The organism is Mycobacterium sp. 23, assembly GCF_048287075.1.
In the GTDB taxonomy this organism is placed as follows: domain Bacteria; phylum Actinomycetota; class Actinomycetes; order Mycobacteriales; family Mycobacteriaceae; genus Mycobacterium; species Mycobacterium gordonae_B.
In genome coordinates this window covers 392,341-450,011 of the sequence record NZ_JBLVUX010000005.1, presented here as the reverse complement: position 1 = coordinate 450,011, position 57,671 = coordinate 392,341, and the positions used below count along the sequence as shown (strand labels likewise).

Genomic DNA, 57,671 nt, shown 5'->3' with positions numbered 1-57,671 from the left:
ATGCCGATCTTCCCGCTGGCATTGTGGTTGATGAATGTCTATGCAGCGATTCGATACCGGTAGCAGCCGCTCGCGGCGCGGTCGCGCGATCAGCGCGACCGTCGCCGCGATGCTGCTGACCTCCGGCGCGCTCGCCGGAATGCCACCTGCATATGCCATCGCGCCTCCGACGATTGATCCGGGGGCGCTTCCTCCTGACGGCCCCCCCGGGCCGGTCGCACCGATGAAGCAGAACTCCTACTGCACGGAGGTCGGGGTCATGCCCGGCACCGACTTCAAGGTGCCGCCGAAGTACATGGAGATGCTGAACCTCAACGAGGCCTGGCACTTCGGCCGCGGCGAGGGGATCAAAGTCGCCGTCATCGACACGGGGGTCACTCCGCACCCGAGGTTGCCGCGCCTTATTCCGGGCGGCGATTACGTGATGGCCGGCGGCGACGGGTTGTCCGACTGTGACGCCCACGGCACCCTGGTGGCTTCGATGATCGGGGGAGCGCCCGCTAACGGGGCCACACCCCCGCCGGCCTCGCCTCGCCGCCCGGTGACCATCCCGACGACCGAAAAGCCGCCGCCGCCTCAGACGGTGACCCTGTCACCGGTGCCCGGCCCGACCATCACGGTCATTCCGGCGCCACCGCCGTCGGACGGCGCTGGGCCTGGCCCGGCTCCCGGTCCGGGGCAGGCTCCCTCGGGCAACCGCGGAGGCGCGACAGTGACGATCCCGGGCTACGCGGGCGGCGCGAAGGTGCATCCCATCGACAATCCGCGCCACCCGCATCCGCTGGCTCCGTCCACGACGACCACCAGCCCGAGTCCGTCCAGCTCGTCGACCCCGCCCCCGCCACCGCCGCCGCCGAGTCCCAATGCGGCACCACCGGACGCCTTCAGTGGGATCGCACCGGACGTCGAATTGATCTCGATCCGGCAGTCCAGCCAGGCCTTCGGGCTCAAGGACGCCTACACCGGGGACGAAGACCCGCAGACGGTGGCCAAGATCGACAGCGTCGAGACGATGGCGCGCGCGATCGTGCACGCCGCCAACATGGGCGCGTCGGTGATCAACATCTCCGACGTGACCTGCATGAGCGCCCGCAACGTGGTGGACCAGCGGACGCTGGGTGCCGCGGTGCATTACGCCGCGGTCGACAAGAACGCGTTGATCGTGGCGGCGGCCGGTGACAGCAGCAAGAAGGACTGTAAGCAGAACACCATCTTCGACCCGCTGTCGCCGAATGACCCCCGCGCCTGGAACGCCGTCACCACGGTGGTGACGCCGTCGTGGTTCAGCGACTACGTGCTCACCGTCGGCGCCGTCGACACCAGCGGACAGCCGCTGTCGCAGATGAGTATCGCCGGGCCGTGGGTTTCGATCTCGGCACCGGGGACCGACGTCATGGGGCTCTCGCCCCGCGACGACGGCCTGATCAACGCGATCGACGGCCCGGACAACACCCTGCTGGTTCCCGCGGGCACCAGCTTCGCCACCGCGATCGTGTCGGGGGTGGCCGCACTGGTGCGTGCCAAGTACCCCGAACTGTCGTCGTACCAGGTGATGCAGCGTTTGATCCACACGGCCAGGCCGCCCGCACGTGGCGTCGACAATCAGGTCGGTTACGGTGTGGTCGACCCGGTCGCGGCATTGACATGGGATGTCCCGCAAGGGCCGACCCAGGCACCCAAACAACTCTCGGCGCCGCTGTCGCTGCCGAAACCGCCCGCTCCGCGCAACATGGCGCCGGTGTGGGTGGCCACCGGGGGCCTGGCTGCGGCATTACTGATAGGCGGAGCAGTGTTCGGTACAGCTTCATTGATGCGACGATCGCGGAAACAACGATGAAGGCGCAGCGTAAGTTCGGGTTGTCGTTGTCCTGGCCGCGCCTGACCGCGGTGTTCCTGGTTGACGTGCTGATCCTGGTGCTCGCCAGCCACGCCCCGGATTCGTGGCAGGGCGAGAACCGCGTGGCGTGGTGGGTCGGCGTCGGCCTGGCGGTATTGATCACGCTGCTGTCGATCGTCACTTACCACGGCATCACGGTCGCCTCCGGCGTGGCCGCGTGGCTGTGGGACTGGTCCGCCGATCCCGGCACCGCCCTCGGCGCTGGGTGCACACCGGCCACCGACTTCAAGCGTCGTTTCGGCCGCGACACGGTCGGGGTGCGCGAGTACCGCGGCCAACTGGTAGCCGTGGTCGAGGTGGACGGCGGCGACGGGGACTCCTCGGCCCGCCACCGTCACCGGGCCGTGGCCGGGGGAGCGCCCCCCTTCCTGCCGGTCGCCGCGGTCGCAGATGGGTTGCGCCAGTTCGATATTCATCTGGACGGAATTGACATCGTGTCCGTTCAGGTGCGCGGTGGCGCGGCCGCCGCGCGGGCTTCGGCTTCGCTCGAGGAGTGGCAGCCCGAAGGCTGGGAGGCGAACGAAGGTGCCGGGGATCGGCCGGCTGCCGACCGGCGCCGCACCTGGTTGGTGCTGCGGATGAACCCGCAACGCAACGTGGCCGCGGTGGTGTGCCGCGACTCGCTGGCCTCGACCCTGGTCGCCGCCACCGAGCGGCTGGTTCAGGACCTGGACGGGCAGACGTGTTCGGCCCGCCCCCTGACCGCCGACGAGCTGGCTGAAGTCGACTCCGCCGTGCTGGCCGACCTGGAGCCGACTTGGAGCCGGCCGGGCTGGCGGCACCTCAAACACTTCAACGGGTTGGTCACCAGTTTCTGGGTGACGCCCGCCGATATCGACTCCGAAACGCTGGAAAGCCTGTGGCTGTCCGACGCACCGGAAGTGGGCGCTACTGTTCTCACCATGCGACTGACAACCCGGGCCAGGCGGCCGAAGCTGTCGGCGTTCGTGCGCTACCACAGTGAGTCCCGGCTGCCCAGGGAACTCACGGCGGGGCTCAACCGCCTCACCGGACGCCAGTTGGCGGCGGTGCGGGCCAGCCTGCCCGCGCCGTCTTCCCGTCCTCCGCTGGTCATACCGAGCCGCGACCTGCGCGACCACGACGAGCTGGAATTGCCGTTGAGTCATGAGCCGGAGCACGCAACCAGCTCATCAGCACAATGACGCGCGCGCAGTCAGCCGCCGAAGATGCCAGAAACGCCATGGTCGCCGGACTACTGGCTTCAGGTATCTCGGTCAACGGACTGCAGCCGAGCCATAACCCGCAAGTCGCGGCACAGATGTTCACCACCGCCACCAAGCTCGACCCGGGCATGTGCGACGCCTGGCTGGCGCGGATCCTGGCGGGTGACCAGAGCCTCGAGGTCCTCGCCGGCGCCTGGGCGGCGGTAAGGACCTTCGGGTGGGAGACCCGCCGCCTCGGGGTCACGGACCTGCAGTTCCGTCCTGAGGTGTCCGACGGTCTGTTCCTGCGTCTGGCCGTCACCAGCGTGGATTCGCTGGCCTGCGCTTACGCCGCGGTCCTGGCCGAGAACAAACGCTACAAAGAAGCGGCCGAATTGCTCGACTCGGCCGATCCACGGCACCCGTTCGACGCCGAGCTGGTCACCTATGTGCGGGGCGTGCTCTACTTCCGCACCAAGCGCTGGCCGGACGTGCTGACGCAGTTCCCGGAGGCCACGCCCTGGCGGCACCCCGAGCTGAAGGCTGCGGGGGCGGCGATGGCCACCACCGCGCTGGCTTCGCTCGGAGTCTTCGAGGAAGCATTCCGGCGCGGTCAGGACGCCATCGAGGGGGATCGGGTCCCGGGTGCGGCCAACATCGCCCTGTACACCCAGGGCATGTGCCTGCGACACGTGGGCCGCGAAGACGAGGCCGTCGAACTGCTGCGCCGCGTGTATTCGCGCGACGCGAAATTCACCCCGGCCCGCGAAGCGCTGGACAACCCGAACTTCCGGCTGGTCCTGACCGACCCGGAAACGATCGAGGCACGCACAGACCCGTGGGACCCCGAAAGCGCTCCCACGCGCGCCCAGACCGAGGCCGCCCGCCACGCCGAGGAAGCCGCGAAATACCTGGCCGAAGGCGATGCCGAGCTCAACGCGATGCTGGGCATGGAGCAGGCCAAACGCGAGATCAAGCTGATCAAGTCGACGACCAAGGTGAACCTGGCGCGCGCGAAGATGGGTCTTCCCGTCCCTCTGACATCGCGTCACACGTTGTTGCTGGGGCCGCCCGGGACCGGCAAGACGTCTGTCGCACGGGCATTCGCCAAGCAGTTGTGTGGGCTCACGGTGCTGCGCAAGCCCCTGGTGGTCGAGACCAGCCGCACCAAGCTGCTGGGCCGCTACATGGCTGACGCCGAGAAGAACGCCGAAGAGATGCTCGAAGGCGCGCTGGGTGGCGCTGTGTTCTTCGACGAGATGCACACCCTGCACGAGAAGGGCTACCAGCAGGGCGACCCCTACGGCAATGCGATCATCAACACCCTGCTGCTCTACATGGAGAACCATCGCGACGAACTGGTGGTGTTCGGCGCGGGGTACGCCAAGGCGATGGAAAAGATGCTCGAGGTGAATCAGGGCCTGCGGCGGCGCTTTTCAACCGTCATCGAGTTCTTCAGCTACACGCCCGAGGAACTCGTCGCGCTCACCGTGCTGATGGGCCGGGAGAACGAGGACGTCATCACCGAGGAAGAGGCATCGGTGTTGCTGCCGTCCTATACGAAGTTCTACAACGACGAGACGTACTCCGAGGATGGCGACCTGATTCGGGGCATCGACATGCTCGGCAACGCCGGCTTTGTGCGGAACGTCGTCGAGAAGGCGCGTGACCACCGTAGTTTCCGGCTGGACGACGAGGACCTGGACGCGGTGCTCAACAGTGACCTCACCGAGTTCAGCGAAGCCCAGCTGCGCCGCTTCCGTGAGCTCACCCGCGACGACCTCGCCGAGGGACTCAGCGCCGCGGTCGCCGAGGAGCGCAAGAACAAGTAACGCCTCAGGCCGGCCCGCACGCTCACCTGCCGCGGCACGCCGAATGGGTTGTGGCTATTGCCCTGCCGCTGCGGCTTCGGCCGGATACGCTGTGTGCAACTCGAGCTAGGCGAGAGGGGCGTACCTGGCCACGGCGGCGCTCCCGTGTGCCCGACGGTGACGGGAGGTGGGGCCGCACTGATCCAACCGAACACATCTCTGCAATTTCGATGACCATTCTTCCCGATCCGGTCACGGCGCTTTCCCGTCGTCGGAATCGGCTGGCGCGACAAACCGGACACGCGGCGCCCACGGCGCTTGCGTCATCGGCAGCACCCCGACACCACCTCAGCGGCCAAGTTCTGTAGCCGGGTCGGACCATCCCACAGGAGGAGTCCGATGACGATTCTTATAATCGCTTGTGCTGCAACATGTTCCGCTGATGACCCGGTCGCTGCGATCGGTTGAGGAGGCGGTGACAATGGATTTTGGCGCATTTCCACCGGAAGTCAACTCGCTGCGCATGTACTCCGGGCCCGGGTCGGCACCGATGCTGGCCGCGGTATCGGCCTGGGAGCGGTTGGCCACCGAACTGCAGTCGACGGCCGCCGCCTACGACACGGTCGTCTCGATTCTGACCGACGATGGCTGGCGCGGGCCCGCGTCGGAGGCCATGCTGGGGGCAATCACGCCCTATCTGACCTGGATGACACTGACCGGGGTGAAGGCCGAGGAAGCCGCCACCCAGGCGGCAGCCGCGGCCGCCGCGTACGAGACGGCCTACGCCATGACGGTGCCCCCCGCGGTCGTCGCCGCCAACCGGGCCGAGTTGCAACTACTGGTGGCAACGAATCTGATCGGCCAGAACACGTCCGCGATTGCGGCGAACGAGGCCGCCTATGGGGAGATGTGGGCCCAGGATGCCGCGGCGATGTACGGCTATGCCACCGGCTCGGCGGCCGCGTCGACGCTGACGCCGTTCAGCGCGCCACCCCAGGTCACCGATCCGGCCGGGCAGGCCGGTCAGGCGACCGCGGTCACGCAGGCGGCCGGTACAGCGGTGGGCACCGTGCAATCGCAGCTCCCGCAGTTGATGTCCTCGGTTCCTTCGACCCTGCAAGGCCTTTCGGCGCCGGCGGCCGCACTTGACGCCTTCCCGGGGGCCGGGCTGCTCGCCGACCTGCTGAATTTCCTGGATGGGAATGACGGGAATCCATACGGAATCTTCCTGAATTCCAGCCTGGTGAACGGATTCGTGTCGGCCGGGTATACCAGCCCTGCCATCGTGGCCCCGGCTGCGTTCGCTGGACTGGCCGACATCAACGCCGTCGCCCTTGGTGCACAGCAGCAAGCGGTGCCACCGATGGGCTCCGGTGAGGGCAACGCGTCCTGGATACCGGCGGCGTCTCCGGCCAACCCGACCAACCTTCCCCCTTTGATGGATGTGGCCGAGGCCTCGTTCACCACGGGCGGCGGGGTGACGGCCGGGATCAATCAATCGGCTGTCGTGGGGCGGTTGTCCGTTCCGCAGACCTGGACGGCGGCCACCGCGGTGGCCAACCACGCAGGTGCGGCCGCACCCGGTGGTGGGTGGACCAGTACCGCGGTTGCGCCGCAGGCCGCGGCGGGTATGCCGGGCTTCCCCGGCATGCCGGTCGGCGGCATGTACGGCAACAACTTCGGCAATCCTCCGCGCTACGGGTTCCGGCCGACGATCATGGGGCGCCCACCGGCCGCTGGATGACAGGAGGGAGGCCACCGCGACATCGCTCACGATGGGCGAAAGGAGGTGCTGGCATTGGATTTTGGAGCACTCCCACCTGAAATCAACTCGCTGCGAATGTACACCGGGCCCGGTGCAGCGCCGCTGCTCGCCGCGGTGACGGCGTGGAACGGGATTGCCGATGAATTACGTTTGACCGCAACGGTATACGAGTCGGTGATATCGACGTTGGTCAGCGAAGGCTGGCTGGGGCCGGCGTCGGCCGCAATGACGGCTGCCGTCGCTCCGTATGTGACGTGGATGAGCGCGACCGGGCTACAGGCGGAGCAGACCGCCAGTCAGGCGGCCGCCGCCGCGGCCGCATATGAAGCGGCATTCGCGATGACCGTGCCTCCGGCGGCCGTCGCTGCCAACCGGGCACGACTGCTGATGCTGGTGGCCACCAACTTCCTGGGCATCAATACCCCCGCGATCGCGGCCACCGAAGCCGAATACGCCGAAATGTGGGCGCAGGACGCGACGGCGATGTACCTCTACGCCGCCAGCGCCGCTGAGGCCACGACACTGACACCGTTTGCCGAACCCGAACAGACCACCAATCCGTCCGGCCCGGCGGGGCAGGCCGCAGCGGTTGCTCAAGCCACCGGTTCCGGGGTCACGCAGACTGAACTACCGCAACTGATATCCGCCGTGCCGGCAAGCCTGCAGCAGCTCACGTCGCCGGCGGCCGCCTCACCGTTTGACTCCCTCCCACAGACGGGCGTGCTCGTCGACATCTTGAACTTCCTGGACGGCAACGACGGCAACCCCTACGGAATCTTCCTGAACTCGAATCTGGTGAACGCGTTGGTGTCGGGCCAGTACGTGTCGCCGGCGGTGATCACGCCCGCCACGACCGACGCGCTCGCCGACGTTGAGGCGGTGGCCGACGGAGCAGCCGACAGCGCCCCCGCTGCCGCCGATGCCTCGTCCGCGACCGCGGGCCTGACCGCCTCGCGGTCGGGCGGTGTGGGCGCCGGAGTCAATCAGGCTTCCTTCGTCGGCCGGCTGTCCGTGCCGCCGAGTTGGACCACGGCCGTCGAGGTCGCGAACCGCGCGGTCGCCACCTCCGGCGGGGCCGTCACCGCGGCGCCAGAAGCCGCGGTAAACATGTCGGGAATGCCCGGGATGCCCGCTCCCGCGGCCTACTCCCGCAACTGGGGCAACGGGCCTCGATACGGGTTCAAGCTGACGATAATGCCCCGTCCGGTGGCGGCGGGCTGACGCCGGACCGCGTCGACGTAATAATTGCCACCGTGTCCAATAAGAAATTTCGTCGACCCGAATTCTTGCGAATTGGCGGAAAATGCGGGCGTTGAGTTGACTCTTATCGTGTCGAGTGCCACGATGACTTTGCATGCACCTCGCTAGGTGAGGCGTCTGCACGGACACAGGCCACTGACCTCGAACGTCGAAAGACGCCCAGGGTCAGGACAGCTCTTCCCGGCTTAAGGGTTGAGCCCAAGTGGCTTCCGGCACCGGCCGGATACGCCGTGTGGTGCCAAAGCTCTGTCGAGAGAGGTGCTGGCCCAGCGGTTTTCCCGCTGGTCTCATCTCTGTGGCGTGCACCCGGCACCCCTGCGTGCCCCGGCCCCGAGGAGGTGAGAGCGGAGTGAGTCCCGACGACAGTCCCTATCCGAGATCGACGATCATTTCGTTTCGATCCGACCCGGGCACCATGTTCGCACTTTAAGTCGGCATTTTCCGACAGTTTCTCGCGCGCGCTGATTTCCCAGTAGCGCGCCATTTAACCTGCGCGGAATAGCGCTGCGCGAATTGCGATCAATGTCGCCCGGAATTCTGTCCTGCCGGAAAACAGTCAGCCAAGGAGGCGACCGATGCCTGCCGTACTGGATTTTGCAGCGTTGCCGCCCGAGATCAATTCCGCGCGAATCTACACCGGGCCGGGCTCCGGTCCGATGCTTGCCGCGGCCGCCGCGTGGAACGGGTTGGCCGCCGAGTTGCGCACCACCGCGTTGTCCTACGACGCCGTGCTGTCGACGTTGACCGGTGATGAGTGGCTCGGTCCCGCTTCGGCATCCATGGCAGCGGCGGCCATGCCGCAGGTCGCCTGGATGAGTGCGACCGCGGCGCAGGCCGAGCAGACCGCCGCGCAAGCCGAAGCCGCCGCGGCCGCCTACGAGGCGGCCTTCGCGGCCACGGTGCCACCTCCGCTGATTGCGGCCAACCGCACGCAGTTGGCCGCGCTGGTCGCAACCAACATCCTCGGCCAGAACGCCCCGGCGATTGCCGCCACGGAGGCGCAGTACTTCCAGATGTGGGCACAGGATGCGGCCGCGATGTACAACTACGCCGGATCATCAGCTGCCGCCACACAATTGAGCCCGTTCACCGAACCGCAGGAAGGCGCCAATCCCGGTGGACCGAGCGCACAGGCGGCCGCGGTAACCCAGGCGGCAGCATCTTCTGGTCAGCAGAGCGTGCTGTCTCAACTGATTTCGGCGGTCCCGAGTGTCCTGCAGGGACTCTCGGGAGGCAACGGGCCCGCAGGACAGAGCTTTTGGGCCGACTGGGGACCCAACGCCAATGTGTGGAACACCATCGCCTCCTCCGGACTGTTGGTGCCCGGCAGCACGTTTGGCCCCTTCCTCGACATGCTTACCGGCGGTGCCGCAACCGGTGCGACGGAAAGCGCCGCGACGGCGGCTGGTAGTGCGGTCTCTAGTTCGGTGGAGTCCACGAGCGGCATTGCCGGCATCGTGTCCGCCGGTGCGGGCAATGCGGCTGCCGTTGGCAAACTTTCGGTGCCACCGGCCTGGACGGCGGCCACTCCGCTGACCGGCCCGCTGCACTCCGCGCTGGGCGGCACCCCCATGGTAGCGCCACCGCCGGCGGGAGCGCCCGGAATGCCCGGCGTTCCAATGGGTAACGTCGCCGGGCAACCTTACGGCCGGGCCGTCCCGCAGTACGGCTTCCGCCCCACCGTGGTCGCGCGACCACCCGCCGCCGGGTGACGAAGGACGTATTGATCTGCGAGAAATGCCCTTTCAGGAAACCGTCAGGAAAGGCGCAGTCACGATACAGGTGTTCTCGGCTACCGTTCCCTAACGTCTTACGTAGGTTGATTCCTAATGCTAGGAGAACATCTCATGACGGCCGGGCGGGCACCAGGCAACATCGTCCCTCACGCGAAGGTCCGGGGTGACCGGGTGCGCTCGGCCAATTCGGGTCGGCCCGGGCCGCAACCGGCCCACGACCCTGTCCGCAGACGAAAACGGTTCGGATGACCACCTCGACTTGAGCGCGAAGACATTCGCGCTGTTCTCACAACACTCGGTCGCGATTCTGACGATCAACTCGCTGCATTTTTCGGGCAGTTCCTGAATCATTCAGTCAGATTATCCGTGGCACATTTAAGGCCGCAATTGCATTTTGCTGTTTGATTTTTTCAGTTTGTTGAGCTGCGGAAACTACGCCAGCGCATATAGCTGTAATTCAATATCACACACCAGCTCCGAGCAGTGAGAGTTCTTGTTTACCTTGCGATTACATTACGGGAACGCGCCGACAATAAGTTCCATTGACGATGGTGTTCGAATCAGACGGGGGGCCGGTATCAGCCAAGCGTTCCGCGCTTACCAAGCCTTTTAAATCAGGGAGTGAATGGCCGCCGCCGTGGCTCTGCCCGGGCAGTCATCGAGGGGATGAAGAGGTAACACCTATGGATTACGGGGCACTGCCACCCGAAATCAACTCCGGCCGCATGTACACCGGACCCGGCCCGGGACCCATGCTGGCCGCGGCTGCGGCCTGGGATGAGCTCGGAGCCGAATTGCATTCCACCGCAGCATCATACGCAGCGACGATCGAAACCCTGACCGCCGGCACCTGGCAGGGGCCGACAGCGATCGCCATGGCCGCCGCAGTCGGGCCCTACGTGTCATGGATATCTACCACCGCCGCCCAGGCAGACGAAGCGGCGGCGCAAGCCAAAATCGCGGTCGGAGCGTACGAAACCGCCTTTGCCGCAACGGTTCCGCCACCGGTCATCGCGGCGAACCGCGCACTGCTGCTGTCGCTGATCGCCACCAACATCCTCGGGCAGAACACACCCGCCATCGCCGCCACTGAGGCGCAGTATCTGGAGATGTGGGCTCAGGATGCCGCCGCCATGTATGGGTATGCCGGATCATCCTCGGCGGCAACGCAATTGACACCCTTCACTGAACCGCCGCAAACCACCAGCACCTCGGGGCCGACCCTGCAGGCGGCCGCTGTCACCCAGGCCACCGGCGCATCGACCGGCTCCGATGTGGCGGCGAAGCTGTCCCAGTTGGTCACTTCCGTGCCGACGGCGCTGCAGAACCTCGCGACGACGATCGGCGCCGCGCCGACGACGGGCTCGACGTCGTTGCTGCAGGGGCTGGCCGTGCCGCAGATCGCCACCGCGTCGCTGCCGCCCTGGCTCTCGACGAACCTGGCGAACTGGAACACCATCATGGGAACCCTCACCGGGCCGTTCTCGCTGCAGGGTCTGAGTTCCATCCCCGGCGGTCCGTTCCTGTCGTTCGGACAGGTCTACGCCTATGGTCAGAACGGGCAGGGCCTGGCATCCTTCTTCGCGCCGTCGCAGCCCATCACCGGCGCACTCGCGCCCATCGCCCAGTCGATTCCGCCGCACCTCACCGGTGCCGGCACGGCCGGAGCCTCCGGTGCAATGGGACGCGCGGCACTGGTAGGGAGCTTGTCGGTGCCGCAGGGGTGGACCACCGCCGCGCCGGCCATCAGAACGGTCGCCGCGACGCTGTCGGCCAATCTATCGGCCGCGCCGGCGGCCACCCTGACGGGGGAGTCCGGCGTCTTCAGTCAGATGGCCCTGTCCAGCCTGGCGGGACGCGCTCTCGCTGCCACCACGGCAAGCTCCGGAAGCGGTGGCGCGACGGCCGCATCACTGGGCGGCGTGGTCGCCGAAGCCGACCCCGCCGCGGCGATGATCTTCGTCCTCCCGGCGCTGGAGGAATGAGACCGTGACAGCAACGACGAATCACATTCCGGCACAAATGATTCAGATGTGTCCTCGGGGCAGGGGGTAGACCGACATGTTTTATGCAGCCTTTCCGCCGGAGATCAATTCCGGCCGGATGTACAGCGGTCCGGGCGCGGGACCGATGTTGGCGGCGGCAGCGGCCTGGGACGGCATCGCCGGTGAATTGCAATCCACCGCAGCGTCTTTGACGGGGGTGGTGGCCAGCCTGGCCAGCGGACCGTGGGTAGGGCCGTCGTCGGCGGCGATGGCTGCGGCGGCGACACCGTACGTGACGTGGGTGAGCGCCACCGCAGCACAGGCCGCGCAAACGGCGAACCAGGCGACGGCGGCGGCAGCCGCCTACGAGACGGCTTTCGCGGCGCATGTGCCGCCGGAGGAGATCGCGGCCAACCGTGCCCAGTTGGCGGCCCTGATGGCCACCAACCTGTTCGGACAGAACACCGCGGCCATCGCTGCCACTGAGGCTCAGTATGGCGAGTTCTGGGCGCAGGACGCGCTCGCGATGGACACCTACGCCGGTTCTTCGGCCGCCGCTAGCCGCGTGACCCCGTTCACCGAGCCGCCGCAGGTCGTCAACGCGGGCGGTCTGGTCAACCAGGCCGCCGCGGCCGCCCAGTCGGCAGGTATATCGGGCGGCACTGTCGCGCAAACGATCCTGGCAACCGGAGACCCGGTGTCGGGCTTACTGCAGACGCTGGCGAACCTGAGCACCGACTACACCGCCACCATCAACGGTCTGCTGAACGGCATGTTCGGGTCGGCCGGGGCGTCGACCTACACGACGCTGTATTCCGCCCTCAAGGTGCCGCTGGGCTTCACCACCCAGTTCAACGACATCGGCCTGCTGATCAACTTTCCCGTATCGCAGTTCCTGAAATTCGGTCCGCACTCGGCGGCAGGTCTGGCCGAACTTCCGAAGGACGCGCTGGGCGGCGGGCTGGCAGCACCGCACTGGGGGCGCGGGTGGCTGACCGGCGCCACCTCTGCACCAGCCGCCAATTTCGGACGGGGCACCCTGGTCGGAGCTCTGACGGTGCCACCGAGCTGGGCTGCGAATACTCCGGCCATCCGCACAGTGGCTGCCGCGCTCTCGGCGGCCGGGCCCGAGGCCGTCCCGGCCGCCGAACTCGGTCAGGGTGGGTTGCTCAGCTCGATGTCGCTGGCGGGCATGACCGGAGCCGCTCTGGGCGCCGGGGTGCCCGCACCGTCGGGACGGACAGGAACGCGCAGCCGAGTCACGCCGGTCAAGGATCTCAAAGACCTCAAGTCTCCGGAAATGCTCAAGCGCATGGTGGCCCAGATATCGGAACGGCCGGACAGCGTGCAGCACCACACGGTCGATCAGGAAGGTCTCGACAGCCTGCTGGAACAACTGGCCAAGAAACCAGGCATCCACGCGGTGCACCTGTCGAAAGGCGATAAGACCGTGGTGCCTTCCGATGCGCAATTGGGATAGCACGACCCCCGGAGCAAAGAAAGGTTATGACATGAAACTGCTTCTCGCGCTGATCGGCGTGAGTGCCACGATCGGCTTGGCCGTCCCGGCGTACGCCGACCCCTCAGACGATGGCGGTGGGGACGACGCGGGGTTCCTCGCGGCCCTACACACGGCGGACATCGGCTACAACTCGCCGGCCCAGGCCGTGCGGTCCGCCAAGGCGGTGTGCACCTGCCTGAACAACGGCGAGTCGGGTCTCGAGCTCGTCCACGACGTGGAGACCCACAATCCGGCGTTCAATCTGGATGCCGCTGCCGAGTTCGCCGTCATCTCCTCGAAGTTTTACTGCCCTCAACACCTCTCGAAGAGCTGACAAAAACTCCCTCGTCTTTCCCATAACCGGTACCTCCACCCGCAAGTACGTGGAATTGCGCGGAGTGTCATTGGGGCATCTGGTGGACTTCATATGAGATCCGCCGGACCTACCCGCACAACGGCACCTCGGCGATTACCATGGCGCCCACAATGGGGACCGGAGGGAATAGATGGACTTCGGGGCGTTGCCACCGGAAATCAACTCGGGACGCATGTACATGGGGGCGGGATCTGGGCCGATGCTGGTTGCCGCGGCAGCGTGGGATGCGCTGGCAGCCGAGTTGCACAGCACTGCGTCGTCCTACGGGTCGACGATCCAGGGCGTGACCGTCGGGTCATGGCACGGCCCGGCGGCCATGGCGATGGCGACCGCAGCGGCGCCGTTCGTGGCTTGGCTCACCGAGACAGGTACTCGCGCTGAACAAACGGCAGCACAGGCCAAACTCGCCGCGGGCGCATACGAGGCAGCGTTCGCAGCGACCGTGCCTCCGCCCGTCATCGAGGCCAACCGGAATCTGCTCATGGCGTTGATCGCCACCAATCTGCTGGGACAGAATACGGCCGCCATCGCTGCCACCGAAGCGCTGTACGTGGAAATGTGGGCGCAGGACGCCAGCGCCATGTACGGCTATGCGGCATCTTCGGCGGCCGCGACGGTGCTGACACCGTTCGGCGAGCCCCCGGAGACCACCGACCCCTCAGGTGTGGGACGGCAGAGCGCGGCGACTGCCGAGGCAGTCGGCGCCTCTGAAGTCCAGTCCGGGCTGTCGCAGCTGATGACCGCAGTGCCTAACGCGTTGCAGACGGTGGGTCCGGCGGCGGCGGCACCGGCGGCTTCGACGCCGATCGGCTCGGTCATCGAGGCCATCAACCCGTACGTGGTGGGGATCCGGCCCTTCTTCGCTGCCATCACCGGTGCGTACAGCCCCATCATCGGATTCGTTCTCGCCGGCGGGTGGTGGCTGTTCGCCCTGCAGATCCTCGGTTTGTCCCAGAACGCGCCGGGAGTCGCCTCGCTGCTGAGCACCGGCGGAAAGCCGTTGGCCGGCCTATCACCGCTGCGCGCCGGTTACGTGGCGACGGTCACTCCTGGGGTGGCCGGGTCGATGGGGCACTCCACGCTGGTCGGATCCCTGTCAGTGCCGCAAGGCTGGGTGACCGCCGCACCGGTCATGAGGACGATGGCTTCCGTACTGCCTGCCGCTAGCCCCGCTGCTCTGGCCGCAGCGCCAGCGGCCGCCGAAGGCGGCTTGTTCGGTGAAATGGCCATGGCGAGTTTGGCCGGACGTGCGCTGGCGGGCGCCAGCATCCGCACCGTGGGGAACGGCGCTGCCGGCAGCAGCGGTGGCGCCGCAGCGGCCGACGACGTCGCCACGACGGCGACCATCATCGTGATACCGGCGGACTGACTCATGACATCCGCAGCAGAAAGGCCGGGCTTATGAGCTTTGCGGTGCGACCACCCGAGATCACCTCCGCTCTCATGTATGCCGGCCCCGGCGCCGCTCCGATGATTGCGGCCGCTGTCGCATGGGACGGTTTGGCGGCCGAATTGCAGTCCACGGCAGCGTCTTACGGCTTGATCGTGGACGGATTGGCCAACGAATCGTGGACCGGTCCGTCAGCGGCCGCGATGGCAGCGGCTACCGCACCGTATGTGGCGTGGATGTCGGCAACCGCGGCGCAGGCCAAGGCCGCGGCAGACCAGGCGAAGGCTGCAGTCAGTGCGTACGAGGTGGCATTCGCAGGCGTGGTGCCGCCTACGGAGATCGCGATCAATCGCAGCCAGTTGGCTCTCCTCGTGGCAACGAACATCTTTGGGCAGAACACGGGCGCCATCGCAGCGCTGGAGGCGCAATACGGGGAGATGTGGGCCCAGGACACCGCCGCGATGCTCGCTTACACCACGGCCTCGGCGGCGGCCGCGCGGCTTACGCCGTACACCGAACCGCCCCAGATCACCAACGAAGCAGGCCTCGCCGCCCAGCAAGCTGCGGCCGGACAAGCCAGTGGGTTGGCAGCTGGTACCGCGGCTACGACTGCTGCCACAGCCGCGGCCACGGCGGCACCGGTGTTTCCGTTCGATATCGTCCTGCAGGTCTTCGAGGCTCTCGGCAGCGGGGGCACCGCCTACATCCAGGCCATGGGTCAGCTTCTCAATGCTCTGACCGGTACGCCTTTGGCGGCCTCGACCTGGGAAAACACCTTCGGGATTCTGGCAGACATCGGTCGATTCAGCGTGGTTGCCAACGACAGCATGAGCGTCCCCAACCTGGCCATGACCGAGTTCAAGCTCTTCTGGAAGCCCCCGCTGGAAAACATCCCGAAATCCGCGCTGGGAGCCGGGCTGGGGATGGCGCCGTCGGCAGGATTGACCAGCGCGACGTCAGCGGGTGTCGGCGAGGCAAACGTGGTGGGAAAGTTGTCGGTGCCGCCGAGTTGGGCCTCGGCGACTCCGGCGATCAGAATGGCCTCGACGGCGCTTCCTGCCACCAGCCTGTCCGCTGCGCCCGCGGCGGGCGTGCCGACGGACCTCGTCAACCAGATGGCCCTGGGGAGCATGACTGGTGGCGCATTGGGCGCCGCCGGCGGTCAAGTGCTCAGCGGCAGCGGTGCCCGTGCCCGGGCCAACGGCGGCAAAGGCCATGTCGAGCCGGTCAAGCTGGACAGCGTCATCGCGAAATTGCAGAAGGAACCGGATTCGGTGAAACACTGGAACGTCGACAAAGCCGGTTTGGACGCGCTACTCGACAAGCTGTCGAAAGAGCCGGGAATCCACGCGGTGCACGTGTCGAATAAGGACAAGCCCAAGGTGACGCTGCCCGATGCGCAATTGGGTGGCACATGAGGCCGGGGCTCGCCGTCGCCGCAGTCGTCACCACGATCGGTTTGGCCGCGCCGGCGCACGCAGACCCCAGTGGCGACGATGCGGCATTTCTCTCCGCCCTGGCCAACGCGGGCATCTCCGTCCCCGACACAAGCCGAGCGATCACGTCGGCGCAGGCCGTGTGCGGGTTGATGCGGAACGGCGAGACGGGGCTGCAAGTGCTCACCGACGTCAAGAATCAGAATCCCGGACTGACGCTGGACGGTGCGGCCCTGTTCACGGCCATCGCGTCGAACACCTACTGCCCCGAGCACCTGGGCCAACCCGAGGGCGGCTACTTCTAGCGATAAGCCGGTTTGCCCGGCCGACACCGAGCGTTAACCCGATTCTGGTTGCCTTGCGGTTCGAGGAAAGGAGTTGCGCCGTGCCGACGTTGACCACTGCCGACTTCGCGCTCCGCCTGGCCGTCGGCGTGGGGTGCGGCGCCCTGATCGGCTTGGAGCGGCAGTGGCGGGCCCGGATGGCGGGTTTGCGTACCAACGCCCTTGTGGCGGCTGGGGCGACGCTGTTCGTGCTGTACGCCGTCGCTACCGAGGACAGCAGTCCCACCCGGGTCGCGTCGTACGTCGTCTCCGGCATCGGATTCCTCGGTGGCGGTGTCATCCTGCGGGAGGGCGCCAACGTCCGCGGCCTCAATACCGCTGCCACGCTGTGGTGCTCGGCCGCGGTCGGCGTGCTGGCGGCCTCCGGACACCTGGTGTTCGCCTTGATCGCCACCGGCACGGTGATCGTCATCCACCTTTTCGGACGCCCCCTGGGCCGGCTCATCGACCACGACGACGCAGGCGACGACGACGAGGGCCTCGAATCGTTCCAGGTCCAGGTGGTCTGCCGGCCCAAGTCGGCGCAGTATGCCCGGGCCCAGATCGTCCAGCACACTCGCAGCAATGACATCATCCTGCGCGGCATCCACACCGGGCAGTCCGGCGACAATGCCGCACTGACCGCGCACGTGCTGCTGGGGGGTCATGCCGCGGCCAAACTGGAACGGCTGGTGGCCGAATTGTCGCTGCAACCCGGCATCTATGCGGTGCACTGGTACGCCGGCGAGCAGAACAGCCCGATGCTGCCCACCGCCCAACCCGACTGATATCAGGGTCGCGCCTGCAGCTCCGGCGCGGCGGCGGCGAGCAGGTCCGCGCGGCTGGCGGTCAGGGGTGGATAGATCCGCTTGGTGTTGATCGTCTGTTTGGTGGTCTTGGCCTGATCGCCCTGAGCCACTACGAGGCGATCCCACCCTTCGGTGTACACCGCACCCGCCGGACCGAGATCGAGAACCGTGACATACCAAGGGATTCGCAGCGCGAGCATCGGCTCGCCGAACAGATCGCTGATGACGTTATATCCCGCGTAGCGTCCCATCGGCCGGCCGTGCTGACACGACATGACAGACAGGTGCTCGTCGTCCATGCGGGCCGCGGCCACATCGCCGGCGGCGAACATCGCAGGGACCCCGATCACCCGTAGGTAGTCGTCGACCGCAACGCGCCCCAATCGGTCCCGGGTCACCGGCAACTGCCCGGTCAGCGGATTGGCCCGCATTCCCGCACACCAGACCACGGCGGCCGTGTCCAGCTGCTCGCCCGAGGTAAGCGACACACCGGCCGGCCCGACAGCCGTCACGCCGACACCGGTGCGACACTCAACCCCGTTGTCCACCAAGGCTTTCTCGATCACCGGCCGCGCCGAAGCGCCCATGTCCGAACCGACCAGCGGGTTGTGGTCGACCAGCACCACGCGCGGAGTCAGCCCCAGTTCGCGCAGCCGGTGCGGCAGCTCGCAGGCTGTCTCGATCCCGGTCAGCCCGGCCCCGACCACCACCACGGTGGCCGTCGCCCGCCCAGCGGACAACGCTTCCAGATGGTGGCGCAGGCGCTCGGCACCGTCGTAGGTGTCGACGTCGAAACCGAATTCGCGCAGCCCCGGCAGGTCAGGTTTGTTCACCCTGCTGCCAGCCGCGAGCACCAACCGGTCGTATCCGTACGTCGTACCGGCCGAGGTGGTAACGGTGCGGGCATCGGCGTCGATGTGCGTCACCTCGGCGGTGACATGCGCGACGCCCACGGGGTCGAGCAACTCGGCGAGCGGGATGCGGCAGGCGCTCAGGTCGTCCTCGTAGTTACGCACCCGGATGTCGTGGAACGGTTGGGCGCTGAGCACCGTGACCTGCACGCTGCCAGGGGGGACCGTGAGTTCGTCGAGACGGCGCGCCGCACCCAGCGCCGCCCACAGTCCGGCAAAACCGGAACCGATGATCAGGACCCGGGTTGACCTGCCAGTACGTCGCGGATCTGGCTCAGCGTCGCCTTGGCCTTGTGGCCGGGGAGGAGCATCCACGTGTGCATGCCTCCCTCGAGTTCGTGCCAGCCGATGTCCAGGCCTTCGGACGTCGCACGCCGGCGAAAAGCGCGGGCGTCGGGGTTGAGTACATCATGGGTCCCGGTGAACACGGTCAATCTCGGCAGCCCGTCCAGCGATCCCACGCTGGGGCTGAGCAGGGGAGTGTCCAGCGGATCGCCGCCGGCGTAGCGGATTCCGGCCGCACGCAGGTCGTCGAGGTTGAGGAAAGGGTCGATCTTGGCGACGTTGGGCACGTCCGGGTCCGGCAGCCCGAGATGCATCCAGGGCGAGAGCAGCACAGCATCCGTGGGCTTCGGCAGGCCCGCGTCCCGCACGGCGTGACACAGCGCGAACGCCATCCCGCCCCCGGCCGAATCTCCCATAAAGGCCACGGAATCCGGTTCACGCGTCTCCAGGATGCTCCGGTAGAGCTGCAGCAGGAACGGAAACACCTGGCGATAGTTGCTTTCGGGCGCGATCGGGTAGATCGGCACCGTGATGGTGCGATTCAACATGGTCGCCAGCCGGGCAATGGCCGGCCAGTGAAAATGGGGCAGCAGATCCAGCACATAGGCGCCGCCGTGCAGGTAGATCAGGTGACCGGTGTGGTCGCGGACGTCAATGTGACGTGGGGTGACCTGGTAGACCGGACGGCCGTTGAGGTCCTCGCGAACGACCTCGATCTTCTTCTGGACCAGGTTGGACGGCATCCCGCAGTAGGGAGGACGGGGGTTGGCGGCCCAGCTCGCCAGCTTCGCCGGCGGGAACATCCGGTTGCGCATTCCGGACGCGCGGAGCAGACGCTGGGTCACGTGCGGTTTGTGCACCGGGCGCGTCAGAGTTCTCACTGGTGCCTACCGTGCGAGAACCCGGTACGTTCCGACCGCGATGACAGTAATCTGGCTGCCGTGACTGCTATAGCGGGCTTTTTCACGGGGCTGCCCCCGGAAATGCGGGACCCGGTGCTGTTTGCCATACCGTTTTTCCTCTTGTTATTGACCCTGGAGTGGACGGCGGCCCGCAAGCTGGAGAAGCTTGATGCCGCTGCTGCCAAGAACCCGTCGAAGGACAGGCCGTCGTCGGGGGCATACCTGACCCGCGACTCGATGGCGAGCATCTCGATGGGCCTGGTGTCGATTGCCACGACTGCCGCCTGGAAGACCTTGGCGCTGTTCGGGTATGCCGCAATCTATGCCTACCTCGCCCCGTGGCACCTCCCTGCGACAAAGTGGTACACCTGGGTCGCCGCGATCGTGGGCGTAGACCTGCTGTACTACGCCTACCACCGCGTCGCCCACCGCATCCGGCTCATCTGGGCTACCCACCAGGCGCACCACTCAAGCCAATACTTCAACTTCGCCACCGCGCTGCGGCAAAAGTGGAACAACAGCGGGGAGATCCTGATGTGGTTGCCGCTGCCGCTGCTCGGGCTCCCGCCGTGGCTGATCTTCTTCAGCTGGTCGCTGAACCTCATCTATCAGTTCTGGGTGCACACCGAGCGCATCGACAAGCTGCCGCGTTGGTTCGAGTTCATCTTCAACACCCCGTCCCACCACCGCGTGCATCACGGCATGGACCCGGAGTACCTGGACAAGAACTACGGCGGCATCTTCATCCTCTTCGACCGCCTGTTCGGCAGCTTCCAGAAGGAGACGTTCCGGCCGCACTACGGCCTGACCAAGCAGGTCGACACGTTCAACATCTGGAAGCTGCAGACGCACGAATACGTGGCCATTGCCCGCGACGTCCGCTCGGCAACCCGGTTGCGCGACCGGTTCGGCTACGTCTTCGGGCCCCCCGGGTGGGCGCCCCGCAAGGCCGTCCAAGCCGGTGAAAGCGCGCCACTTGCCACATCGCGGTAACGCAGCGCGGTCCCCGGGCGATGACCTATACGGGGTTATCAATCCGTAACCTCGATAGGGGAGGTCGGCGCTGTGTCGGCCCGAGATGGATCGGAGTCCGATGGTGCGCCGCACGGTGTTGCGTTCAGTAACCGCATCCCTGATGCTCGTGGCGTCGGTGTCGGCGCTCGCGCCGGCAACCGCCAGCGCGGACCCCACGGTCGTGTATCCCGGGATGGAGATCCACCAGGACAATCGGGTCTGCACCCTGGGATTCGTCGACGTCCGCATGCACACGGCGTACACGGCCGGGCACTGCCGCGGGGGCGGTGCCGTCACCGACCAGGCCAACAACGTCATCGGGCACATGACGACCTTCCGCGACAACACGCCGACCGGTTCGACGGTGGCCACCGACCAGCAGATCGCCGACTACGAGGCGATTGCCCTGGCGGACAACGTGACGGTGAGCAACGCGCTGCCGGGCGGCCGCCAATTGCGGTCCGGGCCAGGCACGGTGAGTCCGGGTCAGGCGGTCTGCCACTTCGGCATCATTACCGGCGAGACCTGCGGGACGGTGGAAAGCGTCAACAACGGCTGGTTCACCATGACCAACGGTGTGCAGACCCAGCAGGGTGACTCGGGCGGGCCGATCTATCTCTCGGGAGACGGATCCGGCCAAATCGTGGGGATCTTCAACAGCGTGTGGGGCACCCTGCCCGCGGCGGTCCTCTGGGCGTCGGTCACCCAGCAGGTCCGTGAGGACACCGGTTTCAATCCGTAGTCGCCAGCGCGAACACCGGGATCTGGGTCCCGGCAGCGCGCAACTCCCCGGTGCTCGATTCTGGCGTCACGCCGCCGACGTAGTCCTTCACCTGCCACAACCACCGCTGCAGATACCGGCGCAGAATCTCGGGTTTGTCGTCGTCGGCAACCTCGGTGACGGTGGCGCGGCGACGCCTCCAGCGCGGGCCGGTCTCGACCACTCCCGCGGCCCTGACGTTGCGGGCCCACTGGGTATTGCCGCGGGGTGAAACGAGATACTCGGCGCCGTCGGCGACCAGCACGTTGACCACCACGCTGCGCGGTTGGCCGGTCTTGCGCCCACGCACCCGCAGCGCCCGGGTGCCGGCGATGCTGACGCCGGATTCGGCAAGCCAGCGGATGACGGCGTTCGCATACTGCGCGACGCGATGTGGTTGCTGATAGGTGGTCATCCCTGCCTCCCCGGGCCAAACGAGAGCAGTGCTCTCACTTGTCGATTACCGTGTCACAACCGTGACCAAAAAGCAAGAGCGGTGATCTCGGTACTGCCAGACTTGACGCCGTGGGCAAGCGCCAGGAGTCGCGGGAACAGATCGAGGCGAACATCGTCGAAGTCGGGCGTCGCCATCTGCTGGAGCACGGTGCGGCCGGACTGTCACTGCGGGCCATCGCCCGCGAACTGGGCATGGTTTCCTCGGCGGTGTACCGCTACGTCGCCAACCGGGACGAACTGTTGACCTTGCTGCTGGTCGATGCCTATTCCGACCTGGCCGAGGCGGTGCGCCGGGCCCGCGACAGCACTCAGAGCGATTCGTGGAGCGAGGACGTGCTGGCCATCACGCACGCGGTGCGCGCCTGGGCGGTCGCGCACCCGGCGAGATGGGCGTTGCTGTACGGCAGCCCGGTGCCTGGATATCACGCGCCGCCGGAGCGCACCGTAGGGGTGGGCACCCGCGTGGTGGCGGATCTGTTCGACGCGATCGCGGCGGGCATCACCACCGGCGACATCATGCTCACCAGTGATGCCGCGCCGCAACCAATGTCGTCGGATTTCGAACGGATTCGGCACGAGTTCGGCTTTCCGGGCGATGATCGCGTGATGGCCAGGTGTTTTCTGCTGTGGGCCGGCGTGCTGGGTGCGATCAGCATGGAGGTCTTCGAGCAGTACGGTGCCGATACCGTGACCGACCCCAGGAGCGTTTTCGACACCCAGGTCCGGTTGCTGATCGGCCTGTTCGGGCAGCCGAATTAGAACACGTTCAGCCAGCCACTCCGGGCCGGGCACAGACGGTCACGGCAAAGTCTTTCCCCGTTCTTTCAGCTGACCTCGGGCTGCGCTAGTCTGCGAGACGATGAACTTTCTCGCTGCGTCACCGATCCAGATCGCTTGGGTGACGCCCGACCTCGATGCCACAGAAACGGCCCTCACCGGGCTTTTAGGCGCCCGCAAGTGGGTGCGGATACCCGATGTCCACTTCTCGCCGGACACCTGCCGGCTGCGAGGTGAGCCGGCCGATTTCGTCGCCGGCATCTCGCTGAGCTACCTCGGGGATATGCAGCTGGAGCTGATCGCTCCGGTCCGCGGGGAGAATATCTATAGTGAGTTTCTGCGCGACCAGGGCCCGGGTCTGCACCACATCTGCATGGAGGCCGAATCGCTTGAGGCCTTCGACGCCGCGCTGGCCGACGCGGCCCGTCACGACGCCGAGGTGGTGCAGCAGGGTGTGATGCCCGGCGGCATCCACTTCGCTTATGTCAGCGCGCCGCAGGCGGGGGTCCCGTTTGTGGAGATCGCGTACCTCTCGCCCGAGATCAAGGCGTTCTACGACTACATAAAACAGGAGCAGCGGTGAGCACCGACATTCCCCCGACGGTCAGCGCGGACACGGTCGAGTCCTGGTCGGATGAGGTCGACGTGCTCGTGATCGGCTTCGGCATCGCCGGCGGGTGCGCGGCGGTCAGCGCCGCCGCCGCGGGTGCCCGGGTGCTGGTTCTGGAACGCGCCGCGGCTGCCGGGGGCACCACCTCCATGGCCGGGGGGCACTTCTACCTGGGGGGCGGCACCGCCGTACAACAGGCGACCAATCAGGACGACTCGCCCGAGGAGATGTACAAATACCTGGTCGCGGTGTCCCGCGAGCCCGAACTCGACAAGATCCGCAGCTATTGCGACGACAGCGTCGAGCACTTCAATTGGCTTGAGGCACTTGGCTTTCAGTTCGAGCGCAGTTACTACCCCGGCAAGGTTGTGGTGCCGCCGGGTACCGAGGGGCTCAGCTATACCGGCAACGAGAAAGTGTGGCCGTACTGCGAGCAGGCCAAGCCGGCGCCACGGGGGCACTCCGTGCCGGTGCCCGGCGAATTGGGCGGTGCCGCAATGGTCGTCGACCTGCTCGTCAAGCGCGCCGACGAACTCGGCGTGCGGGTCCAGTACGAAACCGGGGTGACCAACCTCATCGTCGACGGCGACGGCGCAGTCGTCGGCGCGAGCTGGAAGCGGTTCTCCGAGAACGGATCCGTGCGTGCGAAGGCTGTGGTCATCGCCGCCGGCGGTTTCGCGATGAACCCCGAGATGGTCGCCGAGCACACGCCGGCGCTCGGTCAGCCGCGGCGCACCAAACACCATGGTCTGGTTGCGCCCTACATCCTGGGCAACCCCCACGACGACGGACTCGGCATTCGGCTCGGCGTGTCGGCGGGCGGTGCCACCAAGAACATGGACGAACTGTTCATCACGGCGGCGGCCTATCCGCCGGAGATCCTGCTGACCGGTCTCATCGTCAACAAGGAAGGCAAACGTTTCGTCGCCGAGGACTCCTACCACTCGCGCACCTCTGCGTTCGTGCTGGAGCAACCGGAGCAGACCGCGTATCTGATTGTCGACGAGGCGCACATGAAGATGCCCGAGTTGCCGCTGATCAAGTTTCTGGACGGGTATGAGACAGTCGCCGAAATAGAGACCGCGCTCGACATCCCCACGGGCAACCTCGCGCAAACGCTGCAGCGCTACAACGAATTCGCCGCGAAAGGTGCGGACCCGGACTTCCACAAGCAGCCCGAATACCTTGCCCCGCAAGATAAAAGCCCCTGGGCGGTGTTCGATCTGTCGCTCGGGCGGGCGATGTACTCCGGATTCACCATGGGCGGCCTGACGGTCACCATCGACGGTGAGGTGCGGCGGGCTGACGGCAGTGTGATCCCCGGGCTCTATGCGGCCGGAGCCTGTGCCTCCAACATCGCCCAGGACGGCAAGGGTTATGCCAGTGGAACGCAACTGGGGGAGGGCTCCTTCTTCGGGCGCCGCGCCGGAGCGCACGCGGCCCGGCGGGCGGCGGGCGCGTAGGCGCCGTCAGACCCAGCCGGAGCGCACGCGGCCCGGCGGGCGGCGGGCGCGTAGGCGCCGTCAGACCCAGCCGGAGCGCACGCGGCCCGGCGGGCAGCAGGCCATCGCCGTAACGTGCAGCCCGTGGCCATCAAACTTGAAAACGTCGGCATCGCCGTTCGCGACCTCGAAGCGACGATCTCCTTTTTCACCGATCTCGGTCTCACGGTCGTGGGACGTGACACAGTCAGCGGTGAGTGGACCGAGACCGCTGTCGGCCTCGATGGCAACCACGCCAACATCGCGATGCTCGAGACCCCGGACGGTCACGGCCGACTTGAGCTCTTCGAGTACATCCACCCGCCGGCGATCGAGTCTGAACCGACCCTTCCCAACGAGATTGGTATGCACCGCGTCGCGTTCTCAGTCGACGACATCGACCGGGCTCTGGAGATCGCAGCGAGGCACGGATGCCATCCGCTGCGCGGCGTGGCGACTTACGAAGACACCTACAAGCTCAGTTACGTCCGCGGTCCCAGTGGCATCATCGTGATGCTCGCCCAAGAGTTGACGAAGCACCGAGCTTTGTCGGACGCCGACTAGGTGACTTCCGAGGGGGCCGCCTTGGTTTCGACCGGCCCCAGCCGCCACTGCGCTTCGCCGAGCAGTTCCAGGTGTCGCTTGTGGTGTTGCTCGACGGTGGGGCGGTGGCTCACGCTGATCAGGATGGTGTCCGGCAGCTCGGTACGCACCAGCTTGTACAGCGCGAACTCCAAGCCCGGGTCCAGCGCCGAGGTGGCCTCGTCGAGGAATACGGCCTTGGGTTTGGTGAGCAGAATCCGGGCGAACGCAACCCGCTGCTGCTCACCCGGCGAGAGCACCTTGGCCCAGTCCTGATCCTCATCGAGACGCGCGATCAGCGGAGCCAGAGCGACCTTGGTCAACACGTCATGCAGTTCCGCCTCGGAGACATCCTCGGTCGACAGCGGGTAGCACACCACCGAACGCAGATCACCCAGCGGCACATAGGGCAACTGGGACAGGAACATCGTCTCGTTGTCGCCGCCGGGGCGGTGCAGGGTGCCGGTGGCGAACGGCCACAACTCGGCGAGGCTGCGCAGCAGGGTGGTCTTGCCCGATCCGGAGCGGCCGGTGATCACCAGCGAGTCGCCGGTCTCCAGACGCACATCCAACGGGTCGATCAACCGGTCGCCATCGGGCTTGCGCACCTCGACGTTGTCGATCTGCACCGAGCCGTCGGTGCTCGGCAGGGCCAACACCGACGGCAGTGCCCGCCCTTGCTCGTTGGCTTCGACCAGGCCGTGCAGTCGAATGATTGCCGCCCGGTACGACGCGAACGAGTCGTAAGCGTTACGGAAGAACGACAACGAGTCCGAGATATTGCCGAATGACGAAGCCGTCTGACTGACGTCACCGAAATCGATTGCGCCGGCGAACAACCGGGGGGCCTGGATCAACCACGGCAACGGCACGATCGCCTGACTCACCGCCAGGTTCCAGCCGTAGAAGCCGACGCTGCGGTTGACGTACTTGAGGTAGTTGTCGATGACGGGGGTGAAACGTTTACGCAACTGGGTGCGTTCGGCCCGCTCACCGCGGTAGAAGCCGACCGCCTCGGCGGCGTCGCGCACCCGCACCAACGCGTATCGGAAAGCGGCATTGAGCTTTTCGTTGCGGAAGCTCAACCAGATCAACGGACGACCGATGATGAACGAGATGACGGTGGCGATGAGCACGTAGACGATCACCGTCCAGAACATCACCCGGGGGAAGTCGATCCCGAAGATGGTGAGCGTGCCGGACAGGTTCCACAGGATTGCGGTGAACGAGACGACTGAAATCACCGATTGCACCGCGCCGAACAGCAGAATGCTTCCCGTTCCGGTCCCCGGCTGATTCGGCCCGTTGCCTGTTCCCGCGGTGAAGATGTCGATGTCCTGCTGGATGCGTTGGTCCGGGTTGTCGATCGTTTCGTCGATGAACAGGTCCCGGTAGTAGGCGCGGCCGGCGAGCCAGTCACCGGTGAGGTGATCGGTCAGCCAGACGCGCCAGGCGACGATGAACCGCTGGGTCAGGTAGATATCGGCCATCACCCGGGCCACGTGGATCACGGCCATGATGCTGAAAATCCCGATCGACATCCAAAAGCCATGCACACCAGAGTTTTTGACGACATCGTTGTCGCCGGCGGCACCCTGGAAAGCCTTCTGCAAGGCGGTGTACATGTCGTTGCCCTGGTAGCTGAACAACACATTCAGCCGTACCGCCAGCACCACCGAAAGCAGCAGCACACCGAACATCAGCCAGACCCGGACACTGTGGCGACCGGTGAAATACCCACCGGTGATCCGCCAGAACTGCCGGCCCCACGGCGTGATGAACCGGAACAGCACGAGCACCAACAAGAGGGCGACCGCACTGATCGACCATGCGATGGCGGTCCACCGCAACGAATCAATGAGCGCGTGTGACCAGTCGATCGACGGCGTAAACGGCTTCGGGCCCACGGCCTTGTCTCCTCACGGTCGAGGTGTTCTGCGCGGCTGAGCAACAGAAATCCTCCGGCGAAGGTACCCGAAGCGGATGGATAGGCTGCGAATATGACCACCGAAGCCGCCCCAGCCCAAACCGTGCACGCCGGACGACTCATCGCCCGCCGGCTCAGGGCGAGCGGCATCGACACGCTTTTCACGCTGTCCGGCGGACATCTGTTCTCGATCTACGACGGTTGCCGCGACGAGGGTGTGCGCCTGATCGACACCCGCCATGAGCAGACGGCGACATTCGCTGCCGAGGGCTGGTCCAAGGTGACCCGGGTGCCTGGGGTGGCCGCCCTGACCGCCGGTCCGGGCATCACCAACGGCATGAGCGCCATGGCTGCCGCGCAGCAGAACCAGTCGCCGCTGGTGGTGCTCGGCGGCCGGGCACCGGCAGGTCGCTGGGGGATGGGTTCGTTGCAGGAGATCGACCACGTGCCGTTTGTGGCGCCGCTGTCCCGATTCGCCGCCACCGCACAGTCGGCGCAGGACGCCGGCTCGCTGCTCGATGAGGCGCTGCGGGCGTCGGTCGGGGCCCCGTCGGGTGTCGGATTCGTCGATTTCCCGATGGATCACGTGTTTTCCGTGTCCGAGGACGACGGCCGGCCGGGCGCGCTGAGCGACCTGCCCGTACCGCCCGCCGTCGACGCCGACGCGCTGGATCGAGCCGTCGACCTGCTGTCCAAAGCCGAGCGTCCGGTGATCATGGCCGGTACCAACGTGTGGTGGGGGCACGGGGAAACCGCGCTGCTGCGCCTCGCCGAACAGCTGCGCATCCCGGTGCTGATGAACGGGATGGCCCGCGGGGTGGTGCCCGCCGACCACCCGCTGGCGTTCTCGCGGGCGCGTTCGAGGGCCCTGGGTGGAGCCGACGTCGCGCTGATCGTCGGGGTGCCGATGGATTTCCGGCTCGGCTTCGGCGGGGTCTTCGGCGCGGACACCCAGCTCGTCGTCGTCGACCGCGCCCGACCCGGGCGCGCCCATCCGCGTCCGGTCGCCGCCGAACTGTACGGCGACCTGACCGCGATCCTGTCCGCACTGGCCGGATCGGGCACGCCTGGACATCAGGAGTGGATCGACGGACTGCGCACCGCCGAGACCGCCGCGCGGGACCTGGAGCGGGCCGAACTGGCCGAGGACCGCATCCCGCTGCACCCGATGCGGGTATACGCCGAACTGGCCCCGCTGCTGGACCGCGACGCCATCGTCGTGATCGACGCCGGCGACTTCGGGTCCTACGCCGGCCGGGTGATCGACAGCTACCAGCCCGGCTGCTGGTTGGACAGCGGTCCCTTCGGGTGCCTGGGTTCGGGCCCCGGTTACGCGCTAGCGGCCAAGCTGGCTCACCCCGAACGTCAGGTGGTCCTGTTGCAGGGCGACGGCGCGTTCGGGTTCAGCGGCATGGAGTGGGACACCCTGGTCCGGCATGGCGTGCCGGTGGTGTCGGTGGTGGGCAACAACGGCATCTGGGGGCTGGAGAAGCACCCGATGGAGGCGTTGTACGGCTATTCGGTGGTGGCCGAGCTGCGCCCGGGAACCCGCTATGACGAGGTGGCGCGCGTGCTGGGCGGCCACGGCGAGCTGGTGGCGGCGCCCGCGGAGCTGCGCCCGGCCCTGGAACGCGCTTTCGCCAGCGGGCTGCCCGCGGTGGTCAACGTGCTCACCGACCCGAGCGTCGCCTACCCGCGCCGATCCAACCTGGCCTGATGCCAACCGCGTACCGTGGGGCTGTGCCGAAGACCACCCGCTCCCAGCCCGGACGGCTGAGCAGCCGCTTCTGGCGCCTGCTCGGCGCCACGACGGAAAAGAACCGCAGCCGCTCGATGGCCGTGGTGACCGATTCCGAGGAGTACGAGAAGGAAGCCGCCGACCTCACCGACGAGAAACTGCGTAAGGCCGCCGGGCTGCTCAACCTGGACGATCTGGCGGACTCCGCCGACATCCCGCAGTTCCTGGCGATCGCCCGGGAAGCGGGCGAGCGGGCAACCGGCCTGCGTCCGTTCGACGTGCAGTTGCTCGGGGCGCTGCGGATGCTGGCCGGTGACGTGATCGAAATGGCCACCGGCGAAGGCAAGACGCTGGCCGGGGCTATCGCCGCGGCCGGCTACGCCCTGGCGGGGCGGCACGTGCATGTGGTGACCATCAACGACTATCTGGCCCGCCGGGACGCGGAGTGGATGGGACCGCTGATCGAGGCGATGGGACTGACGGTCGGCTGGATCACCGCCGAGTCGACCAGCGCGGAACGCAGAACGGCATACGGCTGCGACGTCACCTACGCGTCGGTCAACGAGATCGGCTTCGACGTGCTGCGCGACCAGCTAGTCACCGACGTCGACGACCTGGTGTCACCCAACCCCGACGTCGCGCTGATCGACGAGGCCGACTCGGTGCTGGTGGACGAGGCGCTGGTGCCGCTGGTGCTCGCCGGCACCACCCACCGCGAGACGCCGCGGCTCGAGATCATCAAGCTGGTCGGCCAGCTCGTGCACCACAAGAACGCCGACGACTACTTCGCCACCGACGCCGACAGCCGCAACGTGCACCTGACCGAGATGGGCGCCCGCAAGCTCGAGAAGGCGCTCGGCGGCATCGACCTGTACTCCGAGGAACACGTCGGCACCACGCTCACCGAGATCAACGTCGCTCTGCACGCCCATGTGCTGCTGCAGCGCGACGTCCACTACATCGTGCGCGACGACGCGGTGCACCTCATCAATTCGTCCCGCGGTCGCATCGCCCAGCTGCAGCGCTGGCCGGACGGCCTGCAGGCGGCCGTCGAGGCCAAGGAAGGGATCGAGACCACCGAGACCGGCGAGGTCCTCGACACCATCACCGTGCAGGCGCTGATCAACCGCTACACCACCGTCTGCGGCATGACCGGCACCGCGCTGGCCGCCGGCGAGCAGCTGCGCCAGTTCTACAAGCTCGGGGTGTCGCCGATACCGCCGAACACCCCGAACATCCGCGAGGACGAGTCCGACCGCGTCTACATCACCGCCGCCGCCAAGAACGACGCGATCGTCGAGCACATCGCGGAAGTACACGAGACCGGGCAGCCCGTCCTGGTCGGAACCCGCGACGTCGCCGAATCCGAGGACCTGTACGAGCGGCTGACCCGGCGCAATGTCCCCGCGGTGCTGCTCAACGCCAAGAACGACGCCGAAGAAGCCCAGGTGATCGCCGAGGCCGGCACCTACGGCTCGGTCACCGTATCCACCCAGATGGCCGGACGCGGCACCGACATCCGCCTGGGCGGCTCCGACGAGTCCGACCACGACCGCGTGGCCGAGCTGGGCGGGCTGCATGTGGTCGGCACCGGCCGCCACCACACCGAACGTCTGGACAATCAGCTGCGCGGCCGCGCCGGGCGTCAGGGCGACCCGGGGTCGTCGGTGTTCTTCTCGAGCTGGGAAGACGACGTGGTGGCGGCCAATCTCGACAGCAACAAGCTGCCCACCGAAACCGACGAGGACGGCCGCATTCTCAGCCCGAAGACCAACACTCTGCTCGACCATGCACAGCGGGTCGCCGAGGGCCGGCTGCTCGATGTGCACGCGAATACCTGGCGCTACAACCAGCTCATCGCCCAGCAGCGCGCCATCATCGTCGATCGGCGAAACACCTTGCTGCGCACGCCGACTGCGCGCGAGGAGCTGGAGGAGCTGGCACCCAAGCGATACAAGGAGCTGCGCGAGGAGATCTCCGAGGAACGCCTGGAAAAGATCTGCCGGCTGATCATGCTGTATCACCTCGACCGCGGCTGGGCCGATCACCTGGCCTACCTGGCCGACATCCGGGAGAGCATCCACCTGCGCGCGCTCGGGCGCCAGAACCCGCTCGACGAATTCCACCGGATGGCGGTGGACGCGTTCGCGTCGCTGGCCGCCGACGCCATCGAGGCGGCGCAGCAGACGTTCGAGACGGCGAACATCCTCGAGGACGAGCCGGGTCTGGACCTGTCCAAGCTGGCCCGCCCGACGTCGACGTGGACCTACATGGTCAATGACAACCCGTTGTCCGACGACACGCTGTCCACCCTGAGCCTGCCCGGCGTCTTCCGCTGAGTCCTCCCTCCGCCGCGCGGACCGCATCGTCACCGGGCTAATGTCACGGCACATGGAGCCAGTGCTCGCGCAGAACCGGGTCCTGACGGTGCCCAATGTGCTGAGCGTCGTCCGCCTCGGCCTGATCCCGGTCTTCGTCTACCTGATGCTGGTCACTCACACCCTCAGCTGGGCGGTGGCGATCCTGATGTTCAGCGGGTTCTCGGACTGGGCGGACGGCAAGATCGCGCGCCTGCTCAATCAGCAGTCGCGGCTGGGTATGTTGCTGGATCCGGCCGTCGACCGGCTCTACATGGTGACCGTGCCGATCGTCTTCGCGATCAGCGGCATTGCCCCGTGGTGGTTCGTGCTGGCGCTGCTGGCCCGCGACGCGGCGCTGGCCGGCACCCTGCCGCTGCTGTGGAGCCGCGGGCTGTCGGCGCTGCCGGTCTCCTATGTGGGCAAGGCCGCGACCTTCGCGCTGATGTCCGGTTTCCCGCTGGTGCTGCTGGGGCAGTGGGATGCGCTGTGGAGCCGCGTCGTGCTGGCCTGTGGCTGGGCGTTTCTGATCTGGGGGCTGTACATGTACCTGTGGGCGTTCGTGCTCTACCTCGTGCAGATGGTCCTGGTGATGCGCCGGATGCCGAAGGTCAGCCGTGGCTGAGCCCGACCGGCTGCTGGGAGGCTACGACCCCAACGCCGGCTTCAGCACCCATGATGCGGCCCGCCCCAAACGCATTCCGGTGCCGTCCCTGTTGCGCGCGTTGCTGTCCGAACATCTCGACCCCGGCTACGCGGCGGCGGCCGCCGAACGCCAGCGCCGCGCCGAACCCGAAAGCCGGCGCGAGCGCGCGTTCGGGTGGCTGTGGCAGGCGCTGGCCGCGACCCTGGTGGCGGCCGTGTTCGCGGCCGCCGTCGCCCAGGCCCGCTCGGTCGCTCCCGGGGTTCGCTCCGCGCAGCAACTGCTGGCCTCCAATGTGCGCCTGACCCAAGCCACGGCAACGCGGTTGGCGCAGCAGCGCGGCGCGCTGGCGGCCAAGGTCGATCAGGTGCAGCGCCTCGCTCTGGCGGACGACGCCGAGGGCCAACGGCTGTTGAACGGTTTGGACGCGCTCAGCCTGGCGGCCGCCAGCACGCCGGTGACCGGGCCCGGCCTGACGGTGACCGTGACCGACCCCGGCGCCGGCCCGAACCTGTCCGACGCGTCCAAGCAACGGGTCAGCGGCAGTCAGCAGATCATCCTCGACCGCGACCTGCAACTCGTCGTGAATTCGTTGTGGGCCAGTGGCGCGGAAGCTATTTCGGTCGACGGTGCCAGAATCGGGCCCAACGTGACCATCCGGCAGGCCGGGGGTGCAATCCTGGTCGACAACAACCCGACCACCAGTCCGTACACCATCCTGGCGGTCGGCCCGTCGAAGGCGATGCGGGACACCTTCGATCGCAGTCCCGGATTGCGTCGGCTTAGGCTGCTGGAGGCCTCCTACGGGGTAGGCGTCAGTGTGAACCTCGGCGACAGCCTGGCTCTGCCGGCCGGAGCGATCCGGGACATCAAGTTCGCCAGAGAGATTGGGCCCAAGTGATCGGTATCGCCGCGCTCGTCATCGGCATCGTGCTGGGGCTGGTGTTTCATCCCAGCGTTCCCGAGGTCATCCAGCCGTATCTGCCGATCGCGGTGGTCGCCGCGCTCGACGCGGTGTTCGGTGGGTTGCGCGCCTACCTGGAGCGGATCTTCGACCCGAAGGTCTTCGTTGTCTCGTTCGTGTTTAACGTCCTTGTCGCGGCACTGATCGTCTACGTCGGCGACCAACTGGGCGTCGGCACCCAGCTGTCGACGGCGATCATCGTGGTGCTGGGAATCCGGATCTTCGGCAACGCGGCCGCGCTGCGCCGCCGGCTGTTCGGAGCGTGACGAGATGTCCGACGGCGAGCCGAACCCCCACGAGAAGGACGAAAAGCCCGTCCACCACGGGCGGCACGAGCTGCCGGCAAAGCGTTCGAACGGTGGCCGGACCGGTCTGCGGGCGGCGCTGACCGGCGGCAGGTCCCGACTGGTGTTCGGCAGCCTGGCGGTGTTGCTGTGCCTGGTCCTGGGGATAGCGATCGTTACCCAGGTGCGGCAGAACGAATCCGGCGATTCCCTGGAGACCGCCCGTCCCGCGGACCTGCTCGTGCTGCTGGACTCGTTGCGGCAGCGCGAGGCGACGCTGAGCACCGAGGTGGCCGATCTGCAGAACACCCTGAACGCGTTGCAGGCCTCGGGCAACACCGACCAGGCCGCGATCGAGAGCGCGCAGGCGAGACTGGCCGCGTTGTCCATCCTGGCCGGCGCGGTGGGGGCGACCGGCCCGGGCGTGACCGTGAAGATCGAGGATCCCGGGCCCGGCGTCGCACCCGAAGTGATGCTCGACGTCATCAACGAGCTGCGCGCGGCGGGCGCCGAGGCGGTCGAGATCAACGATGCCCGACAGTCCGTGCGGGTCGGTGTCGACACCTGGGTCACCGGCTCGGCGGGTGCCCTCACCATCGACAGCAAGCCGTTCTCGCCGCCGTATTCGATTCTGGCGATTGGTGATCCGCCCACGCTGGCCGCGGCCATGAACATCCCGGGCGGGGCCGAGGACAGCGTCAAGCGGGTGGGCGGCCGGATGTCGGTGCAGCAGGCCGACCGCATCGAGGTGACCACCTTGCGACAACCAAAACCGCACCAATACGCTCAGCCCGGCAAGTGAACCAACACCGACCAGAACAGGATCACCGTGACCGATATCCCGTCCGATCTGCACTACACCACCGAACACGAGTGGGTTCGCCGCAGCGCGGAAGACACCGTCCGGGTCGGGATCACCGATTTCGCTCAGTCGGCGCTGGGTGACGTGGTGTTCGTTCAGTTGCCCGATGTGGGCGCCGAGCTCAGTGCCGGCGACTCGTTCGGTGAGGTGGAATCGACGAAGTCGGTGTCCGATCTCTACGCCCCGATCTCGGGCAAGGTGTCCGCGGTCAACGGTGAGCTGGAGAGCACACCGCAGCTGCTCAACTCCGATCCCTACGGCGAAGGATGGTTGCTGGAGCTCCAGGTCGACAGCGCCGACGTCGGCGAACTGGACACGGCGATCGCGGGACTGCTCGACGCTGAGGCGTACCGCGGCACGCTGACCGAATGACGGTTGCTAAGGTCCCGAAAGCGTTGCGTGGCAGGATCCGGGACCGGTCGGGGGATTCGGTAGATCTAGGAGAAGCCGGGATGTCGGGCTTAGGATCCTGCAGGGGTCGGCACACGGCCGACCCGTGCGCGGTACGGTCAAGACATCGGTTATTTCAAGCAGTGAACAGCAGCGCAGTACAGGCGGTAGATCCGAGTGGGCGACCGGCCGAACGGCCCGGTCAGACAACGCCACAGCGGCCAGTGAGGAGCAGCGGGTGACGGGAATGGATAACGACCAGAGTGATGAAGTCACCGTGGAGACCACCTCGGTCTTCCGCGCCGACTTCCTCAACGAACTGGACGCGCCCGCTCAGTCGGGTACCGAGAGTTCGGTGTCCGGGGTGGAGGGCCTCCCGGCGGGCTCGGCGTTGCTGGTCGTCAAACGCGGACCCAACGCCGGTTCCCGCTTCCTGCTGGACCAGGCCATCACTTCCGCCGGCCGGCACCCCGATAGCGACATCTTCCTCGACGACGTGACGGTGAGCCGCCGCCACGCTGAATTCCGTTTGGAAGGCGGCGAGTTCAGCGTCGTCGACGTGGGCAGCTTGAACGGCACCTACGTCAATCGCGAGCCGGTGGACTCCGCCGTGCTGGCCAATGGCGACGAAGTTCAGATCGGCAAGTTCCGTCTGGTATTCCTGACCGGCCCCAAGGGTGACGACGACGGGGGATCCGGGGGCCAGTGACCGCGCCCGATAGCCCTGCGCTCGCCGGGATGTCGATCGGGGCGGTCCTGGACTTGCTGCGACCTGATTTTCCCGACGTCACAATCTCCAAGATTCGTTTCTTGGAGGCCGAAGGGCTGGTGACGCCCCAACGCGCGGCGTCGGGTTATCGGAGGTTCACGGCCTACGACTGTGCGCGGCTGCGCTTCATCCTCACCGCGCAACGGGATCACTACCTGCCTCTGAAGGTGATCAGGGCTCAGCTGGACGCGCTGCCCGACGGGGAACTGCCGGCGGTCGGGTCTCCCTACGGCGTACCGCGATTGGTCACGGTCGCCGACGGCGCCGGCTCCGAAGCGGTCTCCGACTCGGTGGCGCCGCCGCGTATCCGGCTCAGTCGCGAAGACCTGCTGGAACGGTCGGGCGTAGACGACCAGCTGCTGACCGCCCTACTCAAGGCCGGCGTGATCACCACCGGCCCGGCCGGTTTTTTCGACGAACACGCCGTGGTGATACTTCAATGTGCGCGGGCGCTGGCCGATTACGGCGTCGAACCCAGACATCTGCGTGCGTTTCGTTCCGCGGCCGACCGCCAGTCGGACCTGATCGCCCAGATCGCCGGTCCGCTGGTCAAGGCGGACAAAGCCGGCGCGCGCGACCGTGCCGACGACCTGGCGCGAGAGGTGGCCGCGCTGGCAATCACCTTGCACACCTCACTGATCAAGTCCGCCGTCCGCGACGTACTGCACCGCTGAGGACTAGACTTCCTTCGACAGCTGGTATTCGGCGAATTGAGTCACAGCAGCGCGTGCGGAGGGCAGACACAGATGGGTGAAGTTCGTGTTGTCGGCATTCGCGTCGAGCAGCCCCAGAACCAGCCGGTGCTGTTGCTGCGCGAGGCAAACGGTGACCGCTATCTGCCGATCTGGATCGGCCAGTCGGAGGCCGCGGCCATCGCGCTCGAGCAACAGGGGGTGGAGCCACCCCGGCCGCTGACTCACGATCTGATCAGGGATCTCATTGCCGCACTTGGGCATTCGCTTAAAGAGGTCCGCATCGTCGATTTGCAGGAAGGCACGTTTTACGCCGACCTGATCTTCGACCGCGACATCAAGGTGTCGGCCCGGCCGTCGGACTCGGTCGCGATCGCCCTGCGGGTCGGTGTCCCGATCTACGTCGAGGAGGACGTTCTCGCCCAGGCCGGTCTGTTGATTCCCGACGAGGGTGACGAAGAGGCCAGCAGTGCCGTCCGCGAGGACGAGGTGGAGAAGTTCAAGGAGTTTCTCGACAGCGTCTCCCCGGACGACTTCAAGGCGACCTGAGCGGCATACGCCCGTGTCGACCGGGTACCCCCCGCATGTCACGGATGCGTCTCATATCACACAACGGATTGTCGACACGCCTGGCAGATATCGCCGACTGATCCGGGCGGCAGCCATACTTTGTTGACGAGTTGATGATCGACCACAGCACAGCGGCCACCGAACAGCGTATGCTCTCAAACACTCGAACCTGAGATAACGTGGCTGTTGGGGCAGCCAGTGCCGCAGCTAGTGACAACAGCGCGATCGGCGAGAGGACGCACCGTGAGCGAGCAGCCACGTCAAGGACAGCTGGATCTTGCTGAAAACCCGGCCACCGCGCCGAAAGCCAACAGCAGCGCCGCCGAACCCGTTCAGCCCGGGTTGTTCCCGGACGATTCGGTGCCCGACGAACTGGTCGGTTACCGCGGACCGAGTGCCTGCCAGATCGCCGGCATCACCTACCGCCAGCTGGACTACTGGGCCCGCACCTCGTTGGTGGTGCCCTCCATCCGCAGCGCGGCCGGGTCGGGCAGCCAGCGGCTCTACTCGTTCAAAGACATCCTGGTCCTCAAAATCGTCAAACGGCTTCTGGACACCGGGATCTCGCTGCACAACATCCGGGTCGCGGTCGACCACCTGCGCCAGCGCGGCGTGCAGGACCTGGCCAACATCACTCTCTTCTCCGACGGCACCAGCGTGTACGAGTGCACGTCGGCCGAAGAGGTCGTGGACCTGCTGCAGGGCGGCCAGGGCGTGTTCGGCATCGCCGTCTCGGGCGCGATGCGCGAGCTGACCGGCGTCATCGCCGACTTCCCGGGTGAGCGGGCCGACGGCGGCGAATCGATCGCCGCGCCCGAGGACGAGCTGGCCTCCCGGCGCAAGCACCGCGACCGCAAGATCGGCTAGCTGCCCGGCGGCGTAAACTGGTAGCCGCATCGCCCTCGCGCGGGAGAGTTCCGTGGCCGCCAGCTACGGACGCCGAAGGAGCAATACCTCTCCGTCAACCTCTCAGGCACCCGGACCGCCCGAGACAACGATGCCTCTGGAAAGTGACTGTGGCCCGTATTGGTCACCGTCCGCCGATGGGGAAAGGCGCCTGCCGCGCCGAATCTCTCAGGCGCCCGATGTGCGGGTGAAGACAGAGGGAGAGGGCCCCGCACTCAGTGGTGCCCTACGTCAGGAGATCTTCGCGTGTCCGACCATCTCACGTTCGCCGACCGGCACATCGGCCTGGACAGCTCGGCCGTCAAGAGAATGCTTGACGTCATCGGCGTCGACTCGCTGGACGAACTGGCCGCCAAGGCAGTGCCCAGCGGCATCCTCGACACACTGACCGCCGGTGGTCTCGCCCCCGGCCTGGACGCCCTCCCGCAGGCCGCCACCGAGGCCGAGGCGTTGGCCGAGCTGCGGGTGCTGGCCGACAGCAACACCATCGCCGTGTCGATGATCGGGCAGGGCTACTACGACACGCTCACCCCGCCGGTGCTGCTGCGCAACATCATGGAGAACCCGGCCTGGTACACCGCGTACACCCCGTATCAGCCCGAGATCAGCCAGGGCCGCCTGGAGGCGCTGCTGAACTTCCAGACGATGGTGACCGACCTCACCGGCCTCGAGATCGCCAACGCCTCGATGCTCGACGAGGGCACCGCGGCCGCCGAGGCCATGACACTGATGCACCGGGCCTACCGGGGGCCGGCGAACCGGCTCGCCGTGGACGTCGACGTGTTCGCGCAGACCGCCGCGATCCTGACCACCCGCGCTAAGCCGCTGAACATCGAGATCGTCACCGCCGACCTGCGGGACGGGCTGCCCGAGGGCGACTTCTTCGGGGTGATCGCCCAGCTGCCCGGGTCCAGCGGGCGGATCACGGACTGGGGCGCGCTGGTGCGCCAGGCGCACGACCGCGGGGCGCTGGTGGCCATCGGAGCCGACCTGCTGGCCCTGACCCTGCTGCCACCGCCCGGCGAGATCGGCGCCGACGTCGCGTTCGGCACCACCCAACGGTTCGGCGTGCCAATGGGATTCGGCGGCCCGCACGCCGGTTACCTGGCGGTGCACACCAAGCACGCCCGGCAGTTGCCGGGACGCCTGGTCGGGGTGTCCAAAGACGCCGACGGCAACGACGCATACCGCCTGGCATTGCAGACCCGTGAACAGCACATCCGCCGCGACAAGGCCACCAGCAACATCTGTACCGCGCAGGTGCTGCTTGCGGTGATGGCAGCCATGTACGCCAGCTATCACGGCCCCGAGGGCTTGACCGCCATCGCGCGCCGGGTGCACACCCAGGCCGAGACCATCGCCGGCGCCCTGGGCGAGGCGCTGGTGCACGACGACTTCTTCGACACCGTGCTGGCGCACGTGCCGGACCGCGCCGACGAGGTGGTGGCCGCGGCGAAAGATAGGGGAATCAACCTGTGGCGCGTCGATGCCGACCACGTGTCGATCGCCTGCGACGAAGCCACCACCGACGCTCACGTCGCGGCGGTGCTGGCCGCGTTCGGCCTACCGGCCGGCCAGCCCCTGAGTTTTGAAATCAACACTCGCACATCGGAATTCCTTACCCATCCGGCCTTCCACCGGTACCGCACCGAGACGTCGATGATGCGCTACCTGCGCACCCTGGCGGACAAGGACATCGCGTTGGACCGCAGCATGATTCCGCTCGGCTCCTGCACCATGAAGCTCAATGCGGCAGCGGAGATGGAGTCCATCACCTGGCCGGAGTTCGGGCGTCAGCATCCGTTCGCCCCGGCGTCCGACACCGTCGGCCTGCGCCGCTTGATCGGTGACCTGGAAAGCTGGCTGGTCGCCATCACGGGCTACGACGCCGTCTCGCTGCAACCCAACGCGGGTTCCCAGGGCGAGTACGCGGGGCTGCTGGCAATCCACGACTACCATGCCAGCCGGGGCGAACCGCACCGCGACATCTGCCTGATCCCGTCCAGCGCGCACGGCACCAACGCCGCCTCGGCCGCGCTGGCCGGGATGCGGGTGGTAGTGGTCGGGTGTCACGAGAACGGCGACGTCGACCTCGACGATCTACGGGCCAAGGTCGGTGAACACGCGGACCGACTCTCGGCGCTGATGATCACCTATCCGTCCACCCACGGCGTCTACGAGCACGACATCGCCGACATCTGCGCGGCCGTGCACGACGCCGGCGGCCAGGTGTACGTCGACGGCGCCAACCTGAATGCGCTGGTGGGCCTGGCCCGGCCGGGCAAGTTCGGCGGCGACGTCAGCCACCTGAACCTGCACAAGACGTTCTGCATCCCGCACGGCGGCGGCGGCCCGGGCGTCGGCCCGGTGGCGGTGCGCTCGCACCTGGCGCAGTTCCTGCCCGGCCACCCGCACGCCCCCGAACTTCCCCAGGGCCACCCGGTGTCCGCGGCGCCCTACGGGTCGGCGTCGATCCTGCCGATCAGCTGGGCCTACATCCGGATGATGGGCGGGGACGGGCTGCGGGCAGCATCGCTGACCGCGATCGCGTCGGCCAACTACATCGCGCGGCGCCTCGACGAGTACTTCCCGGTGCTCTACACCGGCGAGAACGGGATGGTCGCCCATGAGTGCATCCTGGATCTGCGCGGTATCACCAAGGCCACCGGCGTGACGGTCGACGATGTTGCGAAGCGGTTGGCGGACTACGGCTTTCACGCGCCCACCATGAGCTTCCCGGTGGCCGGCACCTTGATGGTGGAGCCCACCGAGAGCGAGAGCCTGGCCGAGGTGGACGCGTTCTGCGAGGCGATGATCGGCATTCGCGGGGAGATCGACCGCGTCGGTTCCGGACAGTGGCCGGTGGACGACAACCCGCTGCGCGGCGCCCCGCACACCGCCGAGTGCCTGGTGGCGTCGGAGTGGAACCACCCGTACACCCGCGAGGAAGCCGCGTACCCGTTGGGCAAGGCAATCCGGCCGAAGGTGTGGCCCCCGGTACGCCGCATCGACGGCGCCTACGGCGACCGCAACCTGGTCTGCTCCTGCCCGCCGGTCGAAGCGTTCGCTTAAGGGGCTTCCGGGGTCAGCCGAAGCGGTCGAGGATTGCCGCGGCGATCTCGCCGGGGGCGTCCTCCTGGATGAAGTGATTGGCCGTGGGCAACTCGACCAGCACATGGTCGGGGAACGCCGCCCGCATGTGCGGCAGCGACGGTCCGGGGCGGAACGCGAAATCCTTCATGCCCCAGACGAAGAGGGCGGGCTTGCCGCCGAGCGTGGCCGGCACTTCCCGGCCAAGTCGTTCCAGCAGGGGATGGGCGGCCAGGATCTGCTTGGGCATCTCGGCGACACCTTTGCGCGCTTGGGCGTTCGGCTGCACCGCCCGATAGTGCTCCATCTCGGCCGGGCTCAGTTTGCGCGTCGTCCCCGCCGGAATCATCTGCTCCACAAAGAAATTGCGTTGCAGGATGGCCCATTGCAGGGGCGGGCTGCCCATCACCCGACTGAAGATCTTGGTGGTCAACACATCCGTCGGCCAGAACCAGGTGTTGCCCAATACGACACCGCGGATCCGGTCGGCACGCTCGACCGCCACGGCCATGCTGACCGGGCCGCCCCAGTCCTGTCCCATCGTCACGAATCCGTCGAGACCCAGGTGGTCGACGAACTCTCCGACGACGCGGGCGTGCTCGTCGATCTTGTACCCGAAGCCGGCCGGGCGCTCGGACAGGCCGAAGCCGAGGTAATCCGGTGCGATACAACGGAATCGGCCCCGCAGGGCCTTGATGATGTCGCGGTAGAGGAAACTCCAGGTGGGGTTGCCGTGGCAGAAGAGGATGGGCGGGCCGTCACCCTCGTCGATGTAGTGGACCCGGCCCCGCGAGCTGTCGAACCAGCGTGACTCGAACGGATACAGCTCGGGATCCGGGGTGAAGTCCATCCGGGCCGCCTCAGCTTAGGAAGTTGTTGACGGCAGTGCCTAAATCCGGTCCAGCGGAGGTCGGCAGGTTCTGATAGTTGCCGCCGCTGAGCCGGGCGACCGCTTCCCAGGTGGCCCGGTCCGGGTCCCCGCCGAAGTCGATGACGTTGACCGCCACGGGTCTGGCCGGGTCGGCGCTGTTCTTGATGAAGTCCTGCAGGCCGGGGCCGTCCAGACTCTGGTCGGTGTGCGGCCCGGCGGTGATCACCAGAATCGAATTCTCTTGGCCGGCGCGGTAGTTGGCCAGCATCTCCTGATAGATCATCCGCAGTGTGGTGAACGACACCGCCCCGCCGCCGGAGGAATACTGCTTGTCCAGCGCCGCCGCGAGCGCCGCCGAGCGGGGCTGACCGTTGACCTGGTCGGCCAGCGGCCCGGCCGGCACTTCGGCGCGTCCTTCGTGGCCGTCGAAGGTCCACAGCCCGATGACCGCCGTGGGCGGCAACGCCTTGATCCGGCCGTCGAGCGCCGCGATGACATTGGCCAGCCGGGTCTTGCCGCCGCCATCGTCGTTCGGCAGCGACTGGTCCAGCATGATCGTGGCGGCGACACCGATCGACGGGGTGGCCATGGTGTCGGCCAGCGTGGCGCGCAGGGCGTCGTCGCCGACCGACAAAGTGGCGGGCAAGGCCGCGAAGCTGGTCACCGGGCTGCTCGGCGGCTTGACACCGTTGACCCGGAATCCCGCCTTCGCGAGCTTCGCAAGCTGCTCGGGGGTGTGCATGTACCGCGCAAAGGCGCTCGCGGCGGTGGTCTGTTCCTGCTTCAGCCAGGAGCCACTGAGCAACACCGTCGGGTAGTCGGCCACCGGGACCGGGCCGGGCGGGGTCCAGGATCCCAACTTGCTCTTGGCATCCGAGATCGACTGGCCGCGCGCGAACAGCTGCTGCTCGGTGGTGACGACCGCGTGAACCGGGGCGGCGGCCACCTCCTCGGCCTTCGAGCCCGGCTTCAGCAACGCGTTCATCGCCTCGTTCAGCGAGTCGTCGGGCAGTTTGGGTTGCCCGCTCACCAGGGTGCGTACCGCGGCGCTACCGGCCGTCGGCGGCGCGCCGGCGGGCGCCGACGCCGCGGCGATGGCCTCGCCGGCCAGGAATGACGCGTCGCCGTTGCCGGCCACCGGCAGGGCCAGTCGCAGCGACCCCCAGTTCGCCATGGACGTCGGATTCGATTGCAGGCCGGGCAATGCCGCCCAGTTCTGCTTGGACAGGGGCTGGCTGAACTCCGGTCGTATCGCCAGCAGGACCGGCGAGGTCACCAGCGAGCGGCTGTCGCTGACGATCTTCTGCCCGGCGGCACCGGACAGCCGGGCCGCGGAGATCGAACTTCCCGGAATCCACAGGCCGGGCTGGGCACCCAGCTCGGCCGGCCATTTGCCGATGAAGCCGCTGATGACGGCGTCGGAGTTGGCGGCTTTGACGGTGACGTCGACACAGCGGTCGCCGATGGGGCCCGCTTGCTTGTTATAGCCGTCGGCGAGCTCCTCCACCTGGTCGGCGATCGACGGGTCGGCCAGGACCGCGACGGCGTCCTTGCCGCCCGCGCAGTTCGCGGCGGCCGTGTGCGAACGGTGCGACAGCGCGTCGCCGATGAACTGCCACAGGATCACCCCCGCAACCACCACGACGACGGTGACCAGGGCGACGATCACACCGATGCTGACACCGCGCCGGCCACCGGCACTGCGGTGCCCGCCCTGCCAATCCCGGAGCCCGCGGTGGCTCGCCCGCAACGGCGGCGGTGGGGGAGCCGTCGCCGCGGGCTCTTCGGCCGTCGGCTCGTGATCGGCCGGCGGCTCCGCCTCGGCCGGGCGGAACCCGAACTCGGGATAGTCATCGCCAGCCGGTTGGCCGTATTCGTCACCGAATCGCCCCGCACCCCAGGCATCGGGTTCGTCGACATGCTCGTCGAACGGCTCGGGTTCGGGATCGGGCAGGGAATCCCCGGAGTCGGGCTTGCTGTGCCTACCCATGCGGGTGTCTGCGTCCTCTCCTTCGAATCTTGGTCAGGTCGCCAAGGTCAGCTCACGCGCCGGCGCGAGCTTTGAACTCGCGGCGCCGGCGGTGCAGGATCGGCTCGGTGTAGCCGTTGGGCTGCTGACCACCGGCCAGGATCAGCTCCTGGGCGGCCAGGAACGCGATGCTGTCGTCGAAGTTGGGCGCCATCGGCCGGTAGGCCGGGTCACCCTCGTTCTGCTTGTCGACCAGCGGCGCCATCCGTTCCAGGCTCGCCCGCACGTCCTCGCTGGTGATCACGCCGTGGCGCAGCCAGTTGGCCAGCAACTGGCTGGAGATGCGCAGGGTGGCGCGGTCCTCCATGAGCGCGACGTTGTGGATGTCGGGCACCTTCGAGCAACCGACACCCTGTTCGACCCAGCGCACCACGTAACCCAGGATGGACTGGCAGTTGTTGTCGACCTCTTCGCGGATCTCCTCGGGCGCCCAGGCCAGCTCCTTGGCCAGCGGGATGGTCAACAGCTCGTCGAGGGTGGTCCGCTTCTTGCCGGCCAGTTCGTCCTGGACGGCACTGACATCCACCTGGTGGTAGTGCATGGCGTGCAGGGTCGCCGCCGTCGGCGACGGCACCCACGCGGTGGTGGCGCCGGCCTTGGGCTGGCCGATCTTCTGCTCTACCATGTCGGCCATCAACTCGGTCATCGCCCACATGCCCTTGCCGATTTGCGCCTTGCCCTTGAACCCGGCGGCCAGACCGGTGTCGACGTTGGCGTCCTCGTAGGCCTTGATCCAGGTGCTGTTCTTCATCGCGCCCTTGCGGATCATCGGGCCGGCTTCCATCGACGTGTGGATCTCGTCCCCGGTGCGGTCCAGGAACCCGGTGTTGATGAACACGACGCGGTCGGCGGCGGCTTTGATACACGCCTTCAAGTTGACCGTCGTACGCCGTTCCTCGTCCATGATGCCGACCTTGAGGGTGGCCTGGGGCAATCCGAGCACGTCCTCGACGCGGCTGAACAGCTCGCAGGTGAACGCGACCTCTTCGGGGCCGTGCATCTTCGGCTTCACGATGTACACCGAGCCGGTGCGGCTGTTCTGCAGCGGTCCGTTCTCATCGCCGGTACGCAGGCCATGGATCGCGATGAGTCCGGTGAACAGCGCGTCCTGAATGCCCTCGGGCACCTCATTACCCTCGGCGTCGACGATGGCGTCGTTGGTCATCAGGTGACCGACGTTGCGGACGAACAGCAGGCTGCGTCCGGGCAGCGTCAGCTCCCCGCCGTCGGGGGTCGCGTAGGTGCGGTCCGGGTTGAGCACGCGGGTGAACGTCTTGTCGCCCTTGCTCACCTCTTCGGAGAGGTCGCCCCGGTTGAGGCCGAGCCAGTTGCGGTAGCCGAGCACCTTGTCGTCGGCGTCGACCGCGGTCACCGAGTCCTCGAAGTCCATGATCGTGGTGATCGCGGACTCCAGGACCACGTCCTTGATGCCGGCCGCGTCGGTCGCACCGATCGGCGACTGGGGGTCGATCAGGATTTCGATGTGAAGGCCGTTGTTGACCAGCAGCACCGACCAGCTGGGCGAGCCCAGCTCACCGGAGTACCCGAGAAACTTGTCCGGGCTGGCCAGGCCGGTCGAGTCGGAGTCGAGCGCGACCTGCAACTGGCCGTTGTCGATGCTCACGCCGGTGGCGTCGGCCCAGGATCCCGACGCCAGCGGCACCGCGCCGTCGAGGAACTTGCGGGCGTAGGCGATGACCTTGTCACCGCGCACCTTGTTGTAGCCGGAGCCCTTCTCGGCTCCGTCTTCCTCCGAGATGACGTCGGTGCCGTACAACGCGTCGTACAGCGACCCCCATCGCGCGTTCGCGGCGTTGAGCGCGAACCGCGCGTTGAGCACCGGCACCACCAGCTGCGGACCCGCGGTGCTGGTGATCTCGTCGTCGACGCCGGAGGTGGTGATGGTGAAGTCGTCCGGTTCCGGCTGCAGGTAGCCGATCTCGGTGAGGAACTGGCGGTAGGCGTCCTGGTCGACCGGGGCGATCACCCGCTGCTTGTGCCACTTGTCGATCTGGGCCTGCAGCTCGTCGCGGGTCGCCAGCAGTTCCTGGTTGCGGGGCGTGAGGTCGGTGACGACTTTGTCGACACCCGCCCAGAAGCTGTCCGGGTCGATACCGGTGCCGGGCAGCGCCTCGTTGTTCACGAAGTCATGGAGCACGCGAGCCACGCGCAGGTTGCCTTCGGTCACCCGATCAGTCATCGTTCTCCTCCGTAATGGCCTTACCGGCCCCTCACCAACCTCGCCGAACCATCTCCGGACCCGCCGACTAGCTACCGTCAGACTACCGATGGGTAGCTCGACGAGCCTAGCCCGGCCGACCCTCAATGCCAGGTCACGGCGCGCTGACAGCTTCGCCCGCAGCAGCGCGGCGGGCCATGTGAATCGCTTCCTGGCAACGCGGACACATGGGATTTCGTTCCCGACAGCACTTGTCTGGTACCCGCGGCCGCTCAGATCATACGGGCTTGTTGATCACTCTCGGGGCGCGCGGTCGCGCATGCTGCCGACGAGGTCCTCCACCAGATCCTCCAGCGCCACCAGCGCCACCACCTCCCCGTCATCGGCCGTCACCAGCGCGAGGTGGCTGTTGCTGCGGCGCATCCGCGACAGTGCATCGGGCAATCCCAGCGCCTGCGGAATCGTCGGCAGTGGGCGCACCAGCGCCCGGCCGATCACCGTGTGTGGATTGTCACCGAGGGCGAGCACATCCTTGATGTGCAGGTAGCCGATGTAGTTGCCGTCGCGGTCGACCACCGGGAAACGGGAGTAGCCGGTCTGTGCCAGGGCCTCTTCGACCGCACCGATGGTGGGCCCGGAACTCGCCGATGCCACCGGGACTGCGTGGACTTTCGCCAGCGGAACCGCGACATCTCCGACCACCCGGGTGCGCACCCGCAGTGCGCGGGTCAGGCGGACGTGCTCTTCCTTGTCGAGCAGACCTTCGGAGAGCGATTCGGCGATCAACTCCGAGAGCTCCGCGGTGGACACCGTGATGTCGAGTTCGTCTTTGGGTTCCACACCCAGCAGCCGCAGTATCCCGTTCGCGCATTTGTTGTAGAACACGATGACCGGGCGCGCGGCGCGCACATAGGGCAGGTAGGCCGGGACCAACAGCATCGCGGTGCGCTCCGGGCCAGCCAGCGCGATGTTCTTGGGCACCATCTCGCCCAGCAGCACGTGCAGCGTCACCACCAGGCCCAACGCCAGGATGAAGGCCAGGGTGTGGACCAGTGCGGGATGAATTCCGGTCAGCTCGAACGCCGACTGCAGCAGCGAGGCGACCGCAGGTTCGGCGATCCGCCCGAGCATCAGCGATGCCACTGTGACACCCAGTTGAGCGCCGGCCAGCATCGCCGGTAGCTGTTCGCCGGCGCGGATGACGGTGACCGCGCTGGCCCGGCCCTGCTCGGCGAGCGCTTCCAGGCGGTCGCGGCGGGCCGAGATCATCGCGAACTCCGCGCTGACGAAGAAGGCGTTGAGGGCGATCAAGAATATCGCCAGCAGTACCGCCACGATGGAGTTCATCGCTCGTCCCTGCTCAATCGGGGCAGTTCTTTGAGCTCCAGCAGGTCCAGCCGGCGCCCGTCCAGCCGCACCACCTTGGCCTCCCAGCGCATCGTTTCGTCGGGCAGGCCGTTCCGGTTCAGGGCGGGGAGCTCGACGGTCTCACCCGCCATCGGGATGTGGCCCAACTGGCGCAGCACCAGACCACCGATCGTCTCGTACGGCCCTTCCGGCGCCCGGTACCCGATCGCGGTCTCCACTTCGTCGATACGAAGCAAACCCGACACCCGCCAGCCGCTGCCGTAGGCCACCACATCCGGGGTCGCGTCATCGTGCTCATCGCGCACGTCACCGACGATCTCTTCGATCAGGTCTTCGACCGTGACCATGCCGGCCGTGCCGCCGTACTCGTCCACCACCATCGCGGTCTGCAGCGAGTTGGCGCGGATCTGAGCCATCACCGCATCGCCGTCCAGCGTCGAAGGCACCACCGCGACCGGTTTGACCACCGTCCGCAACAGGGTGTGCGCCCGCTGCGCGGCCGGCACCTGGAAGGCCTGCTTGACATGCACGATGCCCACGGTCTCGTCCAGATCGCCCTGCACGACCGGGAACCGGGAGAACCCTGTGGCGGCGACCGCGGCCACCAGGTCGACAACGGTGTCGTCGGTCTGCAGGGCCACGATCTTGGACCGTGGGGTCATCAGCTCCTCGGCCGTACGGGTGCCGAACTGCAGTGAGCGGTGCATCAGCGACGCGGTGACGTCGTCCAGGGAGCCCCGGCGTGCCGAGGTGCGTACCAGCGAGACCAGTTCCTGGGGAGTGCGCGCCGAGCGCAGTTCTTCGGCCGGCTCGATGCCGAGCCGGCGCACTATCCAGTTCGCCGCCCCGTTGGTCATCCGGATCGCGGGCGTGAACAGCACCGAGAACAGCCACTGTGGCAACACCACCGCCCGGGCGGTCCGCAGCGGCCGCGCGACACCCAGGTACTTGGGCACCAGCTCCCCGAACACCATCGACACCGACGTGACCACCACCAGCGCCAATGCCGCGGTGATGGTGTCGGCCAGCTTGTCGGAGACGCCGAGCGCGTCCAACCACGGATGCGGCAGGTTGGCCACTAACGGCTCGGTCAGATAACCGGTGGCCAGGGTGGTGATCGAGATACCCAACTGCGCGCCCGAGAGCTGGAAGGACAGCCTGCGGTGGGCCCGCCGGATCAGGCGGTCCCGGCCGCCGCCACTGCGCGCGTTGGCTTCCACAGCGCTGCGGTCCAGGGCGGTCAGGGAAAACTCGGAGGCGACGAAGACCGCGGTGCCGAAGGTCAGCGCCAGGATCGCCAGCACACTGAGCAAGGTGCCGGAGTGATTCATGGGTTATTCACCAACCGGTGGGCAACGGATGCCCCTCGGCGAAGCCGGCGGCGGACTGCACCCCGACGACCGCCCGCTCGTACAGCTCCTCCAGGTTCGCGGCACCCACGTAGGTGCAGGTGCTGCGCACGCCGGAGGTGATGTGGTCGATCAGGTCCTCCACCCCGCCGCGGTCGGGGTCCAGACCCATCCGCGACGTCGAGATGCCCTCCTCGAACAGGGCCTTGCGGGCCCGGTCGAACTGGCTTTCGGCGCCGGAGCGGGCGACCACCGCCCGCTTGGACGCCATGCCGTAGCTCTCTTTGTACGGTTGGTTGTCGCGGTCGCGCATCAGGTCGCCCGGCGACTCGTAGGTCCCGGCGAACCACGACCCGATCATCACATTGGACGCACCGGCGGCCAACGCCAGGGCCACGTCCCTCGGGTGCCGGATGCCACCGTCGGCCCACACGTGTCCGCCCAGTTCTCTTGCGGCAGAGGCACATTCGACTACAGCGGAGAACTGTGGGCGGCCCACGCCGGTCATCATCCGGGTGGTGCACATCGCACCGGGCCCGACGCCGACCTTCACGATGCCGGCGCCGGCCTCGATCAGGTCCCGGGTTCCCTGGGCTGACACCACGTTCCCGGCCACCAGCGGCACACCCAGCTTCATCGAGGCGACCATCTTGATCGCCTCCAGCGTCTTGACCTGATGCCCGTGCGCGGTGTCGATGACCAGGACGTCGACACCCGCCTCGGCCAGCGCCTGGGCCTTCGAGGCGACCTCGCCGTTGATGCCGACTGCCGCGCCGACCCGCAGCCGCCCCGTGCTGTCGAGAGCCGGGCTGTAGATCCCGGTTCGTACCGCGGCGGTGCGCGTCAGCACCCCGGCCAGGGTCCCATCGGTGTGGGTGAGGACCGCCACGCCGATCGGCGCATGCTCGAGGAGGTCGAAAACCTTGCGCGGTTCGGTGCCCGCCGGTGCGGTGACGAAATCCGTGACGGCGATGTCGCGCACCCGGGTGAACCGGTCCACGCCTACGCACGCCGATTCGCGGACCAACCCGATGGGACGGCCCTCGAACACCACCACCGCGACCCCGTGGGCGCGCTTGTGGATCAGCGCGATCGCGTCGGACACCGAATCGTCGGGCGCCAGCGTCACCGGGGTGTCGAGCACCAGGTCGCGGCTCTTGACGAACTCCACCGTCTGCTGCACGGCAGGAATGGGCAGATCCTGCGGGACGATCACGATCCCACCCCGGCGGGCCACCGTCTCGGCCATCCGCTTGCCCGCGACCGCGGTCATGTTGGCGACCACGACCGGGATGGTGGTGCCCGAACCGTCAGCCGTCGACAGGTCCACGTCGAACCGCGACGCGACATCGGACCGGTTGGGCACGATGAACACGTCGTTGTAGGTCAGGTCAAATGCCGGGCGGTGCCCGTCCAGGAACTTCATCGTCTCTCGCTAGGCAGGAACTTCGCTTCGGTCTCCACTCCACAGGGTGTGGAACTTCTTGCCCGGTTCCTCGTCGGTGCGCCCGTAGGTGTGCGCGCCGAAGAAATCGCGCAGGCCCTGGGTCAGCGCGGCGGGCAGCCGTTCGGTGCGCAACCCGTCGTAATAGGACAGCGCCGAGGAGAACCCCGGGATCGGGATACCCAACTGCGTGGCCGTCACCACCACGCGCCGCCAACTGTCGATGGCCGCTTCGATCGCGCTGCGGAAATACGGGGCGACGATCAGCGTGGGCAGGTCGGGGTCCTCGTCGAAGGCTTCTTTGATCCGGTTGAGGAACTTGGCCCGGATGATGCAGCCGCCGCGCCAGATGGTCGCGAGGTCGCCGGGCGTGACTCCCCAGTCGTACTCGGCGCTGCCCGCCTGGATCTGGTTGAAACCCTGGGCGTAGGCGATGATCTTCGACGCGTACAGGGCCTGCCGGACGTCCTCGGTGAATTGCGCTGCATCACCGGGCTTGTCACCGAGATCGCCGGAGGCCAGTCCCGTCGTCGCCTTGCGCTGGGCTACCGAACCCGACAACGCCCGCGCGAACACGGCCTCGGCGATGCCGGTGACCGGCACCCCCAGGTCCAGCGCCGACTTCACCGTCCACCGGCCGGTGCCCTTCTGCTCGGCTTCGTCGACGATGACGTCGACGAGCGGCTTGCCGGTCCTGGCGTCGGTCTGGCGCAGCACCTGCGCGGTGATCTCGACCAGGAAGCTGTCCAGGTCGCCCTTGTTCCATTCGTCGAACACGTCGGCGATCTCACCCGCCGAATTGCCCAGCCCGTCGCGCAGCAACTGGTAGGCCTCACCGATCAATTGCATGTCGGAGTACTCGATGCCGTTGTGCACCATCTTGACGAAGTGACCCGCGCCGTCGGGTCCGATGTGCGTGCAGCAGGGGACGCCGTCGACGTGCGCCGAGATCTCCTCGAGGAGCGGGCCGAGCGACTCGTAGGACTCGGCGGGGCCGCCCGGCATGATCGACGGCCCGTTCAGCGCCCCCTCCTCGCCGCCGGAGATGCCGGCGCCGACGAAGTGCAGCCCCCGCTCGCGGATCGCCTTCTCCCGCCGGATCGTGTCGGTGTACAGCGCGTTGCCGCCGTCGATGATGATGTCGCCCTCTTCCATGGCGTCGGCGAGCTCGTTGATGACGGCATCGGTGGGGTCGCCCGCCTTGACCATGATGATGACCCGGCGCGGCTTTTCCAGTGCCGCAAGAAATTCCGGGATCGTCTCACTTCGCACGAAGTTGCCATCTGAGCCGTGCTCGTCCAGCAGCGCTTCGGTCTTGGCCACCGACCGGTTGTGCAGCGCCACGGTGTAGCCGTGCCTGGCGAAGTTGCGGGCCAGGTTCGAGCCCATCACGGCCAGCCCGGTCACCCCGATCTGTGCGGTCGCAGTCTTCGAATCCGACGAACTCATGTCCTGCCTCTCAGTCGGGCCCAGCGGTTCAGGAAACCTGGGAAATACTGTCGCACAACGGCCGCGCCGGCGTTCCCCGGCATTCCAAGGCGCCCGGCCCGGTGCCTACGCGGTGACCAACCGGTGCAGCTCCGTCAGCCACGGTACGGCCAGCGCGATGGTGGGCACCACCAGCACCGCAGCCGCGGTCAGATAGGCGCCGGCGGACAGCAGCGGGCTGTTGCCCCGGCCCGACAACCGCCGGACCCGCACCACGGTGCTGGGGCCTCCTGCGGCCAGCGCGCCGGACGGAGCGCGACCGGAGGCACAGGCCACCAGGGCGCGGGCCAGGGGAGTACGCCCCACCGTGCGGACCGCGGCGTCATCGGCCAGCAACTCCACCAGCAACTGCACCGCGCCCAGGGCGTTCGCGCTGCGCACCAGGCGCGGGAATGCGGCGTGCACGGCCGTGAACGCTTCCAGCACCAGATCGTGGCGGGCCCGCAGATGAGCCCGCTCGTGCGACAGAATGGCCGCGACTTCGGTGTCGGCGAGCGTGGCCAGCGCCCCCTCGCTGACCACCACCCGGCTGCGCACCCCGGGCAGGCAGTAGGCCAGTGGCTGCTTGACGTCCAACACCCGCAGATCGCGGGTGCGGGCGCACGGTTGGCTGCGCGCGGAATCGTGGCCCACCCCGACCAGGTCGACCACCATCCGGTGGTGCGCCCGGCGCCGCCGGTTCGCGATGGCCACCCGCACCACGGCCACCATCAGCCGCGCCCCGACCAGCACGGTCAGCGCGAAGACGGTGACGTAGGCCGCCCACAGCGGCCACCCCAGTCGGCTCTCGGCGTCGACGATGCCTGCGGTAGGCCGACCGTCCGGGCCGGGCATCAGCAGCCGGCTGGCGATGGCGATACCCGCGCTGAAAGTGGACAGGACGGCGGCGAGAGCAACGGCCTGCCAGAGCACCATCGCGGCCCGGGGAGCGCGCAGTGGCCACCTCGCCCGTGCCAGAGCCGCCGGTGTGGGGCCAGCCAGCAGCACCGCAAGGATGGTGAAGGCCAGCGCACACACGCTGATAGTCTCCCTCAGTCGTCGGCCGGAGGTCCAGCAGATAGCGAATTGCGTTGGTTAGCTTCCAATTCGGCGAGGGCGCGGCGCAGTGCGTCGGCCTCGTCCGCGCCGACCCGCTCGACGAAGTGCACCAGCGCCGCCTGCCGGCCGCCGGAGTCTTCGGCCTGGGCGAGCGCATCGACCATCAGACCGGCCACCAGTTCATCGCGGCCGTGCACCGGCGCATAGCGGTGAGCCCTGTCGTCCCGGAGTTGGGACACCAGGTTCTTCTTCGCCAACCGCTGCAGCACGGTCATGACGGTCGTGTAGGCAAGGTCGCGGTGCGCCGACAACGCCTCGTGGACTTGGCGAACGGTCTGCGGCTCCGCCATCGACCACAAGTGGTCCATAACGGCGCGTTCCAGATCCCCCAGCCGCGTCAGCTTGGCCATAGTTCATCTCCTGAGCGTTGAATCAAGCGTACTCCGGCTTACTACCGAGTGTCGTACCCACAACGAATCCCCGTCACCACATTACGCACCCGAGGCTTGCAAAATTAGGGCAGCCTTGCCTATGCTCAATCCGGTCGAGCGAAGACGGCCGCGGAGAGTCCTGAGGGCTGCAGCGACCCCGCGCCTCCTCGATCGGCGAGCCCCGTGCCATGCGCACGGGGCTCGCCTGTTTTCCGGGGCCGGTCCGCCCATGGTGTAGACACGAGACGTGTCATCAGTGCCTGATCAGGAATTCGTTGCACCCTTCGACAGCGAGTTGGGTCTGCAGTTCACCGAACTGACCCCCGACGGCGCCCGCGCGCAACTCGAGGTCAAGCCGAAACTGCTGCAGCCGATGGGCATCGTGCACGGCGGCGTCTACTGCTCGATGATCGAGAGCATGGCCAGCGTGGCCGCCTACACCTGGTTCAACACCAACGGGGCCGGCGGAAACGTGGTCGGCGTCAACAACAGCACCGACTTCCTGCGCGCCATCAAGTCGGGAACGGTTTACGGAAAGGCCGAGCCCATCCACCGTGGCCGCCTGCAGCAGCTGTGGCTGGTCACCATCACCGACGACGACGACCGCGTGGTGGCGCGGGGCCAGGTGCGCCTGCAGAACCTGGAAGCCCGATAGCCGCCGACCGCTCGGGGATCGCGTCGCCGTACGGAGCGTCGCTCTTGGTGTGCGCCCGCGTGATCGCCATGTAGAGCAGGCCGAAGCTGATCACCAGTCCGGCCATCAGCAACACCACGTAGTTGTCGTACCAGGGCGCGTCGGGGGACCGGGGCCAGCAAATGTTCGCGATCGCGGCGACGCCGTAGGCCAGGGCCCCGATGTTGATCGGCGCGCCCCACCGGCCCAGCCGGTATTTTCCCGACGGCTTCCACCCTCTGGCCCGGGCACGCAGCGCCGCCAGAACCACCATCTGGAAGCCGAGGTAGACGCCTACCGTGCCGAAGCTCACCAGTTTGTTGAGCGGGTGCTCGGAGACGATGGTCCCGATGATCAGCACCGCCGGGATGATGACCGCCGCCAGCAGCGAGTACGGGGGCACGTGCCGCTTGAGGTCGAACCGTTTCAGCAGCCGCGAACCCAGGATCATGTCGTCGCGGCCGTAGGAGAAGATCAGCCGGCTGGCGGCGGCCTGCAGGCTCAGTGCGCAGGACACGAACGAGATGAGCACGATGCCGAGCACCACCCTGGACCCGATGTTGCCGAACGCCGAACTCAGGACGGTGGAGATCGGGTTGGTGTCCTCACCGCGGATCACCGCGCCGAAGTCGGTGACCGACAGGACCAGGCTCAGGCAGACGAACGTCGAAGCCGCGCCGCCGATGTAGATGGTGCGACGCATCGCTTTCGGTATCTGGATTCCCGGGTTGCGGACCTCCTCGGCGACGTCGCCGCACGCCTCGAACCCGAAGAACTGGTAGAGCCCGATGAGGCTGGCGGCCAGGAACGCGTAGAGGAAGCTGTGGTCACCCTGGGCCCCGAAGCTGTGGAAGAGCACACCCAGTCCGTGGTGGCGGTGGGAGATCAACAGCCAGATGCCCACCACGAGGGCGCCGATGAGTTCGGCGGTGAAGCCGAAGATCGCGAAGTAACCCAGGATCTTGGTGCCGGTCAGGTTGATCAGTGTGGCTACGGCGAGAACGGCCAGGGCACAGTAGATCTTGGCCTGAGCCGTCGGCCTGAACCCGACCATGGCGGCCAGGTACGGGCCCGCACCGAACGCCGCGTCGGCAATGAGCGCCAGCAGGCAGAACATGTACACCCAGCCGGTCATCCAGGCCCATTTGCGGCCCCACAGCCGACGCGCCCACGGATAGACGCCACCGGCCACCGGGAACTGCGCGACCACTTCGCTGAAGACCAGTGCCACGAGCATCTGACCCGCGCCAACGATCAGCAGGCTCCAGATCATCCCCGGCCCCGCGGTGGCCAGCGCAAACGCGAACACCGTGTAGATGCCGACGACAGGCGACAGGTAGGTGAAGCCCAGCGAGAAGTTAGCCCACGGGCTCATGTCCCGCCGGAATTCCGAGGAGAATCCCAGCGCCTCGAGTTGGGCTTGATCCGCATCCTGGGCCGGTGGCTCGACCGCCACCTCGCTCTCCACGGCTTTCCCCGTACCAGCAAACACCACGATATGGACCTCCCGCCGTTGCAACTTCCAAATCCGCTGTGCTCTAACGCATTAACTTGCTATTGGTGCTTCGCCTCCTGGATCAGCGTCGCCGCCGTCCGCTTGAGCACGTCGCGTTGCCGGGTCACGTCGGCCACCGCGCGCCGGAGCTGATCGAGCTCGTCGCGTTCGCTGAGCGCGCCGTCATCGGGCCGGTCCGCCGTCAGGTCCGCTTCTCGTGCGATCGCGGGGATCACTTTCTGCCGCGACCGGCCCCGCGACTGGTCACCTCTCGGGGCGTTGACCACGCTGGCCACCGGACCGCCGAATCCGGGCATGCCGCCGTAGTAGGCGGCCGGTGCAACCGTGCCCGCAGGTGCGCCCGCGAGACCGGCAGCGGGCAGTGCCGTGGCGGCAAGGCGGACGGACGGTGCAGTGCCCCAGGACGGCGGGACGGACAGCTTGCCGACGTTCAATGCCTCACCCAGGCCGGCCGACGTCGCGGCGCCGGCAGCCGGTGTGCCGGTGGCCGGCGTGGTGACGTCCGACGCGGCTGCGGCCGCGGGTGCGCTGAGCGAGGCGGCCAGCGGGTTGAAAGCCACCGCAATCATCGGCGCGACCGTCAGCAGTACGCCGGAGATGGCGAAATTCACGCCGTAGGACAGGATTCCCAGGCCCAGGGTGTCCTCACTGGCCTGTTCGAACGCCTGCACGGGGTAACTGTTGAAGAAGTCGAGCAGCGCACTGGATCCCGGAAAAGTGCCGGTGGCCAGTTGATTGAGCAGATCGGGCACCGCGGCCAGTTGCGCGGCGCTCGACTGGGCCGGGGTAGCCGCGGCCTGACCGACCGTTGCGGCCTGGGCGGCCGTTCCGGACGGGTTGGTGTTCTGCTGCGGCGCACTGAACGGTGACAGCGTCGTGGCCGCGGCGGAGGCGCCGGCGTAGCCGAGCATGGCGGCGGCGTCCTGGGCCCACATCTGGGCGTACTGCGCCTCGGTGGCCGCGATCGCAGCGGCGTTCTGGCCCAGCAGGTTCGTGTCCACCAGCGCGGTCAGCAGCGCCCGATTCACCTCGATCTGCGCCGGCGGCACGGTAGCGGCGAACGCGGCCTCGTAGGCGGCGACCGCCGCCCCCAGCTGGCCGGCGGTCTGCTCCGCCTGAGCCGCGGTGGCACCGACCCAGAAAGCGTAGGGCGCCGCCGCGGCAGCCATCGACGCCGACGACGGGCCCGCCCACGGCCCACGGGTGAGGTCGGCGACCACCGCGGAATAGGATGCCGCGGTCGCCTTCAATTCCGCCGCTAACGACGACCAGGCCGCTGCTGCCGTCACAAGTGATCCCGGGCCGGCGCCCGCATACATCCGGCCCGAATTGATCTCCGGTGCCAGTGCGGCGAAGTCCAGAACCGGGATCACAGCATCGCTTCCTTGATCAGCCGCGCTGCCGCATCCCGCTCGGTCGCCAGTTCGCCGAGTTCCCTGCGCAATTGCGCTATCTCGTCACGTTCACGCTCGCTCAGCGCGCTGGCCACGTGCTGTGGACGCTGCTGCGCGGGCGAAACCGGCGCCGGCCGGTCGGTTTCGGTGGCCCACGGCGGCAACATCCTGCTGCGCGCCGCGGCGCGGGAGCCGGGCTCGCCGGTGCCGCGGGGCGCGTTGACCACGCTGCCCACCGGCGGTATTCCGAAGCCGGCGCCGGCAGCTTCCGCCTGGGGGGCACCGGCGGCCGGCAGGGCCGTGGCGGCGAGCCGGATGTTCGGGCTCTCAACCCAGCCCTGCGGCACCGACATCTTCCCGACCGTGGCCGCCTCGCCCACGCCCGCGGACACCGGACCCTGTTGCACGCTCGACCCCACCAGCGCCGATCCGGCCGCATCACCAGACACATCCGCGGCCGCGGCCGCAGCAGACGGCGGCAGCGCGAGCGGGTAGAGGGATACGAAGAGCGGTGTGATGCCAGAAGCCACGAAAGCCACGCCGCTGAATTCCGTGGCGACGTTACCTGCGTCACTGCCGAACTTGTTGATCGCCATGCCCAGCGGGCTCGTCGCGAATTCGTGCAACAGGGTGAGCGGGTCGACGGATCCAGGCGCTGCCAGGCCCTGAAGAAGATTGGGCACCGCTGCCATCTGGGCCAGGGTCGACTGTGCGGAACCGCTCGGCGTCGCGGCGGCCTGACCGACCGCTGCCGCTTGCGCCGCCGTCCCGGACGGGTCGGTGTTCTGCGGCGGCGCCGCGAACGGCATCAGTGTGGTTGCAACGGCCGAGGCGCCGGCATAACCGAACATCGCGGCGGCATCCTGAGCCCACATCTGGGCGTACTGCGCTTCGGTAGCCGCGATCGCGGCCGTGTTTTGACCCAGCAGGTTGGTGGCCACCAGCGCGGCGAGCAGCGCCCGGTTCACCTCGATCTCCGCAGGCGGCACCGTGGCCGCGAAAGCGGCCTCGTAGGCCGCCACCGCCGACTTCAACTGGGCGGCAGTCCGGCCGGCCTGGGCGGCGGTCGAGCTCACCCACGACGCGTAGGGGATGGCCGCGGCGGTCATCGAGGTCGACGACGGGCCTACCCAGGGGCCACCGGTGAGCTCCGCGATCACTGAGCGATAGGCGGACGCTGAGGAGTCCAACTCGGCCGCCAGCGCCTCCCACGCACCTGCCGCGGCGACCAACGGCCCCGAGCCGGCGCCCGCATACATCCGACCGGAATTGATCTCCGGCGGCAATACCGCAAAATCCACCCTGAAGCCCCCTAAAAAGCGGCCCGGTTAGAACGCTGAAAGTGTGCGAATCGTCGGGCCATATTAATGGTTAATCGCCTGTCTGAAATTGGGCTGGTTAGTAGCTGTAAATTTGCTGATAATGCAGTTATTCGTTTTCGTTATGGCGATTTCGCTTACCAATCGCGG

The 57,671-nt window shown here is 67.3% G+C and carries 49 protein-coding genes and 2 riboswitches (1 of these 51 running past the window's edge); of the genes, 33 read left to right on the top strand and 16 right to left on the bottom strand.

What is annotated here, in order from left to right; all coding sequences use genetic code 11:
• The 14 genes from eccD to ACNQS7_RS03480 form a co-directional block, all read left to right on the top strand.
• A protein-coding gene (eccD, locus tag ACNQS7_RS03545) for a type VII secretion integral membrane protein EccD (protein ID WP_418011455.1) crosses the window boundary here: on the top strand, window positions 1-63 show its final stretch. It extends 1,449 nt beyond the left edge of the window; the window shows 63 of its 1,512 coding nt (coding positions 1,450-1,512); its start codon lies beyond the left edge, outside the window; it ends in the stop codon at window positions 61-63.
• Entirely contained in the window at window positions 41-1,837 is a 1,797-nt protein-coding gene (mycP, locus tag ACNQS7_RS03540) for a type VII secretion-associated serine protease mycosin (RefSeq protein ID WP_418011454.1), read from the top strand. The genes eccD and mycP overlap by 23 nt, the downstream gene beginning before the upstream one ends.
• A complete protein-coding gene (gene eccE / locus ACNQS7_RS03535) occupies window positions 1,834-3,060 on the top strand; it encodes a type VII secretion protein EccE (RefSeq protein ID WP_418011453.1) in 1,227 nt (408 codons plus the stop codon). Before mycP ends, eccE begins: the two co-directional genes overlap by 4 nt.
• Window positions 3,057-4,892 carry a type VII secretion AAA-ATPase EccA gene (gene eccA, locus ACNQS7_RS03530; RefSeq protein ID WP_055579130.1) on the top strand — a complete coding sequence of 612 codons (1,836 nt, stop codon included), beginning with the start codon at window positions 3,057-3,059 and terminating at the stop codon, window positions 4,890-4,892. The genes eccE and eccA overlap by 4 nt, the downstream gene beginning before the upstream one ends.
• 460 nt (window positions 4,893-5,352) lie before the next feature.
• Window positions 5,353-6,615 (top strand): PPE family protein, encoded by a 1,263-nt coding sequence (locus tag ACNQS7_RS03525; RefSeq protein WP_418011452.1) that lies wholly within the window; start codon window positions 5,353-5,355, stop codon window positions 6,613-6,615.
• 54 nt (window positions 6,616-6,669) lie between these two features.
• A complete protein-coding gene (locus ACNQS7_RS03520) occupies window positions 6,670-7,857 on the top strand; it encodes a PPE family protein (RefSeq protein ID WP_418011451.1) in 1,188 nt (395 codons plus the stop codon).
• A 132-nt stretch (window positions 7,858-7,989) separates the two neighbouring features.
• A riboswitch (M-box (ykoK) riboswitch) is annotated at window positions 7,990-8,161 on the top strand.
• A 310-nt stretch (window positions 8,162-8,471) separates the two neighbouring features.
• Complete coding sequence (locus ACNQS7_RS03515) at window positions 8,472-9,608, top strand: PPE family protein (protein WP_418011450.1); 1,137 nt, start codon at window positions 8,472-8,474, stop codon at window positions 9,606-9,608.
• Window positions 9,609-10,315: 707 nt separating this feature from the next.
• On the top strand, window positions 10,316-11,617 hold the full coding sequence (locus tag ACNQS7_RS03510; protein WP_418011449.1) for a PPE family protein: 1,302 nt from the start codon (window positions 10,316-10,318) through the stop codon (window positions 11,615-11,617).
• 76 nt (window positions 11,618-11,693) lie between these two features.
• On the top strand, window positions 11,694-13,097 hold the full coding sequence (locus ACNQS7_RS03505; protein ID WP_418011448.1) for a PPE family protein: 1,404 nt from the start codon (window positions 11,694-11,696) through the stop codon (window positions 13,095-13,097).
• A gap of 31 nt (window positions 13,098-13,128) precedes the next feature.
• Window positions 13,129-13,452, top strand: a complete 324-nt coding sequence (locus ACNQS7_RS03500; protein WP_418011447.1) for a DUF732 domain-containing protein — start codon at window positions 13,129-13,131, stop codon at window positions 13,450-13,452.
• 172 nt (window positions 13,453-13,624) lie between these two features.
• Complete coding sequence (locus ACNQS7_RS03495; protein ID WP_418011446.1) at window positions 13,625-14,863, top strand: PPE family protein; 1,239 nt, start codon at window positions 13,625-13,627, stop codon at window positions 14,861-14,863.
• Window positions 14,864-14,895: 32 nt separating this feature from the next.
• A complete protein-coding gene (locus tag ACNQS7_RS03490; protein ID WP_418011445.1) occupies window positions 14,896-16,302 on the top strand; it encodes a PPE family protein in 1,407 nt (468 codons plus the stop codon).
• Window positions 16,299-16,625 carry a DUF732 domain-containing protein gene (locus tag ACNQS7_RS03485; RefSeq protein WP_418011444.1) on the top strand — a complete coding sequence of 109 codons (327 nt, stop codon included), beginning with the start codon at window positions 16,299-16,301 and terminating at the stop codon, window positions 16,623-16,625. The genes ACNQS7_RS03490 and ACNQS7_RS03485 overlap by 4 nt, the downstream gene beginning before the upstream one ends.
• Before the next feature lie 80 nt (window positions 16,626-16,705).
• On the top strand, window positions 16,706-17,431 hold the full coding sequence (locus tag ACNQS7_RS03480; protein WP_418011443.1) for an MgtC/SapB family protein: 726 nt from the start codon (window positions 16,706-16,708) through the stop codon (window positions 17,429-17,431).
• 2 nt (window positions 17,432-17,433) lie between these two features.
• On the opposite strand, the gene ACNQS7_RS03475 is transcribed toward ACNQS7_RS03480, so the two are convergent.
• Both ACNQS7_RS03475 and ACNQS7_RS03470 read right to left on the bottom strand, forming a co-directional pair.
• Entirely contained in the window at window positions 17,434-18,600 is a 1,167-nt protein-coding gene (locus tag ACNQS7_RS03475; RefSeq protein WP_418015864.1) for an NAD(P)/FAD-dependent oxidoreductase, read from the bottom strand.
• The gene (locus ACNQS7_RS03470) at window positions 18,597-19,493 is read right to left on the bottom strand and encodes an alpha/beta hydrolase fold domain-containing protein (RefSeq protein WP_418011442.1); all 897 of its coding nucleotides are present in this window, start codon (window positions 19,491-19,493) and stop codon (window positions 18,597-18,599) included. Before ACNQS7_RS03470 ends, ACNQS7_RS03475 begins: the two co-directional genes overlap by 4 nt.
• Before the next feature lie 96 nt (window positions 19,494-19,589).
• Here ACNQS7_RS03470 and ACNQS7_RS03465 point away from each other — a divergent pair, with 96 nt between their 5' ends.
• Together ACNQS7_RS03465 and ACNQS7_RS03460 are read left to right on the top strand one after the other, a co-directional pair.
• On the top strand, window positions 19,590-20,543 hold the full coding sequence (locus ACNQS7_RS03465) for a sterol desaturase family protein (RefSeq protein WP_418011441.1): 954 nt from the start codon (window positions 19,590-19,592) through the stop codon (window positions 20,541-20,543).
• A 100-nt stretch (window positions 20,544-20,643) separates the two neighbouring features.
• Entirely contained in the window at window positions 20,644-21,306 is a 663-nt protein-coding gene (locus ACNQS7_RS03460; RefSeq protein WP_418015863.1) for a hypothetical protein, read from the top strand.
• Here ACNQS7_RS03460 and ACNQS7_RS03455 read toward each other — a convergent pair.
• Window positions 21,296-21,739 carry a nitroreductase family deazaflavin-dependent oxidoreductase gene (locus ACNQS7_RS03455; protein WP_418011440.1) on the bottom strand — a complete coding sequence of 148 codons (444 nt, stop codon included), beginning with the start codon at window positions 21,737-21,739 and terminating at the stop codon, window positions 21,296-21,298. The genes ACNQS7_RS03460 and ACNQS7_RS03455 overlap by 11 nt on opposite strands.
• A 110-nt stretch (window positions 21,740-21,849) precedes the next feature.
• Between ACNQS7_RS03455 and ACNQS7_RS03450 the strand changes: the two genes are divergently transcribed.
• The 4 genes from ACNQS7_RS03450 (at window position 21,850) to ACNQS7_RS03435 (ending at window position 25,212) form a co-directional block, all read left to right on the top strand.
• A complete protein-coding gene (locus ACNQS7_RS03450; RefSeq protein WP_418011439.1) occupies window positions 21,850-22,539 on the top strand; it encodes a TetR/AcrR family transcriptional regulator in 690 nt (229 codons plus the stop codon).
• Window positions 22,540-22,639: 100 nt separating this feature from the next.
• Window positions 22,640-23,140 carry a VOC family protein gene (locus tag ACNQS7_RS03445; RefSeq protein ID WP_418011438.1) on the top strand — a complete coding sequence of 167 codons (501 nt, stop codon included), beginning with the start codon at window positions 22,640-22,642 and terminating at the stop codon, window positions 23,138-23,140.
• Window positions 23,137-24,630 (top strand): FAD-binding protein, encoded by a 1,494-nt coding sequence (locus ACNQS7_RS03440; RefSeq protein WP_418011437.1) that lies wholly within the window; start codon window positions 23,137-23,139, stop codon window positions 24,628-24,630. The genes ACNQS7_RS03445 and ACNQS7_RS03440 overlap by 4 nt, the downstream gene beginning before the upstream one ends.
• 123 nt (window positions 24,631-24,753) lie before the next feature.
• Window positions 24,754-25,212 carry a VOC family protein gene (locus tag ACNQS7_RS03435; RefSeq protein WP_418011436.1) on the top strand — a complete coding sequence of 153 codons (459 nt, stop codon included), beginning with the start codon at window positions 24,754-24,756 and terminating at the stop codon, window positions 25,210-25,212.
• On the opposite strand, the gene ACNQS7_RS03430 is transcribed toward ACNQS7_RS03435, so the two are convergent.
• The gene (locus tag ACNQS7_RS03430) at window positions 25,209-27,137 is read right to left on the bottom strand and encodes an ABC transporter ATP-binding protein/permease (RefSeq protein WP_418011435.1); all 1,929 of its coding nucleotides are present in this window, start codon (window positions 27,135-27,137) and stop codon (window positions 25,209-25,211) included. The genes ACNQS7_RS03435 and ACNQS7_RS03430 overlap by 4 nt on opposite strands.
• Window positions 27,138-27,230: 93 nt before the next feature.
• Here ACNQS7_RS03430 and ACNQS7_RS03425 point away from each other — a divergent pair, with 93 nt between their 5' ends.
• The 12 genes from ACNQS7_RS03425 to gcvP all read left to right on the top strand — a co-directional run bounded on the left by ACNQS7_RS03425 (window position 27,231) and on the right by gcvP (window position 40,404).
• Window positions 27,231-28,874 (top strand): acetolactate synthase, encoded by a 1,644-nt coding sequence (locus ACNQS7_RS03425; protein ID WP_418011434.1) that lies wholly within the window; start codon window positions 27,231-27,233, stop codon window positions 28,872-28,874.
• Between the two features lie 23 nt (window positions 28,875-28,897).
• Window positions 28,898-31,234, top strand: coding sequence for an accessory Sec system translocase SecA2 (gene secA2, locus ACNQS7_RS03420; protein ID WP_310766465.1), 2,337 nt, complete (start codon window positions 28,898-28,900; stop codon window positions 31,232-31,234).
• 52 nt (window positions 31,235-31,286) lie between these two features.
• A complete protein-coding gene (locus ACNQS7_RS03415; protein WP_418011433.1) occupies window positions 31,287-31,877 on the top strand; it encodes a CDP-alcohol phosphatidyltransferase family protein in 591 nt (196 codons plus the stop codon).
• The gene (locus tag ACNQS7_RS03410) at window positions 31,870-32,796 is read left to right on the top strand and encodes a DUF881 domain-containing protein (RefSeq protein WP_418011432.1); all 927 of its coding nucleotides are present in this window, start codon (window positions 31,870-31,872) and stop codon (window positions 32,794-32,796) included. The genes ACNQS7_RS03415 and ACNQS7_RS03410 overlap by 8 nt, the downstream gene beginning before the upstream one ends.
• Complete coding sequence (locus ACNQS7_RS03405) at window positions 32,793-33,125, top strand: small basic family protein (protein ID WP_055579108.1); 333 nt, start codon at window positions 32,793-32,795, stop codon at window positions 33,123-33,125. Before ACNQS7_RS03410 ends, ACNQS7_RS03405 begins: the two co-directional genes overlap by 4 nt.
• 4 nt (window positions 33,126-33,129) lie before the next feature.
• Window positions 33,130-33,945, top strand: a complete 816-nt coding sequence (locus tag ACNQS7_RS03400) for a DUF881 domain-containing protein (protein WP_418011431.1) — start codon at window positions 33,130-33,132, stop codon at window positions 33,943-33,945.
• 27 nt (window positions 33,946-33,972) lie between these two features.
• Window positions 33,973-34,377: a glycine cleavage system protein GcvH gene (gene gcvH / locus ACNQS7_RS03395; protein WP_418011430.1), complete on the top strand. Its 405-nt coding sequence runs from the start codon at window positions 33,973-33,975 to the stop codon at window positions 34,375-34,377.
• Window positions 34,378-34,642: 265 nt separating this feature from the next.
• Window positions 34,643-35,104: a glycogen accumulation regulator GarA gene (gene garA, locus ACNQS7_RS03390; protein ID WP_120792861.1), complete on the top strand. Its 462-nt coding sequence runs from the start codon at window positions 34,643-34,645 to the stop codon at window positions 35,102-35,104.
• Window positions 35,101-35,838, top strand: coding sequence for a MerR family transcriptional regulator (locus ACNQS7_RS03385; RefSeq protein WP_418011429.1), 738 nt, complete (start codon window positions 35,101-35,103; stop codon window positions 35,836-35,838). The genes garA and ACNQS7_RS03385 overlap by 4 nt, the downstream gene beginning before the upstream one ends.
• A 72-nt stretch (window positions 35,839-35,910) precedes the next feature.
• Window positions 35,911-36,405 (top strand): bifunctional nuclease family protein, encoded by a 495-nt coding sequence (locus ACNQS7_RS03380; RefSeq protein ID WP_306240477.1) that lies wholly within the window; start codon window positions 35,911-35,913, stop codon window positions 36,403-36,405.
• Between the two features lie 264 nt (window positions 36,406-36,669).
• Window positions 36,670-37,293 (top strand): MerR family transcriptional regulator, encoded by a 624-nt coding sequence (locus tag ACNQS7_RS03375; protein ID WP_418011428.1) that lies wholly within the window; start codon window positions 36,670-36,672, stop codon window positions 37,291-37,293.
• A gap of 30 nt (window positions 37,294-37,323) precedes the next feature.
• A riboswitch (glycine riboswitch) is annotated at window positions 37,324-37,421 on the top strand.
• A 157-nt stretch (window positions 37,422-37,578) separates the two neighbouring features.
• Window positions 37,579-40,404, top strand: coding sequence for an aminomethyl-transferring glycine dehydrogenase (gcvP, locus tag ACNQS7_RS03370; RefSeq protein ID WP_418011427.1), 2,826 nt, complete (start codon window positions 37,579-37,581; stop codon window positions 40,402-40,404).
• 13 nt (window positions 40,405-40,417) lie between these two features.
• Here the strand turns inward: gcvP and ACNQS7_RS03365 are convergent, their stop codons facing one another.
• From ACNQS7_RS03365 to ACNQS7_RS03325, 9 genes are all read right to left on the bottom strand, one after another.
• Complete coding sequence (locus ACNQS7_RS03365; RefSeq protein ID WP_418011426.1) at window positions 40,418-41,272, bottom strand: haloalkane dehalogenase; 855 nt, start codon at window positions 41,270-41,272, stop codon at window positions 40,418-40,420.
• A 10-nt stretch (window positions 41,273-41,282) separates the two neighbouring features.
• On the bottom strand, window positions 41,283-43,283 hold the full coding sequence (locus ACNQS7_RS03360) for a substrate-binding domain-containing protein (RefSeq protein WP_418011425.1): 2,001 nt from the start codon (window positions 43,281-43,283) through the stop codon (window positions 41,283-41,285).
• Between the two features lie 52 nt (window positions 43,284-43,335).
• Window positions 43,336-45,522: a malate synthase G gene (locus tag ACNQS7_RS03355; RefSeq protein ID WP_418011424.1), complete on the bottom strand. Its 2,187-nt coding sequence runs from the start codon at window positions 45,520-45,522 to the stop codon at window positions 43,336-43,338.
• Window positions 45,523-45,795: 273 nt separating this feature from the next.
• On the bottom strand, window positions 45,796-46,848 hold the full coding sequence (locus ACNQS7_RS03350; RefSeq protein WP_418011423.1) for a hemolysin family protein: 1,053 nt from the start codon (window positions 46,846-46,848) through the stop codon (window positions 45,796-45,798).
• The gene (locus tag ACNQS7_RS03345; protein WP_418011422.1) at window positions 46,845-48,200 is read right to left on the bottom strand and encodes a hemolysin family protein; all 1,356 of its coding nucleotides are present in this window, start codon (window positions 48,198-48,200) and stop codon (window positions 46,845-46,847) included. The genes ACNQS7_RS03350 and ACNQS7_RS03345 overlap by 4 nt, the downstream gene beginning before the upstream one ends.
• A gap of 7 nt (window positions 48,201-48,207) precedes the next feature.
• Window positions 48,208-49,644, bottom strand: coding sequence for a GuaB1 family IMP dehydrogenase-related protein (locus ACNQS7_RS03340; protein ID WP_418011421.1), 1,437 nt, complete (start codon window positions 49,642-49,644; stop codon window positions 48,208-48,210).
• 9 nt (window positions 49,645-49,653) lie between these two features.
• On the bottom strand, window positions 49,654-51,111 hold the full coding sequence (gndA, locus tag ACNQS7_RS03335; RefSeq protein WP_418011420.1) for an NADP-dependent phosphogluconate dehydrogenase: 1,458 nt from the start codon (window positions 51,109-51,111) through the stop codon (window positions 49,654-49,656).
• A 105-nt stretch (window positions 51,112-51,216) separates the two neighbouring features.
• On the bottom strand, window positions 51,217-52,167 hold the full coding sequence (locus ACNQS7_RS03330; protein WP_418011419.1) for a M56 family metallopeptidase: 951 nt from the start codon (window positions 52,165-52,167) through the stop codon (window positions 51,217-51,219).
• Window positions 52,168-52,181: 14 nt separating this feature from the next.
• The gene (locus ACNQS7_RS03325; protein WP_055579092.1) at window positions 52,182-52,598 is read right to left on the bottom strand and encodes a BlaI/MecI/CopY family transcriptional regulator; all 417 of its coding nucleotides are present in this window, start codon (window positions 52,596-52,598) and stop codon (window positions 52,182-52,184) included.
• A 268-nt stretch (window positions 52,599-52,866) separates the two neighbouring features.
• On the opposite strand from ACNQS7_RS03325, the gene ACNQS7_RS03320 reads away from it, so the two are divergent.
• The gene (locus tag ACNQS7_RS03320) at window positions 52,867-53,274 is read left to right on the top strand and encodes a PaaI family thioesterase (protein ID WP_418011418.1); all 408 of its coding nucleotides are present in this window, start codon (window positions 52,867-52,869) and stop codon (window positions 53,272-53,274) included.
• Here ACNQS7_RS03320 and ACNQS7_RS03315 read toward each other — a convergent pair.
• The 3 genes from ACNQS7_RS03315 to ACNQS7_RS03305 are packed head-to-tail and all read right to left on the bottom strand — an operon-like array spanning window position 53,207 to window position 57,503.
• A complete protein-coding gene (locus ACNQS7_RS03315; protein WP_418011417.1) occupies window positions 53,207-54,787 on the bottom strand; it encodes an APC family permease in 1,581 nt (526 codons plus the stop codon). The genes ACNQS7_RS03320 and ACNQS7_RS03315 overlap by 68 nt on opposite strands.
• 59 nt (window positions 54,788-54,846) lie before the next feature.
• Entirely contained in the window at window positions 54,847-56,169 is a 1,323-nt protein-coding gene (locus ACNQS7_RS03310) for a PPE family protein, SVP subgroup (RefSeq protein WP_418015862.1), read from the bottom strand.
• 8 nt (window positions 56,170-56,177) lie between these two features.
• Window positions 56,178-57,503 carry a PPE family protein gene (locus tag ACNQS7_RS03305; protein ID WP_418011416.1) on the bottom strand — a complete coding sequence of 442 codons (1,326 nt, stop codon included), beginning with the start codon at window positions 57,501-57,503 and terminating at the stop codon, window positions 56,178-56,180.
• Window positions 57,504-57,671: the final 168 nt, after the last annotated feature.

What these genes read in the sequence shown, in the direction of transcription:
- ACNQS7_RS03445 (WP_418011438.1), top strand. Translation starts at nt 22,640, where the DNA reads ATGAACTTTCTCGCTGCGTCACCGATCCAGATCGCTTGGGTGACGCCC.
- ACNQS7_RS03365 (WP_418011426.1), bottom strand. Translation starts at nt 41,272, where the DNA reads ATGGACTTCACCCCGGATCCCGAGCTGTATCCGTTCGAGTCACGCTGG.
- garA (WP_120792861.1), top strand. Translation starts at nt 34,643, where the DNA reads ATGGATAACGACCAGAGTGATGAAGTCACCGTGGAGACCACCTCGGTC.
- ACNQS7_RS03510 (WP_418011449.1), top strand. Translation starts at nt 10,316, where the DNA reads ATGGATTACGGGGCACTGCCACCCGAAATCAACTCCGGCCGCATGTAC.
- gndA (WP_418011420.1), bottom strand. Translation starts at nt 51,111, where the DNA reads ATGAGTTCGTCGGATTCGAAGACTGCGACCGCACAGATCGGGGTGACC.
- ACNQS7_RS03360 (WP_418011425.1), bottom strand. Translation starts at nt 43,283, where the DNA reads ATGGGTAGGCACAGCAAGCCCGACTCCGGGGATTCCCTGCCCGATCCC.
- ACNQS7_RS03460 (WP_418015863.1), top strand. Translation starts at nt 20,644, where the DNA reads ATGGTGCGCCGCACGGTGTTGCGTTCAGTAACCGCATCCCTGATGCTC.
- ACNQS7_RS03455 (WP_418011440.1), bottom strand. Translation starts at nt 21,739, where the DNA reads ATGACCACCTATCAGCAACCACATCGCGTCGCGCAGTATGCGAACGCC.
- ACNQS7_RS03525 (WP_418011452.1), top strand. Translation starts at nt 5,353, where the DNA reads ATGGATTTTGGCGCATTTCCACCGGAAGTCAACTCGCTGCGCATGTAC.
- ACNQS7_RS03400 (WP_418011431.1), top strand. Translation starts at nt 33,130, where the DNA reads ATGTCCGACGGCGAGCCGAACCCCCACGAGAAGGACGAAAAGCCCGTC.
- ACNQS7_RS03500 (WP_418011447.1), top strand. Translation starts at nt 13,129, where the DNA reads ATGAAACTGCTTCTCGCGCTGATCGGCGTGAGTGCCACGATCGGCTTG.
- ACNQS7_RS03485 (WP_418011444.1), top strand. Translation starts at nt 16,299, where the DNA reads ATGAGGCCGGGGCTCGCCGTCGCCGCAGTCGTCACCACGATCGGTTTG.
- ACNQS7_RS03415 (WP_418011433.1), top strand. Translation starts at nt 31,287, where the DNA reads ATGGAGCCAGTGCTCGCGCAGAACCGGGTCCTGACGGTGCCCAATGTG.
- ACNQS7_RS03495 (WP_418011446.1), top strand. Translation starts at nt 13,625, where the DNA reads ATGGACTTCGGGGCGTTGCCACCGGAAATCAACTCGGGACGCATGTAC.
- ACNQS7_RS03340 (WP_418011421.1), bottom strand. Translation starts at nt 49,644, where the DNA reads ATGAAGTTCCTGGACGGGCACCGCCCGGCATTTGACCTGACCTACAAC.
- eccA (WP_055579130.1), top strand. Translation starts at nt 3,057, where the DNA reads ATGACGCGCGCGCAGTCAGCCGCCGAAGATGCCAGAAACGCCATGGTC.
- ACNQS7_RS03350 (WP_418011423.1), bottom strand. Translation starts at nt 46,848, where the DNA reads ATGAACTCCATCGTGGCGGTACTGCTGGCGATATTCTTGATCGCCCTC.
- eccE (WP_418011453.1), top strand. Translation starts at nt 1,834, where the DNA reads ATGAAGGCGCAGCGTAAGTTCGGGTTGTCGTTGTCCTGGCCGCGCCTG.
- ACNQS7_RS03515 (WP_418011450.1), top strand. Translation starts at nt 8,472, where the DNA reads ATGCCTGCCGTACTGGATTTTGCAGCGTTGCCGCCCGAGATCAATTCC.
- ACNQS7_RS03355 (WP_418011424.1), bottom strand. Translation starts at nt 45,522, where the DNA reads ATGACTGATCGGGTGACCGAAGGCAACCTGCGCGTGGCTCGCGTGCTC.
- ACNQS7_RS03505 (WP_418011448.1), top strand. Translation starts at nt 11,694, where the DNA reads ATGTTTTATGCAGCCTTTCCGCCGGAGATCAATTCCGGCCGGATGTAC.
- ACNQS7_RS03490 (WP_418011445.1), top strand. Translation starts at nt 14,896, where the DNA reads ATGAGCTTTGCGGTGCGACCACCCGAGATCACCTCCGCTCTCATGTAT.
- ACNQS7_RS03380 (WP_306240477.1), top strand. Translation starts at nt 35,911, where the DNA reads ATGGGTGAAGTTCGTGTTGTCGGCATTCGCGTCGAGCAGCCCCAGAAC.
- ACNQS7_RS03425 (WP_418011434.1), top strand. Translation starts at nt 27,231, where the DNA reads ATGACCACCGAAGCCGCCCCAGCCCAAACCGTGCACGCCGGACGACTC.
- ACNQS7_RS03345 (WP_418011422.1), bottom strand. Translation starts at nt 48,200, where the DNA reads ATGAATCACTCCGGCACCTTGCTCAGTGTGCTGGCGATCCTGGCGCTG.
- mycP (WP_418011454.1), top strand. Translation starts at nt 41, where the DNA reads ATGCAGCGATTCGATACCGGTAGCAGCCGCTCGCGGCGCGGTCGCGCG.
- ACNQS7_RS03325 (WP_055579092.1), bottom strand. Translation starts at nt 52,598, where the DNA reads ATGGCCAAGCTGACGCGGCTGGGGGATCTGGAACGCGCCGTTATGGAC.